Source organism: Paraburkholderia sp. MPAMCS5, from assembly GCF_036016995.1.
Taxonomy (GTDB): Bacteria; Pseudomonadota; Gammaproteobacteria; order Burkholderiales; family Burkholderiaceae; genus Paraburkholderia.
In genome coordinates, this window is sequence record NZ_JAYXBK010000001.1 from 448,876 (window position 1) to 505,196 (window position 56,321).

Sequence of the window (56,321 nt, forward strand, 5' to 3'; positions counted from 1 at the left end):
CAGCAGCCACGGCATGGATTCGAGTTTCTGTGCGCCGTCCTGGATCAGCACGCCCCAGCTCGTCATGGGCTCCTGCACGCCGAGGCCGAGGAACGACAGCACGGATTCCGTCAACACGATGTTGGGCACCGTCACGCTCGCGTACACCACGACGACGCCGAACAGGTTCGGCACGATGTGACGCGCGATGATCGAACGCGAACTCACGCCGATGGCCTTCGCGGCGTCGATGAATTCGCGCGAGCGCAGCGACAGCGTCTGACCGCGCACCACGCGCGCCATGTCGAGCCACGAAAACGCGCTGATGGTGAGCACGACGAGATAGAACGCGCGGCCGAACATCGTCATCATCAGGATGGCGATCAGCATGTAGGGAATCGCGTACATCATGTCCACGACGCGCATCATCACCGCGTCGACGCGGCCGCCGAGATAGCCGGCGCTCGCGCCGTACGCGACGCCGATCAGCCCCGAGACGAGCGTGCCGAGCAGGCCGACTTCGAGCGACACGCGCCCGCCTTGCAGCGTGCGCGCGAGCAGGTCGCGGCCCAGTTCGTCGGTGCCGAACCAGTGCATGTCGTGCAGCGTCGGCGGCAGACTCATCGCGGACCAGTCGCTGTCGATGGGACCATTGGGCAGCAGCCACGGACCGGCCACGCAGGCCAGCACGATCAGCATCAGCAAAACGAAACCGGCGAACGCGGCGCGGTTGCGCACGAAACGCGCGGCGGCGGTGGCGAGCGGGCCGCGCGAACGCGGCGCGCGGGCGATGGCCGCGAGCGGATCGAGCGCTGCGGCAGTCGATTGAATGGAGCGTGCCATGATCAGTACCGGATACGCGGATCGAGCCACGCATACGCGAGATCGACCAGCAGATTGAAGAGCACGGCGACGGCAGTCGTCAGCACGACGAGCCCGAGCACGAGCGTGTAATCGCGATTGATCGCGCCGTTCACCACCAGTTGCCCGAGGCCCGGCAGCGCGAAGACGGATTCGGTCACGACAGCCGCCGTGATCGACGAGATGCAGACCGAACCGAGCAGCGACACGACCGGCATCAGCGCCGGTTTGAGCGCATGGCGCAATACGATCGTGCGGCCGGGCAAACCCTTCGCGCGCGCGGTGCGAATGAAGTTGCCCGACAGCACTTCGATCATGCTGCCGCGCATCACGCGCGCAATTGCGGCGACGTTGATGACCGTGAGCAGCACGATCGGCAGCACGCGATAACGCCACTCGCCTTCGCCCCAGCCGCCCGCGGGCAACCAGCCGCGGCCTTCCGAAGTCTTCAGCAGGATCGCGAAGATCCACACGAGCACGGGCCCGAGCACGAACGGCGGCACCACGTTGCCGACATTGCCGAGCACCATCACCGCGTGATCGACGAAACGGTCGCGACGCACGGCGGCCAGCGTGCCGAGCGTGACGCCGATCACGAGCGCGATCGGCACCGACACGCCGCCCACGCCGAGACTCACCGGCAACGCTTTCCAGACGAGGTCGTTGACCGACCAGTCGGCGTAGCGGAACGACGGGCCGAGGTCGCCGTGCAACAGCGAACCGAGGTAGTGGAGGTACTGCTGCCACAACGGTTCGTCGAGGTGATACTTCGCATCGAGGTTCGCGAGCACGGCCGCCGACAGTTGCTTCTCGGTGTCGAACGGGCCGCCCGGCGTGATGTGCAGCAGCAGATAGCACGCGGTGATCACGGCGAGAATCGTCGGGACCGCCCAGAGCGTGCGGCGCAGCGTGTAGGCCAGCATGACGGTGCTCCGCGCTTAGTGCTTGATGAGATACATGTCTTGCGTGGCGCGCTGATCGACGTAGTTGGTCGACGTATAGCCGCCCACATACGGCTTGACGAGCCGCACCGCTGAATACTGGAAGAGCGGCACCATCGGGTAGTCGCTCATGGCCATGTCGTGCGCCTGCGTGAGCAGCGCGGTGCGTTTCGCGTCGTCGAGTTGCTGGTTGGCTTCGTCGACGAGCTTGTCCACCTGCGGGTTGCAATAGCGCTGATCGTTCTGCACGCTGTTACAGCGGATCAGATCGAAGTACGACATCGCGTCGTTGTAGTCGACGAACCAGCCGTCGCGCGACGCCTGCACCTTGCCGTCGTGACGCTGCTTGAGCAGCACTTTGTATTCGACGTTCTCCAGCTTCGCATTCACGCCGAGCTTGGTGCGCCATTCGGAGGTCGCGAAGAGCGCGACCTTCTTGTGCAAATCGTTGGTGTTGTACGTGAGCGTGAAAACAAGCGGCTTCGCGTCGGAGTAGCCGGCGCTCTTGAGCAGATTGCGCGCGTAATCGACGCGCTTCGCCATCGGCCAGTTCGCCCAGTCGGGCTTGAACACTGCCGCGCCTTGCGTGCCCTTGGAGACGAGGCCGTACATCGGCAGCTCGCCGTCGGCGGTCAGACGTTGCGTGAGCAGGTCGCGGTCGAGCACCATGGACAGCGCCTGACGCACGCGCTTGTCCTTGAAGAGCGCGTCGTCGTTATTCAGGCTGTAGTAGTACGTGGCGATCTGCAAGCCGGTTTTCAGCTCGCCGCCGAACTGCTTGCTCACCTGCGCATAGATGCCGGACGGAATCGAATACGTGTAGTCGAACTGGCCCGCCTGATACATGCGCATCGCGGTTTCGTCGTTTTCAATCGGCAAATAGGTCACTTTCGTGATCACGACCTTGCTCGCGTTCCAGTACGTTTTACTCTTCGCGCCGACGAGCCGGTTGCCCGGCTGCCAGTCGGCGAGCGTGTAAGGACCATTGCCGACGAAGTTGCCCGGCCGCGTCCAGTCGCCGCCGAACTTCGTCACCACGTCGCGATTGACGGGCACCATGGTCGGCATCGCGGCCAGTTGCGGGAAGAAGGCGGCGGCCACTTCGGTCGTGACTTCGAGCGTGTAGGGATCGACGGCGCGCACGGCGAGGCTGGAGAGCGGCGCCTTGCCCGCGAGAATCGCCTTCGCGTTCTTCACGAATTCAACCAGCACGGTGTACTTCGAACCGGTTTTCGGGTCGAGTACGCGCTGCCATGCATAGACGAAGTCGCTTGCCGTGACCGGCTGACCGTTGCTCCAGCGTGCATCATGTCGCAGCTTGAACACCCACTTGTCGGGCCCGGGGCGCGTCCACGATTGCGCGACGCCCGGCACGATCGCCCCGGCTGCGTCGATGCGCGTCAGACCTTCAAACAGATCGAGCGCGATGGTGTTGCCGGTCCACGACTCGACGTGAGCCGGATCGAGCGATTCGGTTTCCGCCGGGACCTGGCGCGTGATGTCCTGACTCACGGCGAGTGTGACGCCGGCCGGCACCGTGACAGCGAATGCGGAGGAGGCAAAGGTAAGGACGAGCGCGCTCAGCGCCGTCGCGTAAGCAAACGGTTTTTTCATCGGTTCAGAATCGCAGGAAGGGTCGAGAGAGAAACGCGGCGGCGCGGAAAACGCCCGGTTATCTGCCGTGTTCGGGCCAGGGTGGCCCTTGTTGTTTGTCCAACATGCAGGAATCCTTACATTTGGTAATGCAGGCGTTCCATGCCGGATGAACCGGAAAAGTAGCCCGCTTCTTTAGAACAATCTTGGTGTGCCGACCCAGACGACCACCGACTCCACGCGAGCGGTGTTCACCCAGCTATGCGGCACCGTCGATTCGTAATGCGCGCTGTCTCCCGCGCGCAGGACAAACGTCTTGCCTTCCAGCGTCAACGACACTTCGCCGTCGATCACATACACAAACTCTTCTCCGGCATGCGTGGTCACCTCGGAGCGCTTTTGCCCCGGCGGCATCTTCACGAGAATCGCCTCGAGCTGACGGCCGCCCGTCAGATTGGTCAATCGCGCGAACAGATTGGCCGAGTCCGCAAAGCCGAAAAACTTCAACTGATCGCCGCGACTGACGGAACGCTCCTCGCTCGGCGTGTCGACGAAATACTGCACCGTCACGCCGAGCGCCTGAGCAATGCCGGCCAGCGAAGTGATGGAGGGCGACGCGAGACCGCGCTCCACCTGCGACAAAAACGGCTTGGAAATGCCCGCCGCCGTGGCGGTGTCATCCAGCGTGCGCTTAAGACGTTGCCGCAACGCGCGGATCTTGCTGCCTACTTCGAGTGCCGTGTTGCTCTTAGGAATTGTCGTGACCATAGCAGGAGGAAATTAGCGCGTCAAAATTTGTTTGATAGAAGCAAATATGGTTTGATGACGCCTGTGCCGGAACCGCAAGCGCGGAGTTCCGGGTTGTGAACGCACCGCATTTTTCAAGACAACACGCTATGTTGCCAGAAGCAACGTGCCGTTCTGCCGATTCGGCGGACGCTTTCGGAAAAAACCACCGGCCGATTCATCCCAGGCTGCTGCAACTTTCCGAAGTGTCCGCAGCGATGCCAGGTGAATACAAACAGGAGATGCAAGAATGAATTTATCCAATGGCCGAACCGCACGCGTCTCGCAGACGCGTTCGTTTTCGACGATCTTTCTGATCGAGATGTGGGAGCGCTTCGGCTACTACGGCATGGCCGCGTTGCTCGTGCTGTTCATGATCGACAAGCTCCACTTCGCCGACAGCCGCGCCACGCTCACTTGGGGCGCCTTCACTGCGCTCGTGTACGCGTCGCCGTCGATTGGCGGATGGATCGGCGACAAGGTTCTCGGTGCGCGCCGCACGATGATATTCGGCGCGGCCGTGCTGGCGGCCGGCTATCTGATGCTGGCGCTGCCCAACGACCAGCTTGCGTGGATGTACGCGTCGCTCGGCGTGATCGTCGTGGGCAACGGCCTCTTCAAGGCGAACGCGGCGAATCTCGTGCGACGCATTTACGAAGGCGACGACGCGCGCATCGACAGCGCGTTCACGATCTACTACATGGCGGTCAATATCGGCTCGACCGTGTCGATGCTCGCCACGCCGTGGATCAAGGACCATTGGGGCTGGCATACGGCCTTCGCCGTTTGCTGCGCGGGGATGCTGTTGTCGGTGGCGAATTACTTCGTCATGTTCCGCACGCTCGCGCATATCGGCACCGCGCCGGACGCGCAACCGATGCGCTGGAAACGCTTCGGCGCGGTCGTGCTCGGCGGCATCGCACTCGGTGCGGCAACGCTGTTCGTGCTGCAGCACAAGGCGATTGCGGTGGCTTGCGTGTACACCGCCGGCGTCGCGATCCTGGCGATTTTCGGCTACATGCTGCTCAAATGCGAGCACTCGGAGCGCGCGGGTCTCGTGGCCGCGCTGATCCTCACCGCGCAGGTAATCCTGTTCTTCGTGTTCTATGTGCAGATGTCGACCTCGCTCACGCTGTTCGCGCTACGCAATGTCGATCCGCGCTTTTCGCTGTTCGGCGCGACGCTCTTCACGTGGAGCGCGGCGCAATTCCAGGCGCTCAATCCGATCTGGATCATGTTGCTGAGCCCGTTGCTCGCGCTGCTGTACACGCGGCTTGCGCAAAGCGGCAAGGACGTGCCCGTCGCGGTCAAGTACGCAGTCGGCTTCGCGGTGGTGGCGGCCGGCTTCTTCGTCTATGCGGCGAGCGGCCGCTATGCGGTGAACGGGCGCGTGTCGTCGTGGTTCATGGTCGGCGGCTACGGGCTATATTCGCTCGGCGAGTTGCTGGTGAGCGGCCTCGGGCTCGCGATGATCGCGCGCTACGTGCCCGCGCGCATGAGCGGCTTCATGATGGGCGCGTACTTCGTGGCCACCGGCGTCTCGCAGTATCTGGGCAGCGTCGTGGCGAATTTCGCGCAGATGCCGGCCGGCGACATGGACCCGCTCGAATCGTTGCCGCTCTATACGAAGCTCTTCACGGGCCTCGGCTGGCTCGCGGCCGTCGGCGCGCTGGTCGCCGTGCTGCTGTTGCCGCTCATGCGCAAGCTGTCGAGCGAACATCAGCGGCTTAGCGACGAAGCGCGCGGCAACGCGAAACATGCCGGCGCGCCGAGCGGCGCTGTCGCGGAATAAACGAAGCGCGCGAAAGGGCGGCGGCGAGGGTAAGCTGACGGTTGCCATTGGCCTTGCGAAACGACGGTTTCGCGGACACATAAGGTAGCCAGTCAGAAATGGAAATCCACATCGCTGTCGAAGGACATCACGACCTGTCCGGGCAGATCTATCGACAGTTGCGCGCCGGCATACTCGAAGGACGTCTCGCGGGCGGCACGCGGTTGCCGTCCACCCGCGATCTCGCGACGCAGTTGGGCGTGTCGCGCAAAACCACGCTCGACGTGTTCGAGCGGCTTCTTTCCGAGGGTTATCTCACTGCGCGGGCCGGCTCGGGCACGTTCGTCGCCGATGGTCTCGAACGTTTGCCGGTCGAGCGCTCGCCGCATGCGCGCGCAGCCGAAGCGTCGCGCGATCGCTCGACGATCAGGCGCAAGGATGCGGCGCGCGCGTTGCCGCTGTGGGAGCAGATGCCCGAGAGCTTGCCGCCGCGGCCTTCGGTGCCGTCGCCGTACGACTTTATCGGCGGCGCGACTGACAGAACGCTGTTTCCCTTCGACGTGTGGCGCCGCTGCGTGAATCATGCGCTGCGTGCGCAGGCGCGCGGCGCCGGCATTTATCGCGAAGCCGCCGGCGAGCAGGAACTGCGCCTCGCGATCTCGCGCTACCTGGCGTTCAATCGCGCGGTGTCGAGCAATTGGGAAGAGGTGATCGTCACGCAAGGCGCGCAGCACGCACTCGATCTGCTCGCACGCATCACGCTCGGGCCGGGCGAAGTGGCGGCCATCGAAGATCCCGGCTATCCGCCGGCGCATGCGTGCTTCATGGCGACCGGCGCGCGCGTCGCGCACGTGCCGGTGGACAGCGAAGGTCTCGTGGTCGGCAAGCTGCCGGACAATGCACGGGTCGTGTACGTCACGCCGTCGCATCAGTTTCCGCTCGGCATGCCGATGAGTCTGGAGCGCCGCGTCGAACTGCTCGAATGGGCGCAGAAACGCGGCGCCGTGATCATCGAAGACGATTACGACTGCGAGTACCGTTTCGAAGGCCGGCCGATGGAGCCGCTGAAAAGTCTCGACCGCGCCGGACTCGTCGCGTACGTGGGCACGTTTTCGAAAACCATCTTCCCGGAGTTGCGAGTCGGCTATGTGGTGCCGCCCGCCTCGCTTTACGTGCCGCTCGTCAAGGCGCGGCAGATCGCGGACTGGCATGGCTGCACGCTCACGCAAACCGCGCTCGCGTCGTTCATGCTCAACGGCGATTTCGCCAAGCATCTGCGGCGCATGCACAAGACGTACGCGGCGCGGCGGGCGACGCTGCTCGACCATCTGCAAGGCGGTCTCGCGCCGTGGTTCGAGCCAATCGTGCCGACGGCCGGCATTCACATGGCGGCGCGTCTGCGAGCGCCGTTGACGGAAGAAGCCGTGGTGAGCGCGGCGCGCGCGGCGTCGATCGGCTTGTATGGGCTCGCGCCGTTTCATCAGCGGGTGAAGCCGCAGGCCGGGTTGATTTTCGGCTACGGCAACATCGGCGAGCAGCAGATCGACACGGCGCTCAAAAAGCTCGCGAGTATCCTGCCGCGCCTGGCTTCATAGAAAGACACGCCGCTAACGGAATGCTTTCTCGACGCGCACCGTGCGCAAGACAGCGCGTTCTGCAACGACACGCCTGATAGCCGTTGCCGCCGCCGATACGGAGTTACCCGAGTGCTGCTTTCGCGGCCACCCTGGCGCATATCACGGAAAACACGTGCGATCGCGCTCGCGTCGGCGGCGTGCAAAGAGCCGCCGAAAACAACCCGGCAAGAGCGCTGCCGATGAGCCGCTCCGCGCAGAATGTCCCGTAATTCATGCGTTGAAACCGCTTGTAACGCACTTTACGTGTGGGTGTTGCCGACGTCGTCGGGACATTTTAGGCCCTGAAACAAGCATCAAAACGTGTGGCGCAGTCTGCGCCGCGCAACAAACACGTGCTGTTATACATAAAAGAGTCGCGCAAATCGCATGAGCGCTTGTAGAATCCGGCGTTGAAGCGTGCACATGCGGTGTGCGCTTTGTGCAATTCACTGACCACAACAGGTAGGAGAAACATGCCGACTTCCGCAAAAAAGGTGGCCAAGAAGGCTGCTGCCCCGGTACCGACCAAGAAGGTTGCTGCAAAGAAAGTCCCTGCGAAGAAAGCTCCCGCAGCTAAGAAGGTCGCCGTGAAGGCGTCCGGCGCACCGTCGCCGATCAAGGACACCTTCACGAAGGCCTCGCTGGCTGCACACGTCGCAGAACGCGCCGCTGTGGAACCGAAGGCTGCCAAGGCCGTCCTGGCCGCGCTCGAAGACACGATCCTCGGCGCGGTTCACAAGAAGGGCGCTGGCGAATTCACGCTGTCGGGTCTTCTGAAGATCGTCGTGCAAGCTGTGCCGGCGAAGAAGAAGCGCTTTGGCAAAGACCCGTTCACGGGCGAAGAGCGTTGGTTCCCGGCCAAGCCGGCTAGCGTGCGCATCAAGGCACGCGCGCTGAAGAAGCTGAAGGACGCCGCAGCAGGCTAAGCGCGCTTCATGCGCGGCTCAGGGCGCCGCTTGATGCAACCAACGTTGCCAGGCGCTTAAGCCGGTCGCATTGCACGTCATACGGAATCCCCGTGGATACAGTGTCCACGGGGATTTTTTTATGCACCCATTGCGCGCGTCACGGCTCGCGCAACGCGACGCGGTGCCTTCCATGGTGCTGCGGGTGCACCGTACTAGCGCATCGAATATCGCCGCAGTACGATGACAGCGATGCGCTGTCCGCCAAGATGCGCTGTCCGTGTGCAGGTCTTCCGTGGTTCGCACGCTAAAGCTCAATGGCATAGCGCTTGCTTGAACGAACGTCGAATACCGAATGCGCAGCGCATTCGCCTTCTATCCGACAACAAGAGCGAGGCGTGACATGCGATGCTATGACGAGATGCATCATCATGACGATGCCGTGCGGCCACACTATGCGCGTTTCGAGCGGTGGCTATCGAAGCAGGGCAACGAAGCGATCGCGCGCAAACGCGCGGAAGCGGATCTGCTGTTTCGCCGGGTCGGCATCACGTTCGCGGTCAACGGCGACTTGTCCGGCACTGAACGGCTGATTCCATTCGACCTGATTCCACGCATCATTCCGCGCGACGAATGGAAGACGCTCGAAGCGGGTTTGCGGCAGCGCGTCCAGGCGCTCAATCTGTTTATCCATGACGTCTATCACGATCGCAAGATCGTGCGCGCCGGCATCGTGCCGGCCGCTCAGGTTTATACCAACGCGCAATACCGGCCGGAAATGCAGGGCGTCAATGTGCCGCTCGGTGTTTACGCGCATATTGCCGGCGTCGACGTGGTGCGCGCGGGCGACGGCGGCGAATTCTATGTGCTGGAAGACAACCTGCGTGTGCCGTCGGGCGTCTCCTACATGCTCGAAAACCGCAAGATGATGATGCGGCTTTTCCCCGAGCTCTTCGTGCAGAACCGCATTGCGCCGGTCGCGCATTATCCCGATCTTCTGCTCGATATGCTGCGCTCGGTGGCGCCCGAAGGCGTCGACGATCCGGTCGTCGTCGTGCTCACGCCGGGCATGTACAACTCCGCGTATTTCGAGCACACCTTCCTCGCGCAACAGATGGGCGTGGAACTGGTGGAAGGCAAGGATCTTTTCGTCGACGACAACTATGTGTTCATGCGCACGACGCAAGGGCCCAAACGTATCGACGTGATCTATCGCCGTGTCGACGACGACTTCCTCGATCCGCTCGCGTTCCGCAACGATTCGGCGCTCGGTGTGCCCGGCTTGCTGACCGCTTATCGCGCGGGACGCGTCGCGCTCGCGAACGCGATGGGCACCGGCATTGCCGACGACAAATCGATTTATCCGTACGTGCCCGACATGATCGAGTTCTATCTGGGCGAGAAGCCGATCCTCAACAACGTGCCCACGTTCCAGTGCCGCAAGCCCGACGATCTCGCCTACACGCTCGCGCATCTGCCGGAACTGGTCGTGAAGGAAGTGCATGGCGCGGGCGGCTACGGCATGCTCGTCGGACCGGCTTCGACGAAGGCCGAGATCGAGGCCTTCCGTGAGCGCCTGATCGCACGGCCCGCGGGGTATATCGCACAGCCGACGCTCGCGCTTTCCGCCTGTCCGACCTTCGTGGAAGCCGGCATCGCGCCGCGTCATATCGATCTGCGTCCCTTCGTGCTGTCGGGCAAGACCGTCACGATGGTCGCCGGCGGACTCACGCGCGTCGCGTTGCAGGAAGGTTCGCTCGTCGTCAATTCGTCGCAAGGAGGCGGGACCAAAGATACGTGGATGGTCGACTGACGCGGTTGCGTGCGCGGCTGCGAGCCAGCGCGCACACGACCCGGCGCGCCGGCGCATGCATCGCGAAGCCGGCGCATACGGATAACCGGCGCGAGCGCTGACCTCATGGAGCCTCGCGTCATCAGATACGGAACGCGTCATGCTAAGCCGCACCGCCGATCATCTCTTCTGGATGGCCCGCTACATGGAGCGCGCGGAGAACACCGCCCGCATGCTCGACATCAACCTCAAGGCGCTGCTGTTGCCGCAGACGCCCGAGCAGGAGGCGCGCGCGCAACGTTCGGTGCTGCGCATCTCCGAACTCGAAACAGCGTTCGCGCAACGCCATGACGAGCCGACGCGCGAACACGTGCTCGACTTCATGGTGGCGGACGCAACCAATCCGTCGAGTATTCACTCGTGCCTGCATGCGGCGCGCGAGAATGCGCGCGCGGTGCGCGGCACGTTGACGACCGAATGGTGGGAGACCATCAACGATACCTGGCTCGAATTCAACGAGCACATTGCCTCCGGCCAGGCCGCGGCGAATCCGGGCGCGCTGTTCGAATGGGTCAAATTCCGCTCGCATCTTTCGCGCGGCGTGACGATCGGCACCGCATTGCAGGACGACGCGTTTTTCTTCACGCAACTCGGCACGTTCCTCGAGCGCGCTGACAACACCGCGCGGATTCTCGACGTGCGCTTTGCCAACGTCGAGCCGAATTCACGCGACGCCGCGCGCCAGCTCGAAGACTTCTATTACTGGACTTCCATTCTGAGTTCGGTGTCGGCGCTCGAAATCTACCGCAAGGTGTATCGCGATGTCGTGACGCCCGCGCGCGTGGTCGAGCTGATGATTCTGAACCAGCAGATGCCGCGTTCGCTGCTGGCCTCGCTCGAAGGCGTCTGCGCGAATCTCGCGATGCTGCGCACGCCCGGTTCGAATCAATGCGAGCGTTTTGCCGGCAAGCTGCGCGCCGAGCTGTTGTACTCCGACATCCGGCAGATTTTCGAAGCCGGCCTGCACGCCTATCTGACGCAGTTCCTCGCTCGCGTGTTCGAGCTGGGTAATCTCGTCGCGCGTACCTATCTCATGCTGCCAGTCGCCTGACGGGGTGCTTATGTATCTGACGATCCGCCACGACACGTCCTATCGTTACGAAGCGACGGTCCATTATTCGATCCAGCAATTGCGCCTGACGCCGGCAAGCGGCGCCTCGCAGATCGTGCGGCGCTGGAGCATCGACGCGCCGGGCAAGCTCGACTCCACCGTCGATGCTTACGGCAACGCGCTGCACACGCTCGTGATCAATAAGCCGCATAGCGAGATTCGTCTGCACGTGTCGGGCGAGGTGGACACGATTGCGCTCGACGACGGCCGTCTTCGCGACGAAGCCGGCCCGATTCCGCTCGAACATTTCACCTGCGCGACGCGTCTCACGGAAGCCGATCCGGCGATCCGCGAACTGGCCGGATCGGTGCCGGATCTCGCGAGTCCGGGGAGTCTGATCGCACTGTCGGAGCGGATCGTGGAGCGCGTGCAGTACAACCCCGGCATCACGGAAGTCAGCAGCACGGCGGCGCAGGCGCTCGCGCTCGGCAATGGCGTCTGTCAGGATCACGCGCATCTGATGCTCGCGTGCTGCCGGGCGCGCGGCGTGCCGGCGCGCTACGTGAGCGGCTATATCGAACCGGGCGACGTGCCGCACGCGGCGAGCCACGCGTGGGTGGACGTGTGGCTCGACGGCACAGGCTGGGTTTCCGTCGACGTCACGCATGCGGCTTTTGCCAGCGAAATCTACTGCCGGCTGGCGGTCGCGCGCGATTACGAGGCCGCGGCGCCGGTGCGCGGCCGGCGGATCGGCGGACGGGAAGAGAAGATGGACGTGGCGGTGATGGTGAGCGCGCAGGTGTCGCAGTAGGCGGCCCGCAGCGCGTGCCGGCGTTGCCGCTATTCAGATGGAACCCGCGAAGGCCGTAATGGACATGTAGGCGCGGCGCGGAAGCGCCTGCGCGCGGCATTACAATAGCGCCGTTCAGTCGATTTTTGCGGGTACCTTTCCTTATGACTTACTGCGTAGCGATGTCCGTCGACGAAGGGCTCGTATTCCTTTCGGACACGCGGACCAACGCGGGCGTCGATCACATCAGCACCGCGCGCAAGATGTCGGTGTTCGAGCAACCGGGCGAACGCATGCTCGTGCTGCTGGGCGCGGGCAACCTGTCGCTCACGCAGGCGGTGCTGCACGAGCTTTCCGAACCGGCCGATGCGTCGCAGCCCACGCTCTGGAAGGTGCCCACCATGGCCGACGCCGCGCGCGTCATCGGCCGCGCGGTGCGCACCGTGCATCAGCGGGAGGCGCAGGCGCTCCAGGAATTTGGCGTCGACTTCAATTGCAGCTTCGTTCTCGGCGGGCAGATCGCCGGCAACCGGCCGCGCCTTTTCATGATCTACGCGGCGGGCAACTTCATCGAGTCGTCGGCGGTGAACCCGTATTTCCAGCTTGGCGAGGCGAAGTACGGCAAGCCGATTATCGATCGCGTGCTGACGCCGTCCACGCCGCTCGACGAAGCCGCGAAGTGCGCGCTGATCTCGATGGACTCGACACTGCGCTCGAACCTCTCCGTCGGGCTGCCGCTCGATCTGCTGGTCTACGAAAAGGACGCGCTGCGCGTCACGCGTTTCGTCTCGATCGATCAGGACAACGCGTACTACCAGATGATTCATCGCACCTGGGGCGAGCGGCTGCGTCAGGTTTTCGGCGAGATTCCCGATCCCGACTGGCATGAATCGCCACATGTGCCGCTGTTTCAGCGCGCGGGCGCGCTCGTGCTGCATCGCGCGCCGGTGGGCGCGGACGGCATCGAACACGAACTCGACGCGAAACCCGCGCAGACTTTGGCGCAGGCGGAAAAGGGCAAGGCGCAGCGGTAGTAGGCGCGCTTCGGCGCGCGCTGCGTACAGGCATCTGTACTCGACGCAAAACCAGCGGACGAAAAAAAACCAGCCACCGGCTTGCGCCCGTGGCTGGTTTTGAACTGCGTGTGCTTCAGCAGTTCATCAAGTCCATTTAGAACTTGTGGCGGATACCCAGGCTGACCACTTCTTGCGAAGCGGAAGCCGAGTTGTAGCCGTACGAACCGATTGCCGCGCCTGCGTTGACGAGCGAACCGTTCGAAGCGCGCTGATTGCCGCTTGCGTGCTGGTATGCGCCGACCAGGTAGATGTCCGTGCGCTTCGACAGGTTGTAGTCGCCGCCCAGGGAAACCTGGTGATACGTTGCGCTCGCGTCGCCGCTAGCCTTGTTGTAGATGTAGCCAACGCCAACCAGCATTGCCGGCGTTGCCTGGTAACCCAGGTATGCGCCAATGACGTTGTACTTCTCGGTCGAACCGAAGCCCGACTGTGCGTCCGGCTTGTACTGTGCGTTGCTGTAACGCAGGTTAGCCGTGAACGGGCCCGTCACGTACTGAACAGCAACCGAAGCGATGCCGATCGACTTGGCGCTCGAGTACGGGTTGATCTGGTTGTCGAACGTGCCGTCCGACGTGCTGCCCCAGCCCGAACGCAGCGGTGCGTTCGTGTGCGGGTTGTCCGCGCGGAAGTAGCCGGCTGCGATGCTGAACGGACCCGTTGCATACGTTGCCGCGCCCGACCACGTCTGGCCCGAACCCGTCGAACCAGCGACGCCGCCGAATGCGTACATACCTTCGAACTGCAGGCCGCCCCACACCGGCGAGGTGTACTTGACAGCGTTGTTCGTGCGCGACGAGTTGTCGTTGTTGTCCACGTCGCCCGGCGTCGTGAACGTCGAACCGAAGTAGTTGTCAGCCGTCAGCGGTTGAACCAGGTCGACCACCGGATCGTACTGGCGACCCAGCGTGACCGTACCCCACTGCTGGCCCGTCAAGCCGACATACGCCTGACGACCGAACATGCGGCTGCCTTGGCCGAGCTTGCCGGTGTTCGGATCAAAGCCGTTTTCCAACTGGAAAATCGCCTTCAGACCGCCACCCAGATCTTCGGTGCCCTTCAGGCCCCAGCGGCTGCCTTGCAGGTTGCCTGCGGCCAGACCGATCTGGTTACGGTTGACGCCTGCGGTGTCAACGGTGTTGTGCGCGAACTGGATCGATTCATCGATCAAGCCATACAGGGTCACGCTGCTTTGAGCGTGTGCGACGCCGGTAGCGCCCAGAAGCGCCAGCGAGAGGGTCGACAGTGCGATTCGTTTCATCCATTTCTCCACGCAGATGATTAGTTTACTTGTTGCGGAAAGGAGAATAGCTCACGCCGTCAATCGGCAATAACTGGAAAAAAAAGAGTGTCGCCAAAAACTGACAATCCCCGCAAACCCCTGTATTTAAAGAGCGGCGCGGATTGTTTCTATTTTCGCAACGGTAATTCGTGACATTCTCATTATTGTTGTTTCGTTGACAGTGCCGGCTTCATTCCGCCACATTTCAACACTTAGTGGTAAGTATAATGTAATAAAGTCGTCTAAATATTGGGGGCGGATTTTGGCGTGTCGCGCGGCGGCGCGCTGCAAGTTGGCCGAACAGCAGGCTAGACACGCATTGCCGATTGTGATTTGCCCATATTCCAGCGACGCGCTCCGGCGCGGCCCCTAAATGTAAGTAGCCGATGTAACTAGCCCGCCGCGCGGCTTCACGCTCACCGCGCGCCGCCGTCCCGGCCGTGACGCGCCACTGCCGCCGCCGCGAGGCCGGCCGCCGCCGCGAACGCCACCGACCTCCACGGATGTCTGCGCACATAGCGATCCGCCGCGACCGCCTGGCGGCTCGCGCCAAGCAGCGTGACTGCCGCGAGGCGGGTCGCTTGCGCTTCGGCCGATACCACCGAGCGGCCGACTTTGAGCGCCGTCGCCGGCGTCAATATCTTCTCGCGCAGTTGCAATCGCCGTAACTCCCCAACCGACGACGACGCGCCGCGCCGCCGCGCGAAAATAGAACCCTCGGCAGCCGGCGCGCGATGATCAAATGGGTGGTCCTCCGCGTGCAACGCTACGCTCGCCGGCACCGTCGACGCCGCCAGCAGCGACGCGAGTTTCGCGCGGCTTCCCGGCGGCGCGTCGGGCTGCATGCCGCCGCCGCCGCGCGGGTCGCGCAGACGGCCGCGCGCGGCCGAGAATTCCGCGCCGAGCAACAGCACGGCGGCCGAGAAATACAGCCACATCAGCAGCAGCGCGAGCGAACCCGCCGCGCCGAACGAACTCGCCATGCCGGCATGCGCGAGATACAGCGCGAACAGCTTCTTGCCCGCCGAAAACAGCACGGCCGCGACGATCCCGCCAACCAGCGCATCGCGCCAGCGCACCTTGGCATCAGGCAAAAACTTCAGCAGGCCGGCGAACGCGAGCGAGAGCACCAGCAGGCCGACGCCGAGTTGCAGCAGATTGCCGATCACCACATAAGGCGAGTCGCCCCACAGCCATTTGCCGATGAAGGTGATCACCGTGTCGAGCACCAGCGAAACGATCAGCAGGAACGCGACGCCGAGCACGAGCCCGAACGAAATCAGCCGCACGCGCACCAGCGCGATCACGCTCGACGTGCGCGGTCCGGTGTTAGGCCACACGACATTGAGCGCGCTGTTGAGCGAGGAGAATGTGGCCGACGCGCCGATTGCCAGCATCGTGAACGAGATGATGGCCGCGATGCCGCCCGCGCTGCCGCTGTGATGCGCGTTCTCCACGATGGTCTGCACGCCTGCCGCGGCCTGGTCGCCGAGCAGGCCATGAATGTGGTCGAACAGTTCGCCGCGCGCGGCCTCGGCGCCAAAGAACCAGCCGGCCACCGCGATCACCATGACGAGCGTCGGCGCAAGGGAAAAGGCGGCGTAGAACGCGATGCTCGCGGCCATCGCTGTGCAGCGGTCGTCGGAAAACTGCCTGAAGGCTCCGATTGCCCAGTTCGCCTGCTTGCGAGCGACGTGCTGGAGGTTCTCGGCGGAAAGCGTGTCGATGTCCATGGTCGTAGTCTCGATGGGTAGGGCGCCGGAAACCGCGTAGGCGACCTGTACAGGCCGCGCGCCGCAGTTTCCGCCTCACAGCCTTTCGCAAACCTTGTGCCTGTCACTATAGCAAGCGCGCCTGGGTTCGGAGCCGCGCGCCGGAGCCTGCATGCCGCTAGAATGCGATGGCTCCCCTCATCTATTTTTATCGATCGCCATGCATTCGCACGAAGCCGTCAAGCAGTTGGATGTGATTCCCGCGGACGAACTCGCCGCGTGTTTGCCCTCGCATGTTCTCGCGCAGTTGCCGGCCGAGGGCATCACGGTTTTCTCCGTCACCGACGACGCGTCGGACACCGCCGCCTTCAGCGCGCGCTACGGCTTCGGCCTCGAAGACTGCGCCAATACCATCGTGGTGCGCTACAGGAAAGACGGCGGCGAGCACTATGCGGCGCTCGTTTCGCTCGGCTCGCTGCGGCTCGACATCAACGGCGCGGTGAAGGCGGCGCTTGGCGCGCAGCGGCTCTCGTTTGCGAAGCGCGAGGCGGCGGTCGAGTTGAGCAGCATGGAATTCGGCGGCATTACGGCATTCGGCTTGCCGGAGAACTGGCGCATTCTCGTCGACGCCGCCGTGATGGAGCGCGCGCAGGTCGTGATGGGCGCGGGCGTTCGCGCGGCGAAACTGCTGCTCGCGCCGCACGTGTTGCGAGCGTGGCCGCGTTGCGAAGTGGCTGCCATGACGCTGCCTGGGGAGTGAGTGTGCGTGAGGGCGCTCGGGCGCCGGATGGCGATAACGCCGCAGCGTTGACGCCCGCATCGCAAACACCGCATCGCAAACACCGCATCGCAAACACCGCAGCACGATCACCGCAGCATCAACACCCAAGCGCCAACGCCGCAACCCATCTCAAGCGAAGCCGACGCCCGCGCGGCTCAGCAAGCGCCGATTGCGCTCCGACAGGTTTTCCACACGCAACTGCTTGCCGGCCTTTCGGTAACGGTCATAAAGACCTTGCAACGCAGCGAGCGCCGAATGATCCGCGAGCAGCAAATGACTGCAGTCGATCGTGACATCCTGCGGGTCCTGCTGCGGATCGAAAAGCTCATGAAACCGCGTGGTGGAAGCGAAAAACAGCGTGCCGCGCGGCACGTAGGTTTTGTCGCCGGCGCGCTCTTCGACATGCGCGTGAATTTCGCGCGCGTGCTGCCACGCGAAGTTGAGCGCGGCGATCACAATGCCGCACAACACGGCAATTGCGAGATCGGAAAACACCGTGATGATGGTGACCGCGACGATCACCAGCGCGTCGTTGCGCGGCACCTTGCCGAGCACGCGCAACGAGCCCCACGCGAAGGTTTGCTGCGCGACCACGAACATCACGCCGACCAGCGCCGCGAGCGGAATGCGCTCGATCAGCGGCGAGAGGAACAGGATATACATCAGGATCATCACGCCGCTGACGATACCCGACAGCCGCGAGCGGCCGCCCGAATTCAGGTTGATCATGGTCTGGCCGATCATCGCGCATCCGCCCATGCCGCCGAACAGACCCGACGCGATATTCGCCGCGCCCAGCGCGAGGCATTCGCGATTCGCCTGACCGCGCGTTTCGGTGATTTCATCGGTGAGATTGAAGGTCAGCAGCGTTTCCAGCAAGCCGACAATGGCCATCAGCACCGCATACGGCAACACCACATAGAGCGTGTCCAGATTCAGCGGCACGTCGGGCATCGCGAAGCCGGGCAGGCCGCCCGCGATGTGCGCCATGTCGCCGAGCGTGCGCGTGGGCACGTGCAGCAGTTGCGCGAACACGCCCACGCCGACGATCGCCACCAGCGCGGGCGGCGCGGCGCGCGTGATACGCGGCAGCACATACACGATTGCCATGGTCAGCGCGACGAGGCCGAACATCGTCGCGAGCGCGCTGCCGTGCAGCCATTGCTCGCCTTGCGGCGTGCTCTGCCTGAAGTGCGCGAGCTGCGCGGTGGCGATCACAATCGCGAGGCCGTTGACGAAGCCGAGCATCACCGGATGCGGGACCATGCGGATCAGCTGGCCGAGCCGCAGCGCGCCGAACAGCATCATGAGAATGCCGCTGAGTATCACCGTGGCGAGCAGATATTGCGCGCCATGCTGCACGACCAGCGCGACGATGACGACCGCCATCGAACCGGCCGCGCCCGAAATCATCCCCGGCCGGCCGCCGAACAGCGCGGTGATCGTGCAGATAAAGAATGCGCCATACAGGCCCATCAGCGGATTGAGGTGCGCGACCAGTGCGAAGGCGATGCATTCGGGCACCAGCGCGAACGACGAGGTCAATCCCGCGAGCACATTGCCGCGGATGCCGGAAAGCCTGGCGGGCCAACCGTGAGTGGGGCTAGCGGTATTCATCTTGAGCGAGGTGGTTTGCCGCGGCGAACGTTGCATCTGACGATGCCGTTGGCCGGGCAATGTGAGCGTTCCGGCCTGAGGCGTTTAAGTGGCCGGAAGTCTGCGAAAGCGGTGGATTTTACAGCAGCTCAGTCATTTTGACCGGCGACACGCGCAACCCGTCGCGCGTCATGCGAGCAGACAAGTCGGTGTCGGAAGAAACGCGGAGCCACGCAGTCCGCGAAGCGGCTGCGTGGCGAAGAGGCTCGAATCGCCCCAGGATCAGATGACGAGACGCGAAACCTTCGTGCCTTCGAGCGAGACGCCGGCCATCAGGCCGCCGTTGGTGAGCACGAATGCTTCGACCGGGCTGGTTGCGGTCGAGGTGTCGATTGCGCCGTTTGCGCCGACCTTCAGCAAGGCCACGGTCGCGTCCGCGCCCGCTGCCCAACCTTGGCTCGCGAGGAATTTATCGAGTGCTTCCTGCGTCATGAAAAGGAAGATGAGCGCTTTCGACTGAGCGCCGATCTGCAGGCCGAACGAGCCGGCCACGGTGCTGTAGTAGCCGCTCGTGTGGCCGCCCACGCGCAGTGCGCCTTCGCCGTATTGACCGCCGACCCAGAATCCCGCGGAGATCACCGACGGGAACACCAGTACGCCGCGCGCTTTGGCCACGAGTTCGCGCGAACCGCCGACGTTCGCGTACAGACGCGACAGTGTGGAGTCGACACCCGCATTGATGGTGTCGCGCTTGTTCGCATTGGACGAGGCCGACGCGTTCGAAGACGGCGACGTGGTGGTGCAACCGGCAAGGCCCAGACCTGCGGTGGCGAAAGCCGCGCCGGCTGTCGTGATGAATTGTCGTCTGCGCATAATAATTGTCCTTTTACGTTATCGAGGCGGGTTCTCTTTATCGATGGAACGGTAATGCGGTGACGCTGGCCGTGAAGCCGACGTCAATGATAAAGCAGCATTTGCCGTGCCTGACCCCATTGCCGCGCGCAGAGGCGGCGGGGTGTGCCTCGTGGCGAGGAATTCGCGCTCGCGGTGCGCCGATTCCTCGCTGTTGGACATTACATTGCCGGGCGAATGTTCTGGTTGTGACAGAACAGATTGTGCGGATCGTAGCGGCTCTTCACCGCGACGAGCCGTTCATAGTTCGGCCCATACGCGTCGGCCACGCGCGCGCCTTCTTCCTGTGTCATGAAGTTCACATAGACGCTGCCGAGCGCGAACGGCGCCGCGGCGTCGAAGAACGCGCGCGCCCAGCCGATGCAGCGTTCGTCGTCGGCGGCATCTTCCCAGCGGCTATGCACGTTCATCGCGTAATGCGTGTCGCGGCTCGAATAAGCGGTCGCGCTCACGGGCACGCGCTGCGTTTGCGCGCCGATCTGCCCGAAGAAAATCTCGCATTGCGGCGAAGGCAGATTGTCGATCGACTGAAGGAGCGCGTCGATCAGGCCGTCGTCGATGCTGGCGAGATTGTGCGACTTCCAGTAGTTGCGCGATCCCGGCGTGAGCAGCGGGTCGAAAGCCTGTTGCCACGCGGCGAATGGCATTTCGCCGAGATGTTCGCCGACCGGCGTGCCGAATGTCCTGACTTGCGCCACCGCCGACGGACCGTTAGCCGTCGGGCCCGTGTAGCACATCGCGAAGATGATCACCGGCTTGCCGTGCACGTCGGCGGGCAAAAACGGCAGCGGCGGCGCGAGCCGCAACACTGCCCACACGCTGAGGTCGTCGGGCATTTGCTCGGCGGCCGCGCGATATTTGACGAGCGCGTCACGGGCCTGATCGAGCGGCATCACGACGAGGCCGCCATACACCATCGGTCCGACCTCATGCAGCGCGAACTCGAATGACGTGACCACGCCGAAATTGCCGCCGCCGCCGCGAATCGCCCAGAACAGGTCTTCATTCGATTCCGCGCTGGCGCGAAGCAATTCGCCTTGAGCGGTCACCACGTCCGCTGAAACGAGATTGTCTACCGTCATGCCGAACTTGCGGCTGATCCAGCCGAAGCCGCCGCCGAGCGTCAAGCCCGCCACGCCCGTTGTCGAATTGATGCCGAGCGGCGTGGCGAGTCCGAAGGCCTGCGCTTCATGATCGAAGGCCCCGAGCGTCGCGCCAGGTTCGACATAGGCGCGCTTTTTGAACGGATCGATGCGCACTGATTTCATCAGCGACAAGTCGATCACGATGCCGTCGTCGCAGAGCGCGCTGCCGGCGATGTTGTGGCCGCCGCCGCGAACCGCGAGCGGCAGATGATTGTCGCGCGCAAACGCCACCGCGCGACGCACATCGGCGACACCGGCGCAACGCAGGATCATCGCCGGACGGCGCTCGATCATTGCATTCCAGATATTGCGCACTTCACTAAAGTTTGAATCTTCGGGCAGCACGAGCTGCCCCCGTATAGCGCCTTTTAGTTCTTCGATGGCGCTGCTCGACACTTGTGCCATGGCTTGTCTCCAGGGGTTGCGGGGGCGCTCGTCGCGCACCGTTGACTGATCAACGCAGAACCAAAAGAGCCTTGACGGGTTCGTTCTGCGTCCAGTAAACGGGGCTGTTTTAAAGAGTCAAACACACGTATACCCGCGCTCGTTCTGCTTTTTACGCGGACGCCCGCAGAGCGGCGGTCCGCGAGAAATAGCTCGCGGCCGGGCGAGGGGGCGCGCGGCGAATGGTGCATGCGCTTGTGAAAAACATCGCGTAAAGATGTGTTGGTTGCGCGCGCATTTGAGCGTTTTGCCGCAACAGGTATGACGAAAATCGTGTGTCAGCGTGACCCGCGATGCCTTAACGCGGCACTTCGAATACTTTTTCCTGAGCCACCAGAAATACCCTTTCCACGCCGACGCGACCGTCTTCGCGCGCCCCGCCGGTAAAGCTGCCGAACGCGGGCAGCACGCCGCATTGCGTTCCAAGACGAAAGCACGGCACGCGCACCGAATCGTTGCGCGTGGCAATCCGATAGACAGGATGTACATGACCGGCGAGTGCATATGCACCGTCGACCGTTTGCGGGTGATGGCATAGCGCCCACGGTCCGATGCGCCAGGGCTCCTGCACATATTCCACACGCAACGTATCCGGGAGAAGCCCTGCATGCCGGTCGTGATTGCCTTCGACCAGCACGATCCGCAAACCTGCATGGCGCTCGCGCCACACGTGCAGCGCGTCGAGCGTTTCGTCTGCATGCGCTTCGCGCGCGTGCAGCAGGTCGCCGAGAAACACGAGCAGGGCCGGCTCGAATTCGGCGATCAGGATGTCGAGACGCATCAGGTTATCGGCAGTCGAACCGACCGGCACCGGCACGCCGCGTGCGCGGAATACGGCGTCTTTGCCGAAATGCGCGTCGGCAATGAAAAGACAACGCAGCGAGGGATCGAACGCCGCGCGCAGGCTCGACAGCACGAGCACATGCCCGGCGATTTCAACCGGCAATGACGCGGGTTTCATGTGCGAGCCGCCTTTTCGAGTTCGGCGAGCATCCGCTCCACGCGATCCGCGAGCTTCTCGGTGCTGACTTTCTCGCGCAGGCGTCCGACGATTAGCGGAAACGCGAACGGCGTCGGTTTTTTCGGGCGCGTGAGCGCAAGGCGGCTGTCATTCATGCGTTCGAGCGCGGCGCGAATGCGTTTGGCGTCGAGTTCCTGCAATAGCACTTCGGCATCCGCCTGATTCAGTAACTGGTTGCCGCTGTCGTGATTGCGGAATATGTCGTAGAAGAGGCCGCTTGACGCCTGCAATTGCCGCGCGCTTTTCTGTTGCCCAGGATGTCCCTGAAAGACGAGCCCAGAGACACGCGCAATTTCACGGAAGCGCCGCCTCGACAACTCCGACGAATTGAGGCTGGCGAGAATGTCATGATCCAGTTCTTCCGGCGACAGTAGACCGCTTTCGAGTTCCGCGGCCCAGTTGAATGGTTGCGCGGACAACAGCTCGAAGCCGTAGTCGTTCATTGAAATGGAAAAAGTACCCGGCTTCTCGCGCGCGACGCGCCACGCGAGCAATGCGCCCAAACCGACATGCGCGGTGCGCCCTGCAAACGGATAACAGAAGAAATGATGTCCCTCCCGCGATTTGAGAACTTCGGCGACGAGCACGCCAGGCTCCGGCAATGCCGACCACTTTTGCTGCAATTCGAGTAGCGGCCGAACGGCGCGCATTTCCGGTTCGTCATAGATGCCGTGAGCGGCGCGGGCGAGCATGGTCAGCGTGGCGTCGGCCAGTTCGGACGAGAGCGGCATGCGGCTGCCTGCCCATTGCGGCATCGCGCCCCGCGCCGAGGTGGCGCGCTTCACCCACGCGGTCATGTCCTGCACGCGAATCAATTCGAGCGCGCGTCCGCCAAAAGTGAAGATGTCGCCTGGTTTGAGACGCGAAATAAACGACTCTTCTATTGCGCCGATGCGCCCACCCGCCGGATAGGCGACATTCAGCGTGCCGTTTGCGACGATCGTGCCGACATTGTTGCGATGACGCCGCACAAGGTCCTGACGCGGCACACGGTACAGTCCGTCGCTTTCGCGCACCACGCGGTGATAGTCCGGATACGCGCGCAACGCAGTGCCGCCGCCTTCCACGAAACCTAGAGCCCAATCGAATTCGCTTTGCGTCAGATGGCGATATGCATACGTGCTGCGAATTTCGCCATACAGTTCGGCCGCATCGAAACCGCCGCCTATCGCCACGGTCACGAGATGCTGCACGAGAACATCGAACGGCTTCTCGGGCGTTTCGCGGCCTTCTATCTGGCGCTTTTCGACGGCCTCGCGCGCGGCGGCCGCTTCGACGAGTTCGAGCGCATGCGTGGGCACGATCGTCACGCGCGAGGCACGCCCCGGCGCATGGCCCGAGCGGCCCGCGCGCTGCATCAGACGCGCGACGCCTTTGGGCGAGCCGATCTGGAATACGCGCTCGACCGGCAGAAAGTCGACGCCGAGATCGAGGCTCGATGTGCATACAACCACTTTCAGCAGACCATTCTTCAACCCGCGCTCGACCCATTCGCGGACTTCCTGATCGAGCGAACCGTGATGCAACGCGATGGCGCCGGCCCATTCGGGCCGCGCTTCGAGCAGCGCCTGATACCAGACTTCGCATTGCGAGCGTGTATTGGTGAAGACGAGCGACGTGCGCGCCTCGCCGATCGCATCGGCCACGGCCTGCACCTGGCGCATGCCCATATGACCGCCCCAGGGAAATCGTTCGATCGTTGCGGGAATCACCGTGTCGACAATCAATGCTTTCGGCAGATTGCCCTGCACGCTCGCGCGCGGTGTTTTGACGGGCGCGAGCAGTACATCGGCTGCGAAGGGAAGGTTGCCGAGCGTCGCCGACAATCCCCATACCTGCAAAGCGGGCCGCCAATGCGCGAGACGCGCAAGCGCCAGTTGAGTTTGCGTGCCGCGCTTGTTGCCGAGAAGCTCATGCCATTCGTCGACGATCACGAGTCGCACGTGCGTGAGTACTTCGCGCGCGTCGGGCCTCGTGAGAATGAGCGACAGACTTTCTGGCGTGGTGACGAGCGCGGACGGCATGAGCCGATTTTGTCGCGCGCGTTCCGCCGTGGACGTGTCGCCGGTTCGCAGGCCCACTGTCCATGGCACGGCGAGTTCGATCGCCGAGCTTTGCAATGCGCGGGCGGTGTCGGCGGCGAGCGCGCGCATCGGTGTGATCCATAGAACCGTGAGCGGCTCGGGCTGCGGGCGGGCGGCGCGCTTGCGGGCCGATGCCGATGCGGACGGCGAAACAGATGCCGCGCGTGTGCCGAACGCGGCAAGCGCGCCGAACCAGACGGCCCACGTTTTGCCCGCGCCGGTGGTCGCGTGCAGCAAGCCGCTCGCGCCTCGTTGCATGTCGCGCCACACGTTGCGCTGAAAATCGAACGGTTGCCAGCGGCGGGTTTCGAACCACGCGTGAAGTTTGTCGGCGAAAGGGCGGCGCGCAGCGGTTTCGTCGATGGCAAACGGTGCCGGCTCGAATGCCGGCGCGCGCGCGTCGAGCCGCGCCTGTGTCTCGCGGCTGCGTGGAATGCGTCGGGGCCGGGGCGCGCGAGTGCGCTCCGGCATGGCCGAAGGCGTGGGCACGTCGTGTTGGTCGGGATCAACCGGCTCGTTCATTCGAAAGCGCTCGTTGGCATCGGATTCGCATGGCGGCGATGGTTCGCCGTGCACTTTAATGTGGACCGCCTGCGCAGTCCGCTGGTTCACAAGAACCTCGCACTGGCACGTGTGTGCGGTCCGTGTTTAAATGCCGTGGCTTCACATGGCCTGGACAGTTCGACTCATCATGGAGCTTACGGTGGATATCAATCCTGCATCGTTGCCTCAAGTGCCACTGTGCATCGCGGCCGCGCAGGCCCAGGCGGTGTGCGGCGACGTGACGGCGAATATCGCCAGAACGGTCGAATTGACCGGCCTTGCCGCAGATCGCGGCGCGAAACTGGTGGTTTTTCCCGAGAAGTTTTTAAGCGGCTACGAACCCGGCCTGATTGCCGGCGAACCTGCCCGCTATGCATTCGATGTCGGCACAACCGGCGGCTGGGAGACCTGTGGCGCGAGCGCGATCTGGAGCCCATATGGCGACGCGATAGCGCAAGCGAGCCGCGACAGGCAAGAAGTGATCACGGCGCTGCTCGACCCCGCTTCGCTCGCCGATGTCCGCGAGCGGGAAACGGCACTCGCGGACTTTATCGCGCGTGGCGATGCACCCGCAAGCGACTATGCGCGACTGCGTCTCTAACAACTGCGCGCTGGATTCCGTTGCGTTCTATTTCGCTGCATTCGTTACGCTACAATGAGCTGTACTACCCATCTGGAGATTTGTTTTGAAAGCTATCGTTGCTCTGCTCGCCGCTACTGTTCTTTCATCCACGGCAATGGCCGCCGCTCCCACTACCGAGAAGCTGCCCTCGGGCGTGATCGTGGAGCACCTGGTGCAAGGCACCGGCGCGCAACCCACCGCCACCGACGTCGTCAAGGTCAACTATCGCGGCACGCTCGCCAACGGTAACGAATTCGACAGCTCGGCCAAGCACGGCGGCCCGGCAACCTTCCCGCTCAATCGCGTGATTCCGTGCTGGACGCAAGGCGTGCAGACCATGAAAGTCGGCGGTAAGGCCAAACTGACCTGCCCGGCCGCCACGGCTTACGGCAGCCGCGGCGTGGGCATTATTCCGCCGAATAGCGATCTGACCTTCGAGGTCGAACTGGTCGACATCGCCAAATAACGCCGCGCGGCATGCGCTGAAATCGAACCCCGCTCCGGAAATCGCAGCGGGTTTTTTTTATATGTTTTCGCGCGCTTTGACTAAGCTAGAAGGATTAGAAAATACCCAGCAGGGAAGGCAGAAAAAAGCGGGCAGAACCAGGCGGACAGAACCAGGCACCGCGCTTTTTCAAGTCCCGGCGCGCTCGCTCGTTTACCAGGGTCGCTGTGATTCATCGTGCATTAGGAGCGTATGCCATGAATATCGACTTTCACTACGGCGTGGTCTATATCATCGCCCGGGTCGGCGGGATGATTCCGAGTCAGGCGCTGACTGTCGCTCATGCCTGCCAGTATGTCGACGACGCGACCACGTCGGGCATCCTTCGTTTCGAGGGCGGCGAGACATTCGAGCGCTTTGCTACCGCGCACAAGAGCTTCGACTACGCCAACACCGAGAACGACCAGAACCGGCTCGTATGGGCGCCGTTCCATTTTTTGCCCGCGGGCGAGGGCGAAACGCTCGAAGAAAAAGCCGTGTGCCGTGCGGACAGCGCGGTCGCGCGCGAAGTCGTGCGGCGCGCAATCCGGCAGCGCGATGCGCAGACCGGCTTGCATCGCCTGGGCGTGACGCTTCATACCTATGTCGACACGTGGGCGCATCAGGGGTTCGCGGGCATAGAAAGTCCGGGTAACCGGGTCCATTTGCTCGAGGCGCAGGATTGCACACGCAAAGGCTGGTTCGCGAACCTCACGCTCGCCATGCAGCACCTCGTTCAACACGTCGAGGAGGATGTGCTGACGCTGGCGCTACCCGTCGGCCACGGCGCTGCCCTGCACTATCCCGATCAGCCGTGGGCGCGATGGCATTACATCGACGGCAGAAACATGTTCATCCAGAGATACAACTTGCCGGAGTTTGTGCAGGCGGCGGAAATGGCATGTCGCGCGGTGCGTGCCTATGTGAGTGGCCGGGAAGATTTCGAAAACGAAGAGGGCATGCCGGGAAACGTGAAAGACGCGCTCACGGAGCTGCTCGATACCAATCGGATCATGGACGACAACCGGCGCTTGCGCGCGATCTGCGAGGTGGTGGAAAGCGGCGGCATTCCCAGCCTCAAAGAGCCGATTCCGGACTATGTGCCCAAAGGCGTCGGCTCGTGGAAGTACAAAGCCACGGGTTTGCGTTCCGAAGACGACACCGGCGATAAGCCGCTATGGACCGATGCATTCGAGAAGAGCGATTACCGGCTCTTTCATGACGCGGTCAAAGAACACCGGTTCGTGACGACTCAGGAAATTCTGCCGGCTTATGGCTTGCGAATTGCGTGATGCATGGGATTGAAACGCGGCGGCTTGAAACGCATCGGCATTGAGGTGCGGAGGTGCGGAGGTGCGGAGGTGCGTGCCGGGCGCCGCGGAGGTGAATGAGGCCGCCGCGAGGGCGGCCGTCATCTTTCACGAGAGTGAGTTTCGTCTGGAAGTACTGTTGCGCTGATTCGCGGAAGTCGCGCTATCGAATGGGGTTTCAATAACCCCAACGGCGCTCGCGCCATTCGTGCTCGCGCCACTGTTCGCGGCGCCACTCACGCTCTCGCCATTCGCGGCGTTCGCGCCATTCGCGTTCACGCCAGCCGTCGCGATCGCCGTAATCGCCGTAGGCGACGGCGACCGGAGCGGGACCGTAGGCAACCGGAGGCGCCGCATAAACCGGCGCCGGCGCATAGACGCCGACTGGAATGCCGACGCCGACGGCTAGATTCACGTGGGCCGAAGCAGCCGACGATGCCGCCAGAACTGCCAAACCGAGTGCCGCGCCAACGATCTTCTTGTTCATTTCCCTTCTCCTTGCACGTGAAGTGCGGTGCAAAAGCTTTGCCCTAATGGACGGTTCAAAGTGTAAAAGCGCTCCACGGACACAGGTGAAACAGCGGTGCGAGATTGGTAACGTGCGGTTACCGGCCAGATCGACGCTAAAAAGCGGATCGGAAGCCTGCGAATCTCCGCCTGCTTGCCTATAGTAGAAGCGGCTATTGCAGCAACGCACAGTGGCCGCTTTTTTTGTCCATATGGGTGACAGGGAACCGACATGACGCCATCGAACGCTGCGATTTTTCAGTCCCAGAGCTGCACGCCGGAGTCGTTGCGAACGCTGGCGGGCTACCTCGAACTGGCGCTCGACGAGGGCAAAAGCGTGGTGCTCATGCGGATCGGCGCACAGGTGCGCAGCGTGTATGTGGGCGATCCGTCCAGCGCGCTGGAGGATCTGCGCGACGAAGGCGTCGTATCCGCCCAGCAAGCAGACGAGATGCTGGCACTGACGCGAATCGGCCTCAACCGGATTACCGCCGACGATCAGCAGTACCGCTTTTTGCGGAGCGTCAGATACATTGCCGACCGCCAGGTTGTGGTTTTCACACCGACCTGAGCAGTGCTGCAATAATTGGAAAGATAAAAGAGAAAGCGGATAAGCCGGAGAAGAGGAAAGCCGGAGCAGGAATAAAAAAAGTCGATAAGGCGCAGAACAAAGTCATGCAAAAACACGTCAATCGAGTACATTAAAGAAAGTTTCGTACTCCGGTGTGCGCAGAGCAAATAGACCGGGGTTTTCACGACCACACGGCTATGCCTTTCTGACGCTATTCATGGCATAGTTCAATCGATTACCACATAAGGAGCAATCGAATGCCCACGTTAGAGCAGATCCAGGCAAAACTTAAGAAGCTCCAGGCGCAAGCTGACGTCCTTATTGCAAGGAAAGCACAAGTCGCAATCGACCAGATTCGCGCATTGATGCTCAAGCATGGCCTGACCACTGCGGATATCGAAGCCCAGGCGAAAGCGCGTCGCGCCGCGAATGCCGTCAATGGTCACGCAGGAAGCGGCAACGCAACGGCAAGCGGCGAGAAGGTGGCGAAGTATCGCGATCGGAAAACCGGCGCGACCTGGACCGGCCACGGCCGCGCGCCGGGCTGGATTGCCAACGCGAAAGACCGGAATGTGTTCCTCATCGAGGGCGCAAGCGAATCGAAGTCATCGGCGAAAGTGGTTGCGAGCGGCGCGAAAAGTAAAGGTCAGCCGAAAGGCGCGCAGCCGCCCAAGTATCGCCATCCCACCACCGGCGCAACCTGGAGCGGGCGCGGTCCGGCGCCCGCGTGGCTCGCGGCGGTAAAAGATCGCAGCAAGTTCTTGATCGATAGCGACGCAGCGCCGTCGGCGGGTGATGCTGGCCCGAAAGCAGCAGGGAAGGCCGGCAAAGTGAAATCGGCGGCAACTAGTGGCGCCGTCAGCAAGAAGGCCGCGGCGAAAAAAGTCGTGGCGAAAAAGGCCAAGGCGGGCGCGCAGCCGGTCGCGGCGAAGAAAGGCGCCGTCAAACCGGTTGCGAAGAAGGCTGCTGCGCGCAAGGCCGGTGCGAAGAAAGCGGCAACCAGCGCGGTAACAAAAGCCGCAACGAAAGCGGCGGTTAAAGCACCCGCGAAAGCGCCGGGTCGCAAGCGCGCGGCCAGCACCGAGGCGCCAGTCGCGATGAGCGAGACAGCACCGCAAGCCCCGATCGAGCAGGCGAGCGCGTAAGCGTACTGGAATAGCGAAGTACATGACCCGCTCGCTTGAATCATCCCGGCAGGAAGACGTGGTCGTCCTGCTGGACTCTGTTCCTCATCCGGCGGTTGATGCGGCCGAACCGTTCATCGTAGCCAGCGACCGCCGCGTGATTCTCGCTTATCCGATTGCGGAGTCCGACTTCGAGCGCTTCGGCCCGTTCGATCCGGACGACGATCCTTTCTGTGCCGTGCTGTTTCCCGACACGGTGTTTCATCGTCTGGGGCCGCCTGGCGAGGGTGATCTGGAGATTCATCCGCTCGCATCGCAAGGGCTCGCTGGTTATTCGGCGCACGAAGTGATTAACTCGTCTCTGGCCGATGAGCTTTCCGCCGTTGCCATGCCGGGAGTCGCTCAGCGTCACTTCGTCATCACGTTTCAGGCGTCGACGTTCGAATGCGTGGCGTCGGACTATACCGTGGTCGGCGTGTACGGCGCGGCGGAAATCGCCAGTCGCGAAGCGTTTGCACTGGTACGGTAAGTGAATGCGCGAAGCGGTTCTTTAGCCGCTCGCGCTTTTTACTACATTGCTAATTGCCCGGGTCCAGTACAGGCCGGTCCGGTTCCGCGAGCGTTTGATAAGGTAATTGCGCGGCGCGCGGGTTGTTCGTCGTGTCGTCGATAACGCGTTCCACATCCGCGGTTTTAGCAAGCTCACGTAAAAACGCTTCTTTATCGAATCCCGCCGCAACACAGCCTTGTACATAGATAAAGCGCCGCTGCAGCATCAACCACAGCGTCGATTGCTCGCGCCAGTGTGTCGCAGCATTGATGTTGGCAAGACGCCGCTGGACTGCATCGGCGATTTCTGCATCGTACAGGTAAGCATTCGATAATCGGCAGCGGCCTTCTATCCAGCAACTATTGCCGCGTTCAATGCGGTAATGGCTGTCTGCGAGCCATTCCTGTTCGGTTTCGAGTGGCCCCAACGGCACCGGGCATCCGGCGATTGCCTTCGATATCTGAAAGAACGGATCGTGTCCGCGATTGATGCGTGGTTCCTCGGCATGCGCATCGAGCAGAGGTGAAAACACGACTATGCCGAGAGACAAACATAAACCCAAAGCCGCGCAATTGACCTGTCTCATCGTCATTGTCTCCACGTGATGCGCTGCGACACGTTCTTCCGTATTAGCGCTTCGTGCGCCGGTTCTCCACCGCGAACTTGATCAATTCGGCCTGACCTTCAATATCGAGCTTACGCTTCAGATTCAGACGATGCGTCTCCACCGTGCGCACCGAGAGGTCGTTGCGCTGAGCAATCTGCTTGCTCGACAAGCCCTCGGCGAGTGCATCGAGAATATCGCGCTCGCGTGGCGTCAGCCGTTCAACCGGCGATTGCATGGCGGACGCCTGAATCAGTCTCGCGCCGAGTCCGGCGCTGAAATACGTCTTGCCGTCGAGCACCGCGCCAATGGCCTGAATGATCTCGGTCGCCGGAGAATCTTTGAGTATGTAACCGCTCGCGCCGGCACGCACGGCCTGCGTGACGTATTCGAGGTTGTCGTGCATCGACAGCATCAGCACTCGAATGGCGGGAAAGCGCTCATGAAACATGCCGGCGAGCGCAATGCCGTTCATTCCGTTCATGCCGACGTCCATTAGCACGAGATGAGGCTCGTGGCTCGCCGCGAGCGCGAGTGCTTCCTGTGCATTGCCGGCTTCGCCCACCACCTCGATATTGCGCACCGCTTCGAGCCGCGCGCGCAAACCATCGCGAACGAGCGGATGGTCGTCGACAAGAATCAGCCGGGCCGTGGCGTGTGATGTGTCGTTCATGAAAAGGTTTCCTGCGAACTCTGCCTGTGAGACCCGGTTGAGCCGAGCGGCATGTGGGCGGTGACGAGCGTGTGGCCAGGCAGCGAACTGAGCGCAAGCGTACCGCCCAATGCCTCCACGCGCTCGCGCATGTTACGCAGCCCTACACCCGAGCGGCGGCCGACAAATGCGTCGGTCACGTTGAATCCGCAACCATTGTCGGCGATTGTCAGCGTGACTGTGTCGTTGGAGACTTCGAGTGCAAGCGCCGCATTCGACGCGTGCGCGTGCCGCACGATGTTGGTCAGCGCTTCCTGCGCAACACGAAACAGCACGGTGTTCACCGCATCGGGCAAAGACGCGGCGTGTGTGTGCGCAATGTGTGTGAAGCCAATCTCGACGCCGGACTGTTCGCCGAGTTCGCGCGTGAGTTGTTCGAGCGCCGCGGCCACGCCGAGATCGTCGAGCATCGAAGGGCGCAGCGCATGAGAAATGCGGCGAACTTCGCGCAGCGTATCGCCAAGACGCGTGAGGCTCGTGGAGAGCGCGGCCTCGGCCGCCGGCACGCGCGTCTCACTGCGCTCGAAGCGGGCCAGCGCGGATTCGAGCAGCAGCTTCACGGACACCATCATCTGACTGATGCCATCGTGCAATTCTCGCGAGAGCCGCGCGCGTTCGTTTTCCTGCGACTCGACCACCTGCTGCGCGAGCCGCTTCAGCTTGGCGTCCGCGCTGCGATATTCGGTGACGTTGAGCACCAGTGCGCACAGCGCGATTGCGGCAAGACCCGCCAGTGCGATTGCGTCGATCCACATCATCGTGCGGTCGATATTGATCGCGGCCCGTTCATCGATATGCGCGAGGGTCGTGTCGACGTCGTCGAGATAGATGCCTGTGCCGATCATCCAGCCCCAGCGTTCGAGCGGCACCACATAGCCGAGCTTCGAAGCGACTTTGCCCGTCGAGGGACGATGCCACAGGTAACGCACATAGCCGCCGCCTTGCGAGGCTGCGGCGAGCAGCTTCTGAATGGTGGGCGCGCCTTGCGAATCGCGCAGCGCGGACAGATCGCGTCCCACGAGATCCGGCTCGCGCGGATGCATCAGAGAGCGGCCATGCATGTCATAAACAAAGAAATAGCCGTCCGGGCCGAAGTCCATTTTCTCGAGAATTTCGAGCGCGCGCGCGCGGCGCGAGGCATCGTCGCGAGCGTTATCGACGCCCGCCTCGTACAGCGGCGCGATTGCGGAAGTGGCGAGCTGGACGTAGTGCTTCAGCTCGACCTCTTTGCTGGCCATGTACGCGGCCTGCGTGGTCGCGTGCTGCGTTTGCGCGAGTGCGGTCGCTTCGCGACGCACACCGATTTCGATGCTCGTGATAGCCACAAGGAAGGGCACGATCGCCAGCAGGACAATCTTGGCTTTGAGTTTCATCGTTGAAAAGGCGGCCTGTTGGCTACGTAGTAGTACGTAGCCGGCTTACGTAGTTGCGCGCTTGTGAGGACGCTTACGAAGGCGAATACTACATCCCCGCGGCATAGTGCGCGTTGCAGGCCGCATTTGCCGTGCTTTTTGCCGGGTTTTAGCCGCGCGTTTTGCAGTCACGCCGGCGCGAAATCGTATGAACGTTCACGGATTGGCCTACGCATTCCCGCCCATTCGGCACGAGCACTGCGAAGCAGCAGGTTCCGGCTTTGCATCGGGTATTGCAACCTGATATCCGATACCAGGTACCGGGTTTCCGTGTTCCGGACCACAAGTCCTGACGCGCGGTGTCAATAATAGACCTTGGAGAAGTAGATGGAGACCCCCCAATCCGCCGGCCGGTCATGGCTATGGCTCATTCTTTTGCTTCCGTATATCGCGCTCCTGTGGCTGCCGTTCTATAACGACACGCGTCCGTCGTTCGCCGGCTTTCCGTTCTTTTACTGGTATCAGTTTCTGTGGGTGCCGTTGACCTCGCTACTGATTTACGGCGTGTACCGAGGTGTCAAATGAGCGATCTGAATCCTGTCAATCCGGTGGCAATGACCGTCTTCATCGCATTTTTCGCGCTTGTCACGGTGATCGGCTTCTTTGCTGCGCGCTGGAAACGCGGCGACCTCACGCAATTGCACGAGTGGGGTCTCGGCGGCCGTCAGTTCGGCACGATCATTTCGTGGTTCCTCGTGGGCGGCGACTTCTATACGGCCTACACAGTGATCGCAGTACCCGCGTTGGTGTATTCGGTCGGTGCCTATGGTTTCTTCGCGCTGCCGTACACGATCATTGTTTATCCGTTCGTGTTCGCCGTGATGCCTAAACTGTGGAAAGTAGCGCATGCGAAAAACCACATCACCGCAGCGGACTATGTGCAGGGCGAATACGGCGGCAAGTGGTTTCCGGCTGCGATCGCCCTCACCGGCATTGTCGCGACCATGCCGTATATCGCGTTGCAACTGGTCGGCATGCAAGTGGTGATCAAGGGCCTCGGGGTGAGCGGCGAACTGCCGCTGATCGTCGCCTTCGTGATTCTCGCGCTCTATACGTATGCCAGCGGCTTGCGTGCACCCGCGATGATTGCGTTCGTGAAGGACATCATGATTTATATCGTCGTGATCGCGGCGGTCTGGTTGATTCCGTCGAAGCTCGGCGGCTATGGGCATGTGTTCGACGCAGCGGATACGTACTTCAAGGCGAAGGGCGGCGCGACCGGCATCATCCTCAAGCCGACGCAGTTCACCGCGTATGCATCGCTCGCATTGGGCTCGGCGCTCGCGGCCTTCATGTATCCGCATACGATGACGGCTGTGCTGTCGTCATCGTCGGCGAACACGGTGCGCAAGAACGCGATTTTTCTGCCGGCGTATACGCTGCTGCTCGGGCTGATCGCATTGCTCGGCTATATGGCAATCGCAGCGGGCGTGCATGTGAAGTCGGCGTCGGACATGGTGCCGGCGCTCTTCAACACGCTGTTCCCGTCGTGGTTCGTCGGTTTCGCCGCAGCGGCTATCGCGATCAGCGCGTTGGTTCCCGCAGCGATCATGTCGATCGGCGCGGCCAATCTGTTCACGCGTAATTTGTGGCGTCCGCTCGTGTCGCCGAACATCTCGCCGCAAGCCGAAGCATCGAACGCGAAGATCGTGTCGCTCGTTGTGAAGTTCGGCGCGCTGCTGTTCATCGTGTTTCTGCCGACACAATACGCCATCGACCTGCAGTTGCTCGGCGGCGTGTGGATTCTGCAAATCTTCCCGGCCATCGTGTTCTCGCTGTACACGCGGCGCCTCAATACGCCGGGTCTGTTCATTGGCTGGCTGGCCGGTATTGCGCTTGGCACCGGGCTCGCGATTTCGCAAGGGCTCAAGCCAGTGTTCGCGCTGCATGTCGGCGGCGATGGCTATCCGGTTTATATCGGCCTGATCGCGCTGGTGGTGAATGTGGTCGTGACGTTCGTCATTTCGGCCGTGTCGCCGCGACGCGCGATGGCTGCGGCCTGATCGCCCTGCTGTTGTAGTTGCATGATGTCAATGCCGCGAGTCCTTGGGCTCGCGGCATTTTTCTTTATGCGGCCGGAAAAGCGCTACACGAGAACTTCGACCGATTGCATCGCGCGACGAATGTCGAGGGTTCGGGTCCACGATTCGTCACGGATCGTTTCGATCAGGCAATCGATAAAACAACGCGAAGCAGCATCGGACGGCTCGCCCGTGCGCATGACGATGCCGACCGTGGAATCTTCCAGTTCTTCTCGCAGCGGAATTGCGCATAGCCCGTCTCGCGCGGCACACAATTCGACGAGCGGCCATGGAAAAATGCTGATCATGTCCGTGCGTTTGAGCAGCGCGACCGCGACCGTGAGCGAGTGCAGAAAGTGGATGCTGCGCGGCACGGGCAATCCGTATTGAGCGAACATCTGAAGGGACGCCTGGCCTTCCGTTTCCGGATCGAGTGCCACGAGCCAGTCGGCGTCGAGCAGTTCCGCAAGCGAGCGGCACTCGGCACGCGGATGATCCTGTCCCGCCACGACAGCGCGACTCGATGCAAAGAGCGGCTGATAAGTGAAGTCGCAACTCATCGCGCCTGGAGCCCGACTGCCCACATAAATGTCCAGGCTGCCGTCGCGCAGACGTGGGTTCGCGATGGCCAGCAAGCCTTCGAAAACTTCGAGTTGTATGGTCGGCATCTTCGCGCGAAAGCGCGCCACCGCTTCCGGCAGAAAAGTTAAGGCGACCCACGCGGTGACGGCAATCGAGAGCCGTCCGCGCGGCTGGCCGCGTATTGCCTCCATGGCTTGATGCGCGCGCGTCATTTGCGCGGCGACGAGCCGCGCATGGGTCAACAGCGTCTTCCCGCTGTCGGTCAGGACCGCGCCTGTCGACGCGCGCAGCACGAGTTGCGTGTGAGTGACTTCTTCAAGTTGTTGAAGGCTTTGCGTGACGGCAGCCGGCGATGAGTTGAGCATTCGCGCGGCACCCCGGACACTGCCTGCATCGGCAATCGCAATAAGGGCGCGAAGTTGATGAATTTTCATTGTTCGGTCCAGCGGTTTATGCGGCATGCAGTGAAGCGTTTGCCATTGCTTTACGCGTTCACCAAAGCGGCCCGTTCTCAAGCGGACTGTGCCGGAATATCGTGGAGGCATGCGTCCAACGTTGCAGTGCCTGGTGGTTCACCTCATTGTGCTGCGAGCAATAATCTCCGTAGTCCAAAAGGTTTTGCAGGGTTGCCGAAAGCATAAGAGAGGTTCATGTGTCGGCTCGTGGTTCCGATTCAATCGGTAATGCTTAGCATAGGAGTGTAAAGATGACTCAGCAAGTCTCCATGCTACCGGAAGGTCATTCCAATGCCGATTCGAAAGGTGTGGGCAACACGGGCGCGGCGTCGCAAAGCGCTGCTAACGGAGTGGCCGGGCGTGCGTCGTTACTGGATTCCCTGACCGGTGTTCACAACAGAACTTACGCATCGGTGCGCGCGCAACGGATGTTGAGGTCGGAGAGCGCCGCGCGAATCGCGGTGTTGATCGTCAATCTCGATGGTTTCAGCAAGATCAACGATGTTGCCGGATACGACCTCGGCGATCGTGTGTTACGCAGTGTTGCACAGCGGCTGGCCGGTTCTATGGCGAAGGGCGACTTGCTTGCGCGAGTGGGCGGCGACGAGTTTGTCATTGTTGCGGATGATCGCGGCGAAGCGGCTGCGTTGGCGGAGTTCGCGCAACGCGTGCTCGAATTATTTGCCAAGCCATTTGTAATCGCGGGCCGCGAGTATCGCGTGAGCGCGTCGATGGGCGTTGCACTGTCCGGCGCCGATGCTCGCGACGCCGCCGCGTTGATGCGCGATGCCGGTTCCGCGATGCGTCGCGCCAAGCAGTTCGGCCGCGGCAGTCTGCGCTTTTTTACGGGCGCCGAGCAAAAGGCCGCGCAACGCCGCTTCAGGATTGAAGAGCTGCTGCACCACGCTCTTGCCGGCGGCGAATTCAAGCTGGCTTATCAGGCTGTGGTCGACGCCGGATCGCGCGAGACGGTAGCTGCCGAGGCGCTTCTGCGTTGGTCCAGCAGCGAACTCGGCGACGTCGCGCCCTCCGAGTTCATTCCGATCGCCGAAGAGGCAGGATTGATGGAAAGCATCGGCGATTGGGTGCTGGAGCAGGCCTGCGCACAGGCGGCGGACTGGCGCTGGAGTATTGCGCCGGACCTTGGGGTCTCCGTGAACATTTCTCCGGTGCAGTTCAACGAGCGCCTCGTGCGACACGTTGCCGCATGTCTGGAAAGAACCGGTCTCGAAGCAACGGCGCTGCAGCTGGAAATCACCGAGGGCATGCTGATGCCGGACGACGCAGCCCTGCACGACACGACGGCCGCACTCGCGCAGCTAGGCGTCAAGCTGGCAGTGGACGACTTCGGCACCGGCTACGCCTCGCTGTCGTACCTCAAGCGTTTCCCGCTGCATAGCCTGAAGGTCGATCGCTCTTTCGTCTCGGGCTTGCCGCGCGATACCGACTCCGCCGCGATCACGCAAGCGCTCGTAGAGATGGCTCATGCATGCGGTATGCGCGTGACGGCCGAAGGCGTGGAAACCGAAGCGCAAGCCGCAGTACTGCTCGATATGGGCTGCGACGCGCTGCAAGGCTATCTGTTCAATCGCCCGGTCAGCGCGGCGGAATTTGCCGGCGTGTTATCGCGGGCCGGCCACGCGAACAGGCAGCGGTAAGTTATATAAGGAATCCGTAATAAAGGTGACACTGTCGCAGATTCCTTCCAAAGTGATTTCGTAAAAAAGCGAGTTCGGTGCCGCTATGTCAGGCGGTTGTGTACTGGAGGAGAGAGGCCATGTGTGATGCAGAAGCCGCTGCTGTGCTGTTGAACCGCTGCACGGTCCAGCGATCGGATCAGGAAGAGCCGGTTTATCTGGGCGTATTGCGTGAAGGAAAGCTGTCGTTTAAGCACGAACTCGGTTTCGTGGGCCTGCACGATGTTCCCGATGCAGACTCGTGCCGCACGGAGTCGCTGAGCTTCGCCGATGGCTCGCGCGCGTTGCGCGTGAGCGCGCAACAAAGCGAAGGCGGCTGGACGCAATGGACCGCGCTGCAACCGCTGCATTGAAGCGAACCGGCATTGGCATGAAGACGCGGCAGCGCAGCCGCTCGCAGGGCCGTTAAAACCGGTCCACGCTGAACGGCTGCGCGTCCACCAGCGTTTCCTCGCCTGTCATCATCTCGGCGATGAGGCGGCCTGTCACCGGGCCCAATGTGAGTCCGTGGTGCGCGTGGCCAAATGCGAACCACAAGCCGCGGTGTTTGTCCGCCCGCCCGATGACCGGCATCATGTCGGGTGTGCAGGGACGCGCGCCCATCCACGGTTGATCGTCGAGACGTTTGTCGAGCGGGAACAGCGTGCGCGCAATCGGTTCGACGGCGGCAAGTTGCGTGGGCGTTTTCGGCGCATCGCGCAGCGCGATCTCGGCGCCGGTCGTCAAGCGGATGCCGCGCGCCATCGGCGCGAGCAGATAGCCTTTTTCGACGTCGAGCACCGGATGGTTAAGACGCGCGCCCGCGCGCGGCGCGTAGTGCATGTGATAGCCGCGCTTCACGCCGAGCGGCAAGCGATAGCCGAGCCGCGAACTCAAGCCGTCGGACCACGGCCCCAACGCGACGACCACCGATGAAGCCGCAATCGTGCCCGCATCCACCGTGACTTCCCAGCCGTCGCGAAGCGTGGTGGCGTCGCCGGTGAAGAATCGGCCGCCGAGCGACTCGAAGTATTTCGCGTACGCCGTGACGAGCGCGTTCGGATCGCTCACCGAATCGGCTTGCGGGTAGCGCAGGCCGCCGCGCAATGCCTTGTCGAGATCGGGCTCGGCCTGCTGCAAGCGGTTAGCGTCGAGCACGTCGAACTCGATGCCGTATTCGCTGCGCCATTGCTCCGCGAGCTGTATTTCTTCGTCTTCAGCCGCGCTGCTGCGAAATACCTTGATCCAGCCTGTCGGGCGCAGCAACGCGCTCGCGCCTGCAGCGGCGGCCAATGCGCGATGTTCGCTCACGCAATGTTCGATAAGCGTCGAGTACGACCTCGCGATGGCCGCATGTCTCGCCGGATCGGAGTTGCGCCAGTACTTCCACAGGAAGGGCGCTGCATGAAACAGTGCATCGGCATGGTAGCGAACGTCGGGCGACTGGTTGCGCGCATAGCGAAGCAATGTGCCGAGTCCGCGCGGAAAGGCATACGGATAGACGCCTTCGCGCTGGATCAGGCCGGCGTTGCCGAATGACGTTTCGTTGCCTGGCGGCTTGCGATCCACGAGCGCAACCTGGCGGCCGCGTTGTTGCAAATGCACGGCCACGCTCACGCCGATAATGCCGGCGCCTAACACCACGGTGTCGAATTTGAGTGCCGTCATCGGTTAAACCGCCGAGAGTCCCGAGCCGTGGGCGCCGGACTTGTCCACAAGAGGGGGAGAGGTCACGATCGATTTCAACGATGCATCTGGCTTCGTCAGTTTCGACAGATCGGGACGCGGCCGCCGCAACACCGGCGACTGCGCGAATACCTGTTCCATCGCATGCGCGACGGCGAGCGTTTTGCGGTCGCCATGAAACGGCCCGACGATCTGCAAGCCGAACGGCATGCCTGCCTGATCGACACCGCATGGCAGCGACAGGGCCGGATGGGTGGTCAGCGTGACGACATAGGTGAGCGCGAGCCAGCGGTAATAGTTGTCCTGCTCGCGCCCGTCGATTTGCGCGGCGTACAACTGTTGCCATGGAAACGGCGAAACCGGCGTGGTCGGCGAAAGGATCACATCGTATTGCTGGAACGCATGCTGAAAGCGTTTGAAGATGCGCGTCTGTTCGGCTTGTGCCCACGCGCTGTCCGCGAGACTCATGCTGGCGCCGAGTTCGTAATTGGCGCGCGTGTTCGGGCCGAGCTGGCTCGGGTCGCGCGTGTAGGCGTCATGCAGACCGGCGACGAAACTCTCCGCGCGAATCACATCGAAACAGCGGTGCACGTCGCCGAGATCGAAGCTCACTTCCTCGCATGAACGGAACGACGGCGCGATCAGCGCGATGCGTTCGCGGAACACTTCGCGGATCGATGCGTCGACGTCGCAACTGCCGAAGTCTTCGGTCCAACCCACTCGCAGCGAGCCGAGGTCGATGTCGGCGGGCGCGGCGAAGCGAAGCGGATCGACGGCGAAACTGAGCGGATCACCCGCGGACAGGCCGGCCGTCGCCGCCAGTTGCAAACACGCTTCGGCAACCGTGCGGCCCATTGGGCCGACCACCGAGATCGGCGTCCAGCCCACCAGCTTGCGTGAGTTTGGCACGAGGCCCGGCGTCGGACGAAAGCCCACCACGCCGCATTTCGAAGCGGGAATGCGCAGCGAGCCGCCCGTGTCCGAGCCGGTGCAGACCGGCAGCATGTCGCACGCGAGCGCGGCCGCGGAACCACCGGACGAGCCGCCCGCGTTCAGCGCGGTATTGAACGGATTGCCGGTCGCGCCCCACACCGGGTTGCGCGTGTTGGCGCCGGCGCCGAGTTCCGGCACGTTGGTCTTCGCGGTGACGATCGCGCCGGCTGCGCGCAAGCGTTCGACGAGCACGACGTCCTCTTTCGGGACGTTGCCGCGCGACGTCGGCGAACCGTAAGTGGTTAGGAGTCCGGCTGTATTTTCCAGGTCTTTCACGCCGAGCGGCAAGCCGTGCAGCAGTCCGAGCGCTTCGCCGTCGAGCACCTGCTTTTCGGCGCGTTTCGCGGCGGCTCGCGCGGCGGGAAAGTCCGTCGCGGTGATCGCGTTGACCGCGGGATTCACGGCCTCGATGCGCGCGATGCAGGCGTCGAGCAGTTCAACCGGCGAGATCTCTTTCGCGCCGATCATCCGGCGCAAGTCGACCGCGCTGCGGCCGAGCAATTCATTGTCGCGACTCATGGCTTCCTTCATTGCTTCCTCTCATCAGGCGAGCGCTTCGCCCGTACGGTCTTTCAGCCAGATGACCGGCACGAGGGAAATCGCGCACGCAGCGGCGACATACCACGCGGGCGCAAGCGGATTGCCGGTGCGCGCGACCAGCCAGCTTGCGATGAACGGCGAGAAGCCGCCAAAGAACGATGCGCTCACAACATAGGTCAATGCGATTCCCGTTGCGCGCACATGCTTGGGGAACAGCTCGGGAATCATCACCAGCACCGGGATGATCTGCCCGGACACGAACACGGCGAGCAGCGCGGAAACGATGCACAGCGCGGCCATCGACGGATGCGCGCTCAGAAACGCGAACGCCGGATAGACGAGCAACAGCATCGTCACGCGGGAAATCACGAGAAGGCGCTTGCGCGTGAAGCGATCGGCGAGCATGCCCGCGAGCGGCGCGGTGACGAAGAGCGCCAGCGAACTGACGATACCCGAGACGACCGCGGCCGTGGGAGAAAGATGCAGTGCGCGCACCGCGTGGCTCGGCAGGAAAAACGCGGTGATATAGACGGACACCGAGCCGCCCAGCTCGGCGAACGTGCCGAGAATCGTCAGCTTCAGATGCGTGGTGAGCGCGGCCTTCAGCGCGCCGCGCGGCGCGGCTTCGCCGGGCGTGCGCCGGGTCAGCGTTTCTTCGAGCCGCCGACGGATCAGCATGCCGGCCGGCGCGGCGACGATGCCGAGCACGAACGGAAGCCGCCAGCCCCATTCGAGCACCGCCTGCTTTGGCAGCGACACGTTGACGAGCGTCGCCACCAGTGCGCCGAGCACGAGGCCCGCTGCGGTTGCCGCGAAGTTCCAGCTGGCGAAGAAGGCGCGGGTGTTGTCGGTGGCGTATTCGACTAGCAGCGTGGTGCCCGGTCCGAACTCGCCGCCCGCCGCGAAGCCCTGAATCAGACGCGCCACGAGCACGATCACCGGCGCCGCGAACCCCGCGACCGCGTAGGTGGGCGCGCATGCGATCATCGCGCAGCTCAGGGCCATCAGCATGATGGTGAGGACCATCGCGTTCTTGCGGCCCGCGCGGTCCGCGTACGCGCCGATCACCACGCCGCCGAGCGGCCGGACGACGAAGCCGACGCCGAACACGCCGATCGACAGCAAAAACTGGTTGACCGGCGACGCGCCCGGAAAGAACAACTGCCCGATCTGAATTGCGAAAAAGCTGTAGATCGTGAAGTCGTAGAACTCGAGCGCCGTGCCGATGGTCGTGGCGGCGATGACGCGGGTCTTCGTCAAACCGGACCTACTGAGAGCTAGGGTAGACACGATACGGTCTCCGCGGGAAAGGAGGAAGCGACGTGAGTTATCATATACGAGAAAAAAATAATTTCTCGTATGCGAGAAATTTTCAAGGCAAGCGGAATCAGACGAGATGGCCAAAGTCCTAGCGGAACAACAGAAGGCCTCCGCGCCCGAAGCGCCGCCTTCGCTCGATCACAAGCTGGTGGGCGGGCATTTGCGGCAGGCGCGCAAGGCGCGCGGGCTCACGCTCGCCGAATTGTCCGAGCGCTCGGGCATTGCGATATCGACGATCTCCAAGGCCGAGCGCGGCGACATCGCGCTCACTTATGACAAGTTCGCGGCGCTCGCGCATTCGCTGGAACTCGAATTCGACGCGATTTTTGGCCGGCGCCGCAAGACTTCCGCCGGCGCGATGAAGCCGTCGTTCACCCCGGCCGGCAAGCAGCCGATCTACGACACGCCGAACTACGAGTACGGCATGCTCGCGAACAATCTGACCGGCAAACGCATGGTGCCGATGCGCGCGCACGTTCACGCGCGCGCCATGTCGGACTTTCCCGAGTACATCCGGCATTCGGGCGAGGAATTCGTGTTTTTGCTGAGCGGCAAGCTCGAATTGCGCTTTGAAAACGGCAAATCGTTCAAGCTGATGCCGGGCGACAGCCTGTATTTCGACAGTTCGGTCGGGCACATCTATCTGAGCGTCGGCGAGGAAGATGCCGATGCGCTCGTGTGTTGCGTCGATGCGGACGGGCATCGGCCGGGCGGCACGATTTGAGCGCCTGTGCGACGCCCGAAGCAACCTTGGAAAGACCCACGGAAATACCCGCATTAACCGCCGATCTTCAGACTGCGGAAGCCGTCGCCTGCGTCAGCGTGTAAACTGCTGACTTTTTTGCATTCGGTGGTATGTTGCAAGCCCTCCAGCGCACAGCGCTCAGCGGCCCGGCGCTTATCCGCCTGCTGGCGCGTCTCGTCGATGTCGACGTTCCCGAATCCCGGCAATCGCTGTCTGACCGGCTGAGCCAGTGGCTCGGCTGGACGGACGCGATCGCGCTCTCGTCGGCGCTCACCGGCGCGCCGCCGGCGCTGCCTGCGGGCGCACGCGCGTTCGGCAGCGCGGAAGAGGCGGAATGCGCGCGGGTGCGCGCGTCGCTGGTGAAAACCATTACCGGCGACAGCGCGTTTGCGACGACGAGGCGGCGCGGTCCGCATGGAGCGCCGCACGGCGCGTCCGTGGACACGCCCGCCGCGCCGGCTGACTACGCGCTGTTTCGTCAGCGCTATCAGGCCATGCAGCAATCGATGGAGACTGGGGTCGGCAATCTGCGTGGCCGTCTGCGCGCGATGCTGGCCGCGAAAACGCCCGCCATGGGCCGTCTCGCGGTGCTCGACGCCGTGATGGAGCGCGCGCTCGGCGAACGCGAGCGGAATCTGTTCGCCACGGTGCCGGGATTGCTCGCCGGGCATTTCGAGCGCTTGCGCGACGCGGCGCAGGCCGCCGAAGCGCCGCCGGACAATGCCGCGCAAGCGGAAAGCGGCATGGCAGCCGGTGCTGAATCCGTCGCCGTCGCCGCCGCCGCCCAGCCGAGCGCATCCGGCGCCTGGCTGGACGTGTTCCGCAAGGACATGCAAAGCGTGTTGCTTGCCGAGCTGGATGTTCGTTTACAACCGGTCGAAGGGCTGCTTGCCGCCCTTCGTACTCGCTAACTGGGACACTATGTCCAGATATCGTATTGATCTCGTTGTGTTCGCGGCAGGTCTCGCCGCGGTGGGCGGCATTGCCGCTGGCTATGTGGGTTCGAACTGGCTCGCGCTGGCTGTCACGCTGCTGATCGGCGCCTTTTATCTCGCGGGCGCGCTCGAATTGCGGCGCTACAGCGAGGCGACGTCGACGCTCGCACGCGCCGTCGCGAGCCTGTCGGAACCGCCGCCGCGCCTCGGTGCTTGGCTGGAGCAACTGCATCCGAGCCTGCGCAATGCCGCGCGTCTTCGGATCGAAGGCGAGCGCGTGGCGTTGCCGGGCCCCGCGCTCACGCCGTACCTCGTCGGTTTGCTGGTGCTGCTAGGCATGCTCGGGACGCTGCTCGGCATGGTCGTCACGCTGCGCGGCACCGGCATGGCGCTCGAAAGCGCGACCGATCTCGCGGCGATCCGCGCGTCGCTCGCCGCGCCGGTCAAGGGGCTCGGCTTCGCATTCGGCACCTCGATTGCGGGCGTGGCGACGTCGGCGATGCTCGGCCTGCTCTCCGCGTTGTGCCGCCGCGAGCGGGTGGACGCGGCGCAATCGCTCGACGTCAGGATCGCGACGAGCTTGCGCGTCTATTCGCAGGCGCATCAGCGTGAAGAAGGCTTCCGGCTCCTGCAGCGCCAGGCGGATCTGATGCCGACGCTGGTCGATCGTCTGCAAACGATGATGGCCGCGATGGAGCAGCACAGCCTCGTCTTCAACGAGAGGCAGCTCGCGAGCCAGGAAGCCTTTCACGGCAACGCGCAGGCCGCATACACGCGCCTCGCGGCATCGGTCGAGCAATCGCTCAGGGAGAGCGTCGCGGACAGCACGCGCGCGGCGGGCGCGGCGCTCGAACCCGTCATGCAGGCAACCATGGCCGGTCTCGCGCGCGAAAGCGCAGCCATGCACGACAGCGTTTCGCAGGCCGTGCAGCGGCAGCTCGACGGTTTGTCGAGCGGCTTCGAGTCGGCCAGCGCGACCGTTGCGGACATCTGGAACAAGGCGCTTGCCGGCCATCAGCGTTCGAGCGAGGAACTGACACAGCAGATGCGCGCGTCGCTGGATCACTTCGCGCAGACCTTCGAGCAGCGTTCCGCCGGTTTGCTCGACGGCGTCTCAGCCCGGCTGGAAGTCGCGGCGGGCAACGTGTCGCAAGCATGGAACGAGGCGCTGTCGCGCCAGCAGCAAGCTGGCGAGACGCTGGCGGGCCGCCACGAACAGGCGCTGGCCACGGCGGCGGCGGGCTTCGAGCAGCATTCGGCGTCGTTGCTGCGCACCGTCGACCAGTCGCACGCGGACTTGCAGAGCCAGTTGGCCGCGCGCGACGAAGAGCGCCTGGCGGCGTGGACCGCAACGCTGGCCGCGATGGCAGCCGCGCTCGGCAAGGAATGGGAGCACGCGGGCGAGCGCACCGAAGAGCGCCTCGCGACGTGGACCGCGACGCTCGGTTCGACGGCGGCGGCGCTCGGCAAGGAATGGGAGCAGGCGGGCGAGCGCACCGAAGAGCGCCTCGCGACGTGGACCGCGACGCTCGGTTCGACGGCAGCGGCGCTCGGCAAGGAATGGGAGCAGGCGGGCGAGCGCACCGAAGAGCGCCTCGCGACGTGGACCGCGACGCTCGGCTCGACGGCAGCGGCGCTCGGCAAGGAATGGGAGCAGGCGGGCGAGCGCACCGAAGAGCGCCTCGCGACGTGGACCGCGACGCTCGGTTCGACGGCGGCGGCGCTCGGCAAGGAGTGGGAACAGGCGGGCGAGCGCACCGCGAGCCGTCAGAGCGAAATTTGCGAGACGCTCGCGCAGACCGCGCGCGACATCTCGGCTGAGACGCGGACGCACGCCAGCGAGACGATCGCCGAAATTTCGCGGCTCGTGCAGGCGGCATCCGAGGCGCCGAAGGCGGCCGCCGAAGTGGTTGCGGAATTGCGCCAGAAGCTATCGGACAGCATGGTGCGCGACACCGCGATGCTGCAGGAACGCAGCCGCTTGCTGGAGACGCTCGAAACGCTGCTGGGGGCCGTGAATCATGCATCGACGGAACAGCGCGTGGCGGTGGATGCGCTGGTTGCGACGTCGGCGGATTTGCTGGAGCGCGTCGGCACGCGCTTTACGGAGAAGGTCGAGGCCGAAGCCGGCAAAATCGGCACGATCGCGGCGCAGATCACCGGCGGCGCGGCCGAAGTGGCGAGCCTCGGCGAGGCGTTCGGCGCGGCCGTGCAGATCTTCGGCGAATCCAACGACAAGCTCGTCGCGCATCTGGAGCGCATCGAGGCCGCGCTCGACAAGTCGCTCGCGCGCAGCGACGAACAGCTTGCCTATTACGTGGCGCAGGCGCGTGAAGTGGTGGATCTGAGCGTGATGTCGCAAAAGCAGATCGTCGAAGACTTGCAGCAGCTCGCGGCACAGCGGGCTTCGGATGGAGTCGCGGCGGCATGAGCGGCATGAGCGATGACATCGACGGCGGCGTGGAGCCGGGCACGCCGGTCTGGGCAGCGTTCGGCGACCTGATGTCCGTGCTGCTCGGCGCGTTCATGCTGATTCTGGTGGCCGTCATCGGCGTGCAGCTCGAACTCTCGAACAAGCTGGAGCAGGAAGTCAAACAGCGCCAGCTCGAAACGCAGCGCCGCAAGACGCTGGAGCAGGCGCTCGCCGGTCCGCTCGCGGCGGGCCGCGTGACGCTGGTGAACGGGCGCATCGGCATTAGCGGCAATGTGCTGTTCGCGCTGAATTCCGACCAGTTGCAGCCGCAAGGGCGCGACCTGTTGAAGAGTCTCGCCGGGCCGCTCTCCGCCTATCTGCGCGCGAACGACGAAATCCTGATGGTGAGCGGCTTCACCGACGACCAGCGGCTGCGCGAAGGCAACCGCCGATTCGCGGACAACTGGGAATTGTCGGCGCAGCGGGCGCTGACGGTGACGCGTGCGCTGATCGACGCGGGCGTGCCGGCGCCTTCGGTGTTCGCGGCGGCATTCGGCTCGGGCCAGCCCGTCAGTTCGAATGCCGACGAGCAAGGGCGCGCGCGCAACCGGCGCGTGGAAATCGCACCGGTTCCGAGGCAATCGGCGGCGAGGAAGCCTCGTGAGTAAAAGCGTGAGCAGCGATGTGAGCGCCGATGTGACCCAGGCGCCCCGCGCCACGCTCGACGCGTGGCGCAAGCGCGGCGCCGATCGTCTCGATCCGCTGCGCTTTCATTTCATCGACGCCCTCGCGCGGCGCGCCGCCGCGCACACCGGCGAGGCGCGCCGCGTGCTCGACGACAAGCTCGCCGGCCTGCTGGAAACGTATGCGCGCGATCTGGAACGCGCGGCGTCCATGCCTGCTGCATGCAAGGTCGAGACCTCGCGCGGCGCGCTCGCGCAACTCGTCGACCATTTGCACGGCGAGTCCCGGCAGGACGAACGCGCGCAACCCGCCTATCCCGAGCTTCCCGCGCTCGACTATTTCCGGGCGACGTGGGCGAAAGTGCGCACCGAAAAGCAGGTGCGCCAGTCGCTGCAACCGGCGCCCGATAACGCCGGGCCGCTCAATTCGAGCAGCCTCGTGCACCGCTCGCTTTCGTTGATGCGCGAGTTGTCGCCGGGTTATCTGAAACAGTTTCTGTCGTATGTCGACGCGCTGTCGTGGATGGAGCAATTGAGCGCCGGCGCCCCGCCAGCCAAGGATGCGCCGCGCCCCGCGAGCGCCGGCAAAGGCTCGCGCGGCAAGTCGCGCTGATGCCGGACGGCGTCGGCCGTGGCATATTGGTAGGCGTTGCCATTGAAAGGAGCCCGCCATGCGAATCCAGACCTCATTTCTGTTCGATCTCGACGGCACACTCGTTGACAGTGTGTATCAGCACGTGCTGGCCTGGAAAGAAGCGCTCGACAGCGAAGGCATTCCGCTGTCGGTCTGGCGGATTCATCGAAAGATCGGCATGAGCGGCGGCCTCTTCACCAATCAGCTTTTGCGCGAGACGCACGGCGAGATCAATGCCGAGCGCAGCGAGCGGCTGCGTCGCGCGCATGCGGCGGCTTATCAAAGGTTGCGCGCGCAAGTATGTCCGCTGCCAGGCGCGCGCGCGTTGCTCGACGCGCTCACGCAAGCCGGCACGCCGTGGGCCGTGGCCACCAGCGGGCGCATGGAAACCGCGGCGCTCAATCTCGAAGCGCTGGGCGTCGATCCGTCGAAAGCCGTCGTCGTCACACGCGACGACGTCAAATACGCGAAGCCCGATCCCGATCTTTTCATTGCGGCGGCTGAGCGCCTCGGCGTTCAGATCGAGCACTCGGTCGTGGTCGGCGACAGCATCTGGGACATGCTGGCCGCGCGTCGCTGCCGCGCGCTCGGCGTGGGCTTGCTGTCGGGCGGCTATGGCACGGAAGAACTCGAACGCGCGGGCGCGCTCAGGGTGTACGACGATCCGGCAGGCCTGCTGGATCACCTCGACGAAGTGGCCTCGCGGCCATAATGACCGGATTCGCGCGGCCGCCAGGAACGCGGTCGCATCGCCATGTTTCGCATCGCTTATTCGCTTTATTCAAGACGCATGCGTTGCCGCAAACAAGCGTAAGTTTGTACTGTTGATGCCAAGAGCCCTGTACTATACGGCTCAACGGTAACGGGCCGGCAACCAGCGCTATCAAGGCCGGCGCGTACGTAGCTTGCGGCGCGCCGCCATGTTCCACGTGAGCGCATGCGACCACCTGCGAGCCTGTCACGGCGATCGCCCTGCGGCGGCCTGACGAACCACGTGAAAATATGAACAAGTTTATTAGACCACCCGTTTCCTTCCCGACCACGGTTGTTTTCGTCGACGACAACGACAACTACCTCGACGCGCTGCGCCGTTTCTTTCCGGACGTTTCCACCAATCTGTTTTTTTCGCGCCCGCAAACGGGGCTCGCGTTCATCCGCCAGCACGCGCGCGAAAATTCGCTGGAGTTTGCGCCCGGTTCGGCGTGCCTGAGCGAAACGGGTTTCGAGCGCTTTGTCGAAAGCTCGCCGCAGCGCGATGTGCTCGCGCGCGATTCGCGCTTCTCCGAAGTGGCCGCGGTCGTCGTGGATTACGACATGCCGGGCGTGAGCGGCGTCGAGTTTCTGTCGTCCATTTCGAACCTGCATTGCGCGAAAATTCTGCTGACGGGCGTCGCCGACGAAACCGTCGCGGTCAAGGCGTTCAACGCCGGCATTGTCGATTTATATCTGCGCAAGACCGACGCCGATTCCGCGAACCGCCTCGTGCACTTTCTCAAGGACGCGAAGAGCCGCCACTGCTCCGAAACCGGCTGGCTCGCGCTGGGCGAGAACGGCATGACGTATTGCGATCCGCGCACGCGCAAGGTGATCGACGAACTGGTGGCGGAAAAAGGCATCGTCGAGTATTACTGGCGGCCCGAGCAGAATGCGATTCTCATGTTCGATCGCGAGGCGAGGCCGAGTGTTTTCGTCGCGTGGGCCGAGAACGACTGGATTTCGCAGGGCGAAATCGTCGCGGACGAAAGCGGCCCCGCCGAGCTGCTCAAACAGATGGCGGTGCGCGACGTCATGCCGTTGTTCTGGCCGCATCTCGCTTACCGGTCGAATGTCGAATTCAGAATGCTGAAGCCGCTGCCCGTTCCCGGATGGAGCGACGCTTTCTACTGCTGGAGCCCGATCGAGTCGTCCGAGGTGGTCGAGGCGGGCATCAAGCCGCTGACGTATGCGGAGTGGCGCAGTAACCGGACAAACCGGACACGCTAACGTCTGCCGGCACGCCGAGCCACATGTACGCCATTCCAACTGCTTTCGTGTCGGCGATGTTCGTCGTATTCGGCCTTTACGTGCTCATCACGCAAGGCCTGACGCGGCTCTCGGCGCCATTTCTTTTGATGTGCGCGGCGACGTTCGCATGGCAAGGCGCATGGACCTTGCTGTTCCAGACGGAGGACCCGCACATCGCGGGCTGGCTGGTTCGCATCGGCTATCTGTTCATTCTGTTTCTGCCCACCACGTTCTATCACTTCGTGACGGAAGTCGCGGCGCGGCGTCGCGAGCAGCCGGTCTTGCTGGCGTCGTACGGTGTGTGTTGCGTGCTCGCCGCGTTGCTGCCCGGCAATGAGGTGGTGGCCGGCTATCAGCATTATTTCTTCGGCTACTATCCGGTCGCGGGGCCGCTCCATCCGGTTCATGTGTTGCAGACGGTGTTGCTCGCCGCGCGCAGCGGCCAGCTTCTGCTCGGCGCGCGCAAGCATGCGGGCGGCCAGGCGCGCCGGCGTCTCGATCTGTGCCTCGCGGCGCTCGGCCTGTATTCGTTCGCAGCGGTCGATTACGCGGTCAACTACGGCTATCCGTTCTATCCGCCCGGCGTGCTGTTCATCGCGTTGAGCCTCGGGCTTCTCGCCATCACGATCGTGCGCTATCACCTGATTCATCCGTATGCGCTCGCGGCCACCATCGCGCACGAAATCGCCACGCCGCTTGCCACCATCGGCATGCACGCCGACGAGATCGCGAGCGTCTGGAGTCATGTGTTCAAGGGTTATCGCCTCGCCGTCGCGCACGGTCTTTACGACGACGAACATTCGGGGCAATCCGAGCGCATCAGCCAACTGGCCACCGCGATCAGGCGTGAAGTCTCCGGCACGAGCGCGATGGTCGAAATGGCGCTCGCTTCATTCACGCTCGACCGCCTGGACCGCAGCCGCTTCAGCGCGCATTCGGTGCAGCAGTGCGTGAGTTCGGCGCTCGAACGTTATCCCTTTCGCAGCGACGAACGCGAGCGCGTCACGGTCATGCCGATCGATCCCGCGTTGAGCTTTTCCGGCTCCGACACGGTCGTGGTCTTCGTGCTGTTCAATTTGCTGAAAAACGCCTTCCACGCGATTCACGTGAGCGGCGAAGGGCAGATCACGATCAGCGCGCTGGAAGACCAGGACTTCTGCGTGTTGCAGTTCCGCGATACCGGGCCGGGCATCGCGCCCGATGTTCTGCCGCATATCTTCGACGCCTTCTTCTCGACCAAGCGCCACGGCAGCGGTGCGGGAATGGGTCTTGCCTTTTGCCGCCGCGCGACCGAGTTGCTGGGCGGCAGCATCGACTGCGCGTCCATGCGCGGCGCGCACACCACCTTCACCGTGCGGCTGCCGCTTCCCGGCACGGCAGCCGACAGAGCCTTGCCGAAGCCGCCGGCACGCACCGCGCGCCGGCGTTAGAGCTTCGGGCTAATGCCTTTACTTCGGACGCTGTGCTTTATTCCGCCAGCGCCGACAACGGCAACTCATACTCCTTCACACGCTCGACGATTCCATCCGGAAAGCGCCGGATTTTCCGGTCGCGTCCGGCGTAAAGAATCTGCTGATAGCCTTGCGACACTTGCCGCCCATCGACGCAAAAACGGAACAGCAGATAGGCCGAGCATTGCCTGACTTGCACCGTGTTCAGATAGCAATCCACCCGCTGGAACGGGAAAGTCTCATGCACATATTCCTGGTGCGCGCGTTTGGTCACGAACATGCCGTCGGAGCCGAGCAGGTCGTCATGGATGCACTCGTGAAACCACCGTTCGCGGCATACGCCCTGCCATTCGAAATAGCGCGCGAAATACGTGTTCATGAAGGCATTCGAGTCTTTTAGATAGATGTCGAACGAGTGTTGAAAGGTCTTTGGCGAAAGCATCGCCATCGGGTTCTCTGAAAGATGAGCATTGCCACGATTCAGAGCATTGGGGATCACTTCTCGCATCAACATACGATTTTCCTTTTACAGGAACGGCTGCTTGTGGCAGCCACACATGCTTGCCGATACGGCAGGCACATCCCATTCTCTTGGGGAAATGGACTATGTGGCTATTTACGCGTCCGACGACAGTGTTGATGCAGCGGTTTTTTAATTCAGTGGGTCAGCGAACAGAACCGGCAGGAGCCCAGGGCGTCCATGTCACTGCGATTGGCGATTGACAGGCGGATCGATTAAAGCCGCATAAATCGTGTGGGAATATGCGGGGAAAGCCTGCGGAATATGTGCGCAATAGAGGCGGAAATACGCCGCTTAAGCCGCACCGGCATGAGTGGAAAGAAAGCGGCACAGTTCATCGTGCATGGCTTGCACGCCAGGGCTCGATTCGATGGCGCGCCAGCAGCCATGCACGAGTCCTGTGCCGACCCACAGCCGCGCATTGCCGCCCGCAGCCTGAAGGCGTTCGGTGAAGACGCGCGCGTCGTCTCTCAGCGGATCGTGTTCCGCGCCGATCGCGAGTGTGGGCGGCAGGCCGTCATAACGGGTGACGTCGAGTGGGACGGTCCATGCCGGATAGGGCGCCTGGCCACCCGAGTGGCCCCAGTACATGTCGCGAAACGCGTGGACATCGGTGAGGGTCAGCATGGGCGCCTGCGCTTCGGTGTCGCGTGCGGGCGGCTGCGGGTCGGTGCCGAGCATCGGATAAACCAGCGCGAGTCCGCCTATTCCTTCGATGCCCGCGTCGCGCAATCGCATCGCCACACTCGCCGCGAGCGTGCCGCCGGCACTGTCGCCGGCCAGTTGCAGCGAGTCGGCGGCAGGCGAATCGAAGGGCAGCCGCCGATGCAGCGCGGCGAGCGCGATCTCCAGGCAGTCGTCGTGCGCGGCCGGTGCGCGGTGTTCGGGCGCGAGCCGGTAGTCGACTGCGATCACATCGAGACCGGTGTCGGTGGCGAGGCGCGCCGTGATCAGTGCATGACTGTCCAGCGATCCGAGCACGAAGCCGCCGCCGTGGAAATACAGCACGGTGCCGCGCGGCGTCGCGCCGCCCATTGCGCGCTTGCGATAGCGCCGCAATGCAATGGAATGGCCGGCCGCGGCCTGGAAGCGCGCGTCCTGCGTGACGACATCCGGCGGTAAAGGCGGCGTCAGCGCAGCCGCATAACGGTCGTAGACCTCGCGCTGCTCGCGCGGCGACATCGACGTGGTATGCCCCGGATAGATCGCGGCGGCGCGTGCAATGAAGGCCGCCATCTGCGGCTCAAGCATGTTGGCTCCGGCCTCGTTGCACGGCTTTCGGCAGGCCGATCATGCGGCCCGCGTACGCCGCCGCCGGCAGCGCGGCATGCGCGTCGGCCAGATCGCGCACGCGGGCGGCGACGTCGGCATCGAATGGAGCCGCGCACGGACCGTTCGTGTCCACATGAAGCAGCATCTGCTCGCCGGCGGCGACCGGCTGGCCGCTTTCGCCGGCGAACATCTCCAGATAGAGATGCAGCCGCTTCGCGTCGTGCGCGAGCACGCGCATATCGACACGCACGCGCGCGCCCTCCTTGATTTCATGCAGATAGTTGATGTGCGCTTCGAGCGTGTAGATCGAACGGCTGCGTTCCTTGCGCACGGCGTCGGGCAAACCGATCAGGTCGATCAGTTCGTCGGCTGCGAAGCTGAAGATCAGCATGTAGAACGCGTCGCGCAAATGGCCGTTGTAGTCGACCCATTCGGCGCGCACCGTGTCGCGATAGCAGGGCAGTGAAACGGTTTGCGGCATGGTGCGGGGTCTCCTTGTGGATGGGCGGCGCGCGCTGGCGTTGCGCGGCCACGCCAGCGTCAATCCGCGGACGTGAGCCCGTGCCGCGCCTTGGCTTCGCCGATTGCCGCCAGCACGCTCGTGATGCAGTCGTCGCGATAACGCTCCAGCTGTTTGATCGAACGCGGGCCGACCTGTTCGGCGGTGCCGTGCACGACGCGGTCGATCAGTTCGTCCGTCAGCTCCGGCGCTATCAGTTTAGTCCACGGCAGCTCCAGCGCGGGGCCGAACTGCTGCATGAAGTGGCGCATGCCCGCATCGCCGCCCGCGAGCGTGTAGGTGAGGAACGTGCCCATGAACGACCAGCGGATGCCCGCGCCGAAGCGGATCGCGTCGTCGATTTCGCCGGTGGTCGCCACGCCTTCGTTCACCAGATGCAGCGCCTCGCGCCACAGCGCTTCGAGCAGCCGGTCGGCGATAAAGCCGGGCACTTCCTTGCGAACGCGCAGCGGCCGCATCGAAAGCGAGCGGTAAATGCGCAGCGCGGCGTCGAGCGTGTCGGCCGCGGTGCGCTCGCCGCCGAGCACTTCGACAAGCGGCAGCAGATACACCGGATTGAACGGATGCCCGACGATGCAACGCTCGGGGTTCACCGCGCGCGCATAGAAGTCGCTCGGCAAGAGCCCCGACGTCGACGAAGCGATGATCGCGTCCGGTTTCGCGGCGCGGCTGATCTGCTCGTGCAGCGCGAGTTTGAGTTCCTCGCGTTCGGGCGCGCTTTCCTGAATGAAGTCGGCGTGCGCGACGCACGCTTCGATCGTCTCGACGAAGCGCAGCCTCGCCTGCGACGCGCCCTCGGCGAGCCCGACGCGCTCCAGCGCGGGCCACGCATTCGCGACGTTCTCGCGCAACTGCTGCTGCGCACCGGGAGCCGGGTCCCACGCGATCACATCGAGCCCGTGCGCGAGCGCGCGCACCACCCAGCCGCTGCCGATCACACCCGCGCCGATCGCGGCAAATGTTTTGATATCGACGATCACTGCCATTGCTGACGTTTCCTTTTGCCTGTGAGTTCCTGACTGCGAACGCGCATTGAGAGCGCACGCAATGCCGCTTGCAAATCGTGCCTATGCATATTCCCGGGCCGCGCGCCGTTCGAGCAGCCGTTCGCCACGCGCGGGCAGGCCGAGCTTGCGACGTCCTTCGGCGGGTGTCAGCGCGCGTCCACCCAGGCGTTCGATGATCTCCACCGCGCGCTGCACGAGCGTGCCGTTGGTTGCGGGCACACCTTTATCGAGCCAGATGTTGTCTTCGAGGCCGACACGCACGTGGCCGCCGAGCAGCATCGCCTGCGCGACCATCGGCATCTGCATGCGGCCGATGCCGAAGCCGGCCCACTGTGCGCCGGGCGGCAGGTTGTCGGCCATCGCCTTCATGGTGGTCGTATCGGCGGGCGCGCCCCACGGAATGCCGAGGCAGATCTGGAAGAGCGGCGGCGCGTCGAGCAGGCCTTCCTTCAGCAATTGCTTCGCGAACCACAAATGGCCGGTATCGAAAATTTCCAGTTCGGGCTTCACGCCGAGTTCCTGAATCCGCTTTGCGCCCGCGCGCAACTGCGCAGGCGTCGACACGTAGATGTAGTCGCCATCGCCGAAATTGAGCGTGCCGCAATCGAGCGTGCAAATTTCGGGCAGCAGCTCCTCGACATGCGCAAGGCGCGTCAAGCCGCCGACGAGATCCGTGCCCGCGCCGAAGCGCATCGGGTCTTCGCCGGAACCGATCTCCAGATCGCCGCCCATGCCCGCCGTCAGATTGATGATGACGTCGGTGCCCGACGAGCGGATTCTGTCCACCACCTCGCGATACAACTGCGGATCGCGGCTGCCGCGTCCGGTTTTCGGATCGCGCACGTGGCAATGCGCGACGGTGGCGCCGGCTTTCGCCGCTTCGATCGCGGACTCGGCGATCTGCTTTGGCGTGACGGGAATGGCCGGATGCTTGCCGACGGTGTCGCCCGCGCCGGTGATCGCGCAGGTCACGATGACTTCATGGTTCATGCGTGCTGTTCCTGTAAATGAAAGTGCTTGGCGCGTGAATCAGAGCGCGCGAATCAAAGCCCGAGATAAGCCTTGACCGCGGGCAAGCCGTCCTTGCCGTCATAGGTCTTGACGCCGGCGAGCCATGCGTCTAGCACTTGCGGGTTCTTCTTCAGATACGCTTTGGCGGCATCGGCGGGCTTTTCCTTGTTCATGACCGACTGCATCACCACGTTTTCCAGTTGAGTCGAAAAATGCAGGTTGCTCACGAACTTGCCGGCGTTGGGGCAACGCGACAGATAGTCGGGCGAGGTCAGCGTGTAGACGCGCGCTTCGCCGTCGTTCGGACCGAACACGCCTTCGCTGCCGGAGAGATATTTCATGTCGAGCTGAATGTTCATCGGATGCGGTTCCCAGCCGAGAAACACCACCCATTTCTTCTCGCGGATCGCGCGTTCCACCGAAACCAGCATGCCCGCTTCGCTCGATTCGACCAGCTTGAACCCGCCGAGGCCGAACTGGTTGGTGGCGATCATCTTCTGAATGGCCGCGTTCGCGCTGCTGCCGGGCTCGATGCCGTAGATCTTGCCGCCTAGTTCGTCGCGATGTTTGGCGATGTCCGCGAAGGTCTTCAGGCCGGCGTCATACTCGTAGGTCGGCACGGCGAAGGTTGCCTTCGCGCCGGTCAGATTGGGCGGTTGCAGCACCTGGATCGATTTCGATTCGACGAACGGCGCAATCGCCTTTTCCTGCACGGGCCACCAATAGCCGAGCGACACGTCGAGCTGTTTGCTCTTCAGGCCCGCAAACGAAATCGGCACCGAGGCGACGGTCGTGACCGGCTGATAACCGAGCCCTTCGAAGACAGTCGACGCAAGCGCGGTCGTCGATGTGATGTCGGTCCAGCCGATATCCGCGAAATGCACGGCGCGGCAGGCGGCCGGGTCCTGCGCGTGCGCGGGCAGCGCGGTCGCGGCAAAAGCGGCCGCGAGGCACGCGAGACGGGCAAAGAGAGCTTTGATGCGTAACTTCATGACATTCCCCTGGTGGCGCTCATGGAGGTTTGACTGCGCGTTCCGGACAGGCCGCCTCGATACTTTGACGCCGTGACGCGCGGCCCACGAATGACCTAACGTTAATGCCCCATATTCCGCCCAAAGCGACCGTCAGCGACCCGTTCTTGCTCTCACGCGACAACAAGGGAAAACCAGCACCGGCGGTCGTCAGGCGCGCATTGCAATGCAGCATCGCGCGGAAGGGA

The 56,321-nt window shown here is 63.3% G+C and carries 51 protein-coding genes (1 of these 51 running past the window's edge); 26 read left to right on the plus strand and 25 right to left on the minus strand.

Annotated elements, in window-relative coordinates:
* The 4 genes from VOM14_RS02130 to VOM14_RS02145 form a co-directional block, all read right to left on the minus strand.
* Window positions 1-822: the 5' portion of an ABC transporter permease gene (locus tag VOM14_RS02130; protein ID WP_327627004.1), read on the minus strand. It extends 93 nt beyond the left edge of the window; 822 of the gene's 915 nt are visible here — the first part of the coding sequence; its start codon is at window positions 820-822; its stop codon lies beyond the left edge, outside the window.
* 2 nt (window positions 823-824) lie between these two features.
* Window positions 825-1,763, minus strand: a complete 939-nt coding sequence (locus VOM14_RS02135) for an ABC transporter permease subunit (protein ID WP_327627005.1) — start codon at window positions 1,761-1,763, stop codon at window positions 825-827.
* Between the two features lie 15 nt (window positions 1,764-1,778).
* The gene (locus tag VOM14_RS02140; protein ID WP_327627006.1) at window positions 1,779-3,395 is read right to left on the minus strand and encodes a peptide ABC transporter substrate-binding protein; all 1,617 of its coding nucleotides are present in this window, start codon (window positions 3,393-3,395) and stop codon (window positions 1,779-1,781) included.
* A 174-nt stretch (window positions 3,396-3,569) separates the two neighbouring features.
* Entirely contained in the window at window positions 3,570-4,142 is a 573-nt protein-coding gene (locus tag VOM14_RS02145) for a cupin domain-containing protein (RefSeq protein WP_327627007.1), read from the minus strand.
* A gap of 268 nt (window positions 4,143-4,410) precedes the next feature.
* On the opposite strand from VOM14_RS02145, the gene VOM14_RS02150 reads away from it, so the two are divergent.
* From VOM14_RS02150 to VOM14_RS02180, 7 genes are all read left to right on the plus strand, one after another.
* On the plus strand, window positions 4,411-5,952 hold the full coding sequence (locus tag VOM14_RS02150) for a peptide MFS transporter (RefSeq protein WP_327627008.1): 1,542 nt from the start codon (window positions 4,411-4,413) through the stop codon (window positions 5,950-5,952).
* Between the two features lie 98 nt (window positions 5,953-6,050).
* Window positions 6,051-7,526: a MocR-like pyridoxine biosynthesis transcription factor PdxR gene (pdxR, locus tag VOM14_RS02155; RefSeq protein WP_327627009.1), complete on the plus strand. Its 1,476-nt coding sequence runs from the start codon at window positions 6,051-6,053 to the stop codon at window positions 7,524-7,526.
* A gap of 494 nt (window positions 7,527-8,020) precedes the next feature.
* The gene (locus VOM14_RS02160) at window positions 8,021-8,473 is read left to right on the plus strand and encodes an HU family DNA-binding protein (protein ID WP_013590705.1); all 453 of its coding nucleotides are present in this window, start codon (window positions 8,021-8,023) and stop codon (window positions 8,471-8,473) included.
* A 382-nt stretch (window positions 8,474-8,855) separates the two neighbouring features.
* The gene (locus VOM14_RS02165; protein WP_327627010.1) at window positions 8,856-10,265 is read left to right on the plus strand and encodes a circularly permuted type 2 ATP-grasp protein; all 1,410 of its coding nucleotides are present in this window, start codon (window positions 8,856-8,858) and stop codon (window positions 10,263-10,265) included.
* A 139-nt stretch (window positions 10,266-10,404) separates the two neighbouring features.
* Window positions 10,405-11,355, plus strand: a complete 951-nt coding sequence (locus VOM14_RS02170) for an alpha-E domain-containing protein (RefSeq protein ID WP_327627011.1) — start codon at window positions 10,405-10,407, stop codon at window positions 11,353-11,355.
* A 10-nt stretch (window positions 11,356-11,365) separates the two neighbouring features.
* Window positions 11,366-12,166 (plus strand): transglutaminase family protein, encoded by an 801-nt coding sequence (locus tag VOM14_RS02175; RefSeq protein ID WP_327627012.1) that lies wholly within the window; start codon window positions 11,366-11,368, stop codon window positions 12,164-12,166.
* A 143-nt stretch (window positions 12,167-12,309) separates the two neighbouring features.
* Window positions 12,310-13,179 (plus strand): proteasome-type protease, encoded by an 870-nt coding sequence (locus VOM14_RS02180; protein ID WP_327627013.1) that lies wholly within the window; start codon window positions 12,310-12,312, stop codon window positions 13,177-13,179.
* Between the two features lie 136 nt (window positions 13,180-13,315).
* On the opposite strand, the gene VOM14_RS02185 is transcribed toward VOM14_RS02180, so the two are convergent.
* Window positions 13,316-14,479: a porin gene (locus VOM14_RS02185; protein ID WP_327627014.1), complete on the minus strand. Its 1,164-nt coding sequence runs from the start codon at window positions 14,477-14,479 to the stop codon at window positions 13,316-13,318.
* Window positions 14,480-14,916: 437 nt separating this feature from the next.
* Window positions 14,917-16,233, minus strand: a complete 1,317-nt coding sequence (locus VOM14_RS02190; protein WP_327627015.1) for a YihY/virulence factor BrkB family protein — start codon at window positions 16,231-16,233, stop codon at window positions 14,917-14,919.
* Window positions 16,234-16,432: 199 nt separating this feature from the next.
* Here VOM14_RS02190 and VOM14_RS02195 point away from each other — a divergent pair, with 199 nt between their 5' ends.
* Entirely contained in the window at window positions 16,433-16,972 is a 540-nt protein-coding gene (locus VOM14_RS02195; protein ID WP_327627016.1) for a YbaK/EbsC family protein, read from the plus strand.
* Window positions 16,973-17,122: 150 nt separating this feature from the next.
* Here the strand turns inward: VOM14_RS02195 and VOM14_RS02200 are convergent, their stop codons facing one another.
* The 5 genes from VOM14_RS02200 to VOM14_RS02220 all read right to left on the minus strand — a co-directional run bounded on the left by VOM14_RS02200 (window position 17,123) and on the right by VOM14_RS02220 (window position 24,717).
* Window positions 17,123-18,610: a SulP family inorganic anion transporter gene (locus VOM14_RS02200; RefSeq protein ID WP_327627413.1), complete on the minus strand. Its 1,488-nt coding sequence runs from the start codon at window positions 18,608-18,610 to the stop codon at window positions 17,123-17,125.
* A gap of 261 nt (window positions 18,611-18,871) precedes the next feature.
* On the minus strand, window positions 18,872-19,462 hold the full coding sequence (locus VOM14_RS02205) for a BPSL1445 family SYLF domain-containing lipoprotein (RefSeq protein WP_327627017.1): 591 nt from the start codon (window positions 19,460-19,462) through the stop codon (window positions 18,872-18,874).
* Window positions 19,463-19,662: 200 nt separating this feature from the next.
* A complete protein-coding gene (locus tag VOM14_RS02210; protein ID WP_327627018.1) occupies window positions 19,663-21,051 on the minus strand; it encodes an FAD-binding oxidoreductase in 1,389 nt (462 codons plus the stop codon).
* A gap of 337 nt (window positions 21,052-21,388) precedes the next feature.
* Window positions 21,389-22,051 carry a ligase-associated DNA damage response endonuclease PdeM gene (pdeM, locus tag VOM14_RS02215; protein ID WP_327627019.1) on the minus strand — a complete coding sequence of 221 codons (663 nt, stop codon included), beginning with the start codon at window positions 22,049-22,051 and terminating at the stop codon, window positions 21,389-21,391.
* A complete protein-coding gene (locus VOM14_RS02220; RefSeq protein WP_327627020.1) occupies window positions 22,048-24,717 on the minus strand; it encodes a ligase-associated DNA damage response DEXH box helicase in 2,670 nt (889 codons plus the stop codon). The genes pdeM and VOM14_RS02220 overlap by 4 nt, the downstream gene beginning before the upstream one ends.
* A gap of 181 nt (window positions 24,718-24,898) precedes the next feature.
* Between VOM14_RS02220 and VOM14_RS02225 the strand changes: the two genes are divergently transcribed.
* From VOM14_RS02225 to VOM14_RS02235, 3 genes are all read left to right on the plus strand, one after another.
* Complete coding sequence (locus tag VOM14_RS02225) at window positions 24,899-25,339, plus strand: nitrilase-related carbon-nitrogen hydrolase (protein ID WP_327627021.1); 441 nt, start codon at window positions 24,899-24,901, stop codon at window positions 25,337-25,339.
* Window positions 25,340-25,424: 85 nt separating this feature from the next.
* The gene (locus tag VOM14_RS02230; RefSeq protein WP_327627022.1) at window positions 25,425-25,826 is read left to right on the plus strand and encodes an FKBP-type peptidyl-prolyl cis-trans isomerase; all 402 of its coding nucleotides are present in this window, start codon (window positions 25,425-25,427) and stop codon (window positions 25,824-25,826) included.
* Window positions 25,827-26,062: 236 nt separating this feature from the next.
* On the plus strand, window positions 26,063-27,136 hold the full coding sequence (locus tag VOM14_RS02235; RefSeq protein WP_327627023.1) for a DUF6765 family protein: 1,074 nt from the start codon (window positions 26,063-26,065) through the stop codon (window positions 27,134-27,136).
* 196 nt (window positions 27,137-27,332) lie between these two features.
* On the opposite strand, the gene VOM14_RS02240 is transcribed toward VOM14_RS02235, so the two are convergent.
* Entirely contained in the window at window positions 27,333-27,641 is a 309-nt protein-coding gene (locus VOM14_RS02240; RefSeq protein ID WP_327627024.1) for a hypothetical protein, read from the minus strand.
* Between the two features lie 252 nt (window positions 27,642-27,893).
* On the opposite strand from VOM14_RS02240, the gene VOM14_RS02245 reads away from it, so the two are divergent.
* From VOM14_RS02245 to VOM14_RS02255, 3 genes are all read left to right on the plus strand, one after another.
* Complete coding sequence (locus tag VOM14_RS02245) at window positions 27,894-28,232, plus strand: hypothetical protein (RefSeq protein WP_327627025.1); 339 nt, start codon at window positions 27,894-27,896, stop codon at window positions 28,230-28,232.
* A 257-nt stretch (window positions 28,233-28,489) separates the two neighbouring features.
* The gene (locus tag VOM14_RS02250) at window positions 28,490-29,377 is read left to right on the plus strand and encodes an H-NS family nucleoid-associated regulatory protein (RefSeq protein ID WP_327627026.1); all 888 of its coding nucleotides are present in this window, start codon (window positions 28,490-28,492) and stop codon (window positions 29,375-29,377) included.
* A gap of 22 nt (window positions 29,378-29,399) precedes the next feature.
* Window positions 29,400-29,885, plus strand: a complete 486-nt coding sequence (locus VOM14_RS02255; protein WP_327627027.1) for a hypothetical protein — start codon at window positions 29,400-29,402, stop codon at window positions 29,883-29,885.
* A 49-nt stretch (window positions 29,886-29,934) separates the two neighbouring features.
* Here the strand turns inward: VOM14_RS02255 and VOM14_RS02260 are convergent, their stop codons facing one another.
* The 3 genes from VOM14_RS02260 to VOM14_RS02270 are packed head-to-tail and all read right to left on the minus strand — an operon-like array spanning window position 29,935 to window position 32,595.
* On the minus strand, window positions 29,935-30,492 hold the full coding sequence (locus tag VOM14_RS02260) for a hypothetical protein (RefSeq protein WP_327627028.1): 558 nt from the start codon (window positions 30,490-30,492) through the stop codon (window positions 29,935-29,937).
* A 43-nt stretch (window positions 30,493-30,535) separates the two neighbouring features.
* On the minus strand, window positions 30,536-31,183 hold the full coding sequence (locus VOM14_RS02265) for a response regulator transcription factor (RefSeq protein WP_327627029.1): 648 nt from the start codon (window positions 31,181-31,183) through the stop codon (window positions 30,536-30,538).
* The gene (locus VOM14_RS02270) at window positions 31,180-32,595 is read right to left on the minus strand and encodes a cache domain-containing protein (protein ID WP_327627030.1); all 1,416 of its coding nucleotides are present in this window, start codon (window positions 32,593-32,595) and stop codon (window positions 31,180-31,182) included. Before VOM14_RS02270 ends, VOM14_RS02265 begins: the two co-directional genes overlap by 4 nt.
* 366 nt (window positions 32,596-32,961) lie before the next feature.
* Here VOM14_RS02270 and VOM14_RS02275 point away from each other — a divergent pair, with 366 nt between their 5' ends.
* Window positions 32,962-33,159 (plus strand): DUF3311 domain-containing protein, encoded by a 198-nt coding sequence (locus VOM14_RS02275; protein ID WP_327627031.1) that lies wholly within the window; start codon window positions 32,962-32,964, stop codon window positions 33,157-33,159.
* On the plus strand, window positions 33,156-34,637 hold the full coding sequence (mctP, locus tag VOM14_RS02280; protein WP_327627032.1) for a monocarboxylate uptake permease MctP: 1,482 nt from the start codon (window positions 33,156-33,158) through the stop codon (window positions 34,635-34,637). Before VOM14_RS02275 ends, mctP begins: the two co-directional genes overlap by 4 nt.
* 83 nt (window positions 34,638-34,720) lie before the next feature.
* Here mctP and VOM14_RS02285 read toward each other — a convergent pair whose 3' ends face one another.
* A complete protein-coding gene (locus VOM14_RS02285; protein WP_327627033.1) occupies window positions 34,721-35,671 on the minus strand; it encodes a LysR substrate-binding domain-containing protein in 951 nt (316 codons plus the stop codon).
* A gap of 272 nt (window positions 35,672-35,943) precedes the next feature.
* Between VOM14_RS02285 and VOM14_RS02290 the strand changes: the two genes are divergently transcribed.
* The gene (locus VOM14_RS02290; protein ID WP_327627034.1) at window positions 35,944-37,350 is read left to right on the plus strand and encodes a putative bifunctional diguanylate cyclase/phosphodiesterase; all 1,407 of its coding nucleotides are present in this window, start codon (window positions 35,944-35,946) and stop codon (window positions 37,348-37,350) included.
* 119 nt (window positions 37,351-37,469) lie between these two features.
* Window positions 37,470-37,742 carry a hypothetical protein gene (locus VOM14_RS02295; RefSeq protein ID WP_327627035.1) on the plus strand — a complete coding sequence of 91 codons (273 nt, stop codon included), beginning with the start codon at window positions 37,470-37,472 and terminating at the stop codon, window positions 37,740-37,742.
* A 52-nt stretch (window positions 37,743-37,794) separates the two neighbouring features.
* Here VOM14_RS02295 and VOM14_RS02300 read toward each other — a convergent pair whose 3' ends face one another.
* From VOM14_RS02300 to VOM14_RS02310, 3 genes are read right to left on the minus strand one after another with little or no spacing between them, the layout of a single operon-like run.
* Window positions 37,795-39,036: an NAD(P)/FAD-dependent oxidoreductase gene (locus tag VOM14_RS02300; RefSeq protein ID WP_327627036.1), complete on the minus strand. Its 1,242-nt coding sequence runs from the start codon at window positions 39,034-39,036 to the stop codon at window positions 37,795-37,797.
* Window positions 39,037-39,039: 3 nt separating this feature from the next.
* Window positions 39,040-40,566 carry an amidase gene (locus VOM14_RS02305; protein ID WP_327627037.1) on the minus strand — a complete coding sequence of 509 codons (1,527 nt, stop codon included), beginning with the start codon at window positions 40,564-40,566 and terminating at the stop codon, window positions 39,040-39,042.
* A 24-nt stretch (window positions 40,567-40,590) separates the two neighbouring features.
* On the minus strand, window positions 40,591-41,877 hold the full coding sequence (locus VOM14_RS02310; protein WP_327627038.1) for an MFS transporter: 1,287 nt from the start codon (window positions 41,875-41,877) through the stop codon (window positions 40,591-40,593).
* A gap of 106 nt (window positions 41,878-41,983) precedes the next feature.
* Here VOM14_RS02310 and VOM14_RS02315 point away from each other — a divergent pair, with 106 nt between their 5' ends.
* The 8 genes from VOM14_RS02315 (at window position 41,984) to VOM14_RS02350 (ending at window position 50,751) form a co-directional block, all read left to right on the plus strand.
* The gene (locus VOM14_RS02315; RefSeq protein ID WP_327627039.1) at window positions 41,984-42,631 is read left to right on the plus strand and encodes a helix-turn-helix domain-containing protein; all 648 of its coding nucleotides are present in this window, start codon (window positions 41,984-41,986) and stop codon (window positions 42,629-42,631) included.
* A 131-nt stretch (window positions 42,632-42,762) separates the two neighbouring features.
* On the plus strand, window positions 42,763-43,563 hold the full coding sequence (locus VOM14_RS02320; RefSeq protein WP_327627040.1) for a DUF3348 domain-containing protein: 801 nt from the start codon (window positions 42,763-42,765) through the stop codon (window positions 43,561-43,563).
* A gap of 10 nt (window positions 43,564-43,573) precedes the next feature.
* Window positions 43,574-46,018, plus strand: coding sequence for a DUF802 domain-containing protein (locus tag VOM14_RS02325; protein WP_327627041.1), 2,445 nt, complete (start codon window positions 43,574-43,576; stop codon window positions 46,016-46,018).
* Between the two features lie 5 nt (window positions 46,019-46,023).
* The gene (locus VOM14_RS02330; RefSeq protein WP_327627042.1) at window positions 46,024-46,668 is read left to right on the plus strand and encodes an OmpA family protein; all 645 of its coding nucleotides are present in this window, start codon (window positions 46,024-46,026) and stop codon (window positions 46,666-46,668) included.
* A complete protein-coding gene (locus tag VOM14_RS02335; protein WP_327627043.1) occupies window positions 46,661-47,296 on the plus strand; it encodes a DUF2894 domain-containing protein in 636 nt (211 codons plus the stop codon). The genes VOM14_RS02330 and VOM14_RS02335 overlap by 8 nt, the downstream gene beginning before the upstream one ends.
* Window positions 47,297-47,354: 58 nt before the next feature.
* Entirely contained in the window at window positions 47,355-48,029 is a 675-nt protein-coding gene (locus VOM14_RS02340; protein WP_327627044.1) for an HAD family hydrolase, read from the plus strand.
* 290 nt (window positions 48,030-48,319) lie between these two features.
* Complete coding sequence (locus VOM14_RS02345) at window positions 48,320-49,300, plus strand: response regulator (protein WP_327627045.1); 981 nt, start codon at window positions 48,320-48,322, stop codon at window positions 49,298-49,300.
* Between the two features lie 23 nt (window positions 49,301-49,323).
* Window positions 49,324-50,751 carry a sensor histidine kinase gene (locus VOM14_RS02350; RefSeq protein ID WP_327627046.1) on the plus strand — a complete coding sequence of 476 codons (1,428 nt, stop codon included), beginning with the start codon at window positions 49,324-49,326 and terminating at the stop codon, window positions 50,749-50,751.
* A gap of 37 nt (window positions 50,752-50,788) precedes the next feature.
* On the opposite strand, the gene VOM14_RS02355 is transcribed toward VOM14_RS02350, so the two are convergent.
* The 6 genes from VOM14_RS02355 to VOM14_RS02380 all read right to left on the minus strand — a co-directional run bounded on the left by VOM14_RS02355 (window position 50,789) and on the right by VOM14_RS02380 (window position 56,094).
* The gene (locus VOM14_RS02355) at window positions 50,789-51,286 is read right to left on the minus strand and encodes an acyl-CoA thioesterase (protein WP_327627047.1); all 498 of its coding nucleotides are present in this window, start codon (window positions 51,284-51,286) and stop codon (window positions 50,789-50,791) included.
* 300 nt (window positions 51,287-51,586) lie between these two features.
* Window positions 51,587-52,543 carry an alpha/beta hydrolase gene (locus VOM14_RS02360; protein ID WP_327627048.1) on the minus strand — a complete coding sequence of 319 codons (957 nt, stop codon included), beginning with the start codon at window positions 52,541-52,543 and terminating at the stop codon, window positions 51,587-51,589.
* On the minus strand, window positions 52,536-53,045 hold the full coding sequence (locus VOM14_RS02365) for a thioesterase family protein (RefSeq protein ID WP_327627049.1): 510 nt from the start codon (window positions 53,043-53,045) through the stop codon (window positions 52,536-52,538). Before VOM14_RS02365 ends, VOM14_RS02360 begins: the two co-directional genes overlap by 8 nt.
* Window positions 53,046-53,104: 59 nt before the next feature.
* Window positions 53,105-54,070: an L-carnitine dehydrogenase gene (locus VOM14_RS02370; protein ID WP_327627050.1), complete on the minus strand. Its 966-nt coding sequence runs from the start codon at window positions 54,068-54,070 to the stop codon at window positions 53,105-53,107.
* 81 nt (window positions 54,071-54,151) lie between these two features.
* The gene (locus VOM14_RS02375; protein WP_327627051.1) at window positions 54,152-55,081 is read right to left on the minus strand and encodes a 3-keto-5-aminohexanoate cleavage protein; all 930 of its coding nucleotides are present in this window, start codon (window positions 55,079-55,081) and stop codon (window positions 54,152-54,154) included.
* 53 nt (window positions 55,082-55,134) lie between these two features.
* Window positions 55,135-56,094 (minus strand): choline ABC transporter substrate-binding protein, encoded by a 960-nt coding sequence (locus VOM14_RS02380; protein WP_327627052.1) that lies wholly within the window; start codon window positions 56,092-56,094, stop codon window positions 55,135-55,137.
* Window positions 56,095-56,321: the final 227 nt, after the last annotated feature.

Excerpts from the sequence above, each read along its gene's own strand:
- VOM14_RS02135 (WP_327627005.1), bottom strand. The coding sequence starts at position 1,763 with ATGCTGGCCTACACGCTGCGCCGCACGCTCTGGGCGGTCCCGACGATT.
- VOM14_RS02140 (WP_327627006.1), bottom strand. The coding sequence starts at position 3,395 with ATGAAAAAACCGTTTGCTTACGCGACGGCGCTGAGCGCGCTCGTCCTT.
- VOM14_RS02145 (WP_327627007.1), bottom strand. The coding sequence starts at position 4,142 with ATGGTCACGACAATTCCTAAGAGCAACACGGCACTCGAAGTAGGCAGC.
- VOM14_RS02150 (WP_327627008.1), top strand. The coding sequence starts at position 4,411 with ATGAATTTATCCAATGGCCGAACCGCACGCGTCTCGCAGACGCGTTCG.
- pdxR (WP_327627009.1), top strand. The coding sequence starts at position 6,051 with ATGGAAATCCACATCGCTGTCGAAGGACATCACGACCTGTCCGGGCAG.
- VOM14_RS02160 (WP_013590705.1), top strand. The coding sequence starts at position 8,021 with ATGCCGACTTCCGCAAAAAAGGTGGCCAAGAAGGCTGCTGCCCCGGTA.
- VOM14_RS02165 (WP_327627010.1), top strand. The coding sequence starts at position 8,856 with ATGCGATGCTATGACGAGATGCATCATCATGACGATGCCGTGCGGCCA.
- VOM14_RS02170 (WP_327627011.1), top strand. The coding sequence starts at position 10,405 with ATGCTAAGCCGCACCGCCGATCATCTCTTCTGGATGGCCCGCTACATG.
- VOM14_RS02175 (WP_327627012.1), top strand. The coding sequence starts at position 11,366 with ATGTATCTGACGATCCGCCACGACACGTCCTATCGTTACGAAGCGACG.
- VOM14_RS02180 (WP_327627013.1), top strand. The coding sequence starts at position 12,310 with ATGACTTACTGCGTAGCGATGTCCGTCGACGAAGGGCTCGTATTCCTT.
- VOM14_RS02185 (WP_327627014.1), bottom strand. The coding sequence starts at position 14,479 with ATGAAACGAATCGCACTGTCGACCCTCTCGCTGGCGCTTCTGGGCGCT.
- VOM14_RS02190 (WP_327627015.1), bottom strand. The coding sequence starts at position 16,233 with ATGGACATCGACACGCTTTCCGCCGAGAACCTCCAGCACGTCGCTCGC.
- VOM14_RS02195 (WP_327627016.1), top strand. The coding sequence starts at position 16,433 with ATGCATTCGCACGAAGCCGTCAAGCAGTTGGATGTGATTCCCGCGGAC.
- VOM14_RS02200 (WP_327627413.1), bottom strand. The coding sequence starts at position 18,610 with ATGAATACCGCTAGCCCCACTCACGGTTGGCCCGCCAGGCTTTCCGGC.
- VOM14_RS02205 (WP_327627017.1), bottom strand. The coding sequence starts at position 19,462 with ATGCGCAGACGACAATTCATCACGACAGCCGGCGCGGCTTTCGCCACC.
- VOM14_RS02210 (WP_327627018.1), bottom strand. The coding sequence starts at position 21,051 with ATGGCACAAGTGTCGAGCAGCGCCATCGAAGAACTAAAAGGCGCTATA.
- pdeM (WP_327627019.1), bottom strand. The coding sequence starts at position 22,051 with ATGAAACCCGCGTCATTGCCGGTTGAAATCGCCGGGCATGTGCTCGTG.
- VOM14_RS02220 (WP_327627020.1), bottom strand. The coding sequence starts at position 24,717 with ATGAACGAGCCGGTTGATCCCGACCAACACGACGTGCCCACGCCTTCG.
- VOM14_RS02235 (WP_327627023.1), top strand. The coding sequence starts at position 26,063 with ATGAATATCGACTTTCACTACGGCGTGGTCTATATCATCGCCCGGGTC.
- VOM14_RS02240 (WP_327627024.1), bottom strand. The coding sequence starts at position 27,641 with ATGAACAAGAAGATCGTTGGCGCGGCACTCGGTTTGGCAGTTCTGGCG.
- VOM14_RS02245 (WP_327627025.1), top strand. The coding sequence starts at position 27,894 with ATGACGCCATCGAACGCTGCGATTTTTCAGTCCCAGAGCTGCACGCCG.
- VOM14_RS02250 (WP_327627026.1), top strand. The coding sequence starts at position 28,490 with ATGCCCACGTTAGAGCAGATCCAGGCAAAACTTAAGAAGCTCCAGGCG.
- VOM14_RS02255 (WP_327627027.1), top strand. The coding sequence starts at position 29,400 with ATGACCCGCTCGCTTGAATCATCCCGGCAGGAAGACGTGGTCGTCCTG.
- VOM14_RS02260 (WP_327627028.1), bottom strand. The coding sequence starts at position 30,492 with ATGAGACAGGTCAATTGCGCGGCTTTGGGTTTATGTTTGTCTCTCGGC.
- VOM14_RS02265 (WP_327627029.1), bottom strand. The coding sequence starts at position 31,183 with ATGAACGACACATCACACGCCACGGCCCGGCTGATTCTTGTCGACGAC.
- VOM14_RS02270 (WP_327627030.1), bottom strand. The coding sequence starts at position 32,595 with ATGAAACTCAAAGCCAAGATTGTCCTGCTGGCGATCGTGCCCTTCCTT.
- VOM14_RS02275 (WP_327627031.1), top strand. The coding sequence starts at position 32,962 with ATGGAGACCCCCCAATCCGCCGGCCGGTCATGGCTATGGCTCATTCTT.
- mctP (WP_327627032.1), top strand. The coding sequence starts at position 33,156 with ATGAGCGATCTGAATCCTGTCAATCCGGTGGCAATGACCGTCTTCATC.
- VOM14_RS02285 (WP_327627033.1), bottom strand. The coding sequence starts at position 35,671 with ATGAAAATTCATCAACTTCGCGCCCTTATTGCGATTGCCGATGCAGGC.
- VOM14_RS02290 (WP_327627034.1), top strand. The coding sequence starts at position 35,944 with ATGACTCAGCAAGTCTCCATGCTACCGGAAGGTCATTCCAATGCCGAT.
- VOM14_RS02295 (WP_327627035.1), top strand. The coding sequence starts at position 37,470 with ATGTGTGATGCAGAAGCCGCTGCTGTGCTGTTGAACCGCTGCACGGTC.
- VOM14_RS02300 (WP_327627036.1), bottom strand. The coding sequence starts at position 39,036 with ATGACGGCACTCAAATTCGACACCGTGGTGTTAGGCGCCGGCATTATC.
- VOM14_RS02305 (WP_327627037.1), bottom strand. The coding sequence starts at position 40,566 with ATGAGTCGCGACAATGAATTGCTCGGCCGCAGCGCGGTCGACTTGCGC.
- VOM14_RS02315 (WP_327627039.1), top strand. The coding sequence starts at position 41,984 with ATGGCCAAAGTCCTAGCGGAACAACAGAAGGCCTCCGCGCCCGAAGCG.
- VOM14_RS02320 (WP_327627040.1), top strand. The coding sequence starts at position 42,763 with ATGTTGCAAGCCCTCCAGCGCACAGCGCTCAGCGGCCCGGCGCTTATC.
- VOM14_RS02325 (WP_327627041.1), top strand. The coding sequence starts at position 43,574 with ATGTCCAGATATCGTATTGATCTCGTTGTGTTCGCGGCAGGTCTCGCC.
- VOM14_RS02330 (WP_327627042.1), top strand. The coding sequence starts at position 46,024 with ATGAGCGATGACATCGACGGCGGCGTGGAGCCGGGCACGCCGGTCTGG.
- VOM14_RS02340 (WP_327627044.1), top strand. The coding sequence starts at position 47,355 with ATGCGAATCCAGACCTCATTTCTGTTCGATCTCGACGGCACACTCGTT.
- VOM14_RS02345 (WP_327627045.1), top strand. The coding sequence starts at position 48,320 with ATGAACAAGTTTATTAGACCACCCGTTTCCTTCCCGACCACGGTTGTT.
- VOM14_RS02350 (WP_327627046.1), top strand. The coding sequence starts at position 49,324 with ATGTACGCCATTCCAACTGCTTTCGTGTCGGCGATGTTCGTCGTATTC.
- VOM14_RS02355 (WP_327627047.1), bottom strand. The coding sequence starts at position 51,286 with ATGTTGATGCGAGAAGTGATCCCCAATGCTCTGAATCGTGGCAATGCT.
- VOM14_RS02360 (WP_327627048.1), bottom strand. The coding sequence starts at position 52,543 with ATGCTTGAGCCGCAGATGGCGGCCTTCATTGCACGCGCCGCCGCGATC.
- VOM14_RS02365 (WP_327627049.1), bottom strand. The coding sequence starts at position 53,045 with ATGCCGCAAACCGTTTCACTGCCCTGCTATCGCGACACGGTGCGCGCC.
- VOM14_RS02370 (WP_327627050.1), bottom strand. The coding sequence starts at position 54,070 with ATGGCAGTGATCGTCGATATCAAAACATTTGCCGCGATCGGCGCGGGT.
- VOM14_RS02375 (WP_327627051.1), bottom strand. The coding sequence starts at position 55,081 with ATGAACCATGAAGTCATCGTGACCTGCGCGATCACCGGCGCGGGCGAC.
- VOM14_RS02380 (WP_327627052.1), bottom strand. The coding sequence starts at position 56,094 with ATGAAGTTACGCATCAAAGCTCTCTTTGCCCGTCTCGCGTGCCTCGCG.